62 protein-coding genes, 1 pseudogene and 1 other annotated feature (1 of these 64 cut by a window edge) are annotated in these 57,671 nt (G+C 42.4%); of the genes and pseudogenes, 55 read left to right on the top strand and 8 right to left on the bottom strand.

Annotated features, from left to right (window positions below; all coding sequences use genetic code 11):
* Positions 1-185: 185 nt before the first annotated feature.
* The 6 genes from mtnN (at position 186) to M3234_RS10440 (ending at position 3,955) form a co-directional block, all read left to right on the top strand.
* Complete coding sequence (gene mtnN / locus M3234_RS10465) at positions 186-887, top strand: 5'-methylthioadenosine/S-adenosylhomocysteine nucleosidase (RefSeq protein ID WP_262304663.1); 702 nt, start codon at positions 186-188, stop codon at positions 885-887.
* A 10-nt stretch (positions 888-897) separates the two neighbouring features.
* Complete coding sequence (locus tag M3234_RS10460) at positions 898-1,821, top strand: PLP-dependent cysteine synthase family protein (protein WP_262304662.1); 924 nt, start codon at positions 898-900, stop codon at positions 1,819-1,821.
* A 1-nt stretch (position 1,822) separates the two neighbouring features.
* A complete protein-coding gene (locus tag M3234_RS10455; protein WP_262304661.1) occupies positions 1,823-2,956 on the top strand; it encodes a bifunctional cystathionine gamma-lyase/homocysteine desulfhydrase in 1,134 nt (377 codons plus the stop codon).
* A 507-nt stretch (positions 2,957-3,463) separates the two neighbouring features.
* Positions 3,464-3,604, top strand: coding sequence for a YrzI family small protein (locus tag M3234_RS10450; protein WP_262304660.1), 141 nt, complete (start codon positions 3,464-3,466; stop codon positions 3,602-3,604).
* Between the two features lie 30 nt (positions 3,605-3,634).
* Positions 3,635-3,775 carry a YrzI family small protein gene (locus M3234_RS10445; protein WP_082692941.1) on the top strand — a complete coding sequence of 47 codons (141 nt, stop codon included), beginning with the start codon at positions 3,635-3,637 and terminating at the stop codon, positions 3,773-3,775.
* Between the two features lie 39 nt (positions 3,776-3,814).
* Entirely contained in the window at positions 3,815-3,955 is a 141-nt protein-coding gene (locus M3234_RS10440; protein ID WP_262304659.1) for a YrzI family small protein, read from the top strand.
* A 491-nt stretch (positions 3,956-4,446) separates the two neighbouring features.
* Here the strand turns inward: M3234_RS10440 and M3234_RS10435 are convergent, their stop codons facing one another.
* Positions 4,447-6,246, bottom strand: a complete 1,800-nt coding sequence (locus tag M3234_RS10435; protein WP_262304658.1) for a M3 family oligoendopeptidase — start codon at positions 6,244-6,246, stop codon at positions 4,447-4,449.
* Positions 6,247-6,448: 202 nt separating this feature from the next.
* On the opposite strand from M3234_RS10435, the gene M3234_RS10430 reads away from it, so the two are divergent.
* Complete coding sequence (locus M3234_RS10430) at positions 6,449-7,435, top strand: F510_1955 family glycosylhydrolase (RefSeq protein ID WP_262304657.1); 987 nt, start codon at positions 6,449-6,451, stop codon at positions 7,433-7,435.
* 23 nt (positions 7,436-7,458) lie between these two features.
* On the opposite strand, the gene sigK is transcribed toward M3234_RS10430, so the two are convergent.
* Both sigK and pssA read right to left on the bottom strand, forming a co-directional pair.
* Positions 7,459-8,175, bottom strand: a complete 717-nt coding sequence (gene sigK / locus M3234_RS10425; protein WP_066311876.1) for an RNA polymerase sporulation sigma factor SigK — start codon at positions 8,173-8,175, stop codon at positions 7,459-7,461.
* 161 nt (positions 8,176-8,336) lie between these two features.
* A complete protein-coding gene (gene pssA, locus M3234_RS10420; protein ID WP_262304656.1) occupies positions 8,337-8,876 on the bottom strand; it encodes a CDP-diacylglycerol--serine O-phosphatidyltransferase in 540 nt (179 codons plus the stop codon).
* Between the two features lie 131 nt (positions 8,877-9,007).
* Between pssA and M3234_RS10415 the strand changes: the two genes are divergently transcribed.
* A complete protein-coding gene (locus M3234_RS10415; RefSeq protein ID WP_262304655.1) occupies positions 9,008-9,805 on the top strand; it encodes a phosphatidylserine decarboxylase in 798 nt (265 codons plus the stop codon).
* Positions 9,806-9,853: 48 nt separating this feature from the next.
* Here the strand turns inward: M3234_RS10415 and sda are convergent, their stop codons facing one another.
* Complete coding sequence (gene sda / locus M3234_RS10410) at positions 9,854-9,994, bottom strand: sporulation histidine kinase inhibitor Sda (protein ID WP_262304654.1); 141 nt, start codon at positions 9,992-9,994, stop codon at positions 9,854-9,856.
* Positions 9,995-10,455: 461 nt separating this feature from the next.
* Here sda and M3234_RS10405 point away from each other — a divergent pair, with 461 nt between their 5' ends.
* From M3234_RS10405 to M3234_RS10370, 8 genes are read left to right on the top strand one after another with little or no spacing between them, the layout of a single operon-like run.
* On the top strand, positions 10,456-10,971 hold the full coding sequence (locus M3234_RS10405; RefSeq protein WP_262304653.1) for a YqeG family HAD IIIA-type phosphatase: 516 nt from the start codon (positions 10,456-10,458) through the stop codon (positions 10,969-10,971).
* 2 nt (positions 10,972-10,973) lie between these two features.
* A complete protein-coding gene (yqeH, locus tag M3234_RS10400; protein ID WP_262304652.1) occupies positions 10,974-12,080 on the top strand; it encodes a ribosome biogenesis GTPase YqeH in 1,107 nt (368 codons plus the stop codon).
* Between the two features lie 24 nt (positions 12,081-12,104).
* Complete coding sequence (aroE, locus tag M3234_RS10395) at positions 12,105-12,938, top strand: shikimate dehydrogenase (RefSeq protein ID WP_262304651.1); 834 nt, start codon at positions 12,105-12,107, stop codon at positions 12,936-12,938.
* Complete coding sequence (gene yhbY / locus M3234_RS10390) at positions 12,938-13,231, top strand: ribosome assembly RNA-binding protein YhbY (RefSeq protein ID WP_262304650.1); 294 nt, start codon at positions 12,938-12,940, stop codon at positions 13,229-13,231. The genes aroE and yhbY overlap by 1 nt, the downstream gene beginning before the upstream one ends.
* A gap of 9 nt (positions 13,232-13,240) precedes the next feature.
* A complete protein-coding gene (locus tag M3234_RS10385; protein ID WP_262304649.1) occupies positions 13,241-13,810 on the top strand; it encodes a nicotinate-nucleotide adenylyltransferase in 570 nt (189 codons plus the stop codon).
* A complete protein-coding gene (gene yqeK, locus M3234_RS10380) occupies positions 13,800-14,369 on the top strand; it encodes a bis(5'-nucleosyl)-tetraphosphatase (symmetrical) YqeK (RefSeq protein ID WP_262304648.1) in 570 nt (189 codons plus the stop codon). The genes M3234_RS10385 and yqeK overlap by 11 nt, the downstream gene beginning before the upstream one ends.
* Entirely contained in the window at positions 14,370-14,726 is a 357-nt protein-coding gene (gene rsfS / locus M3234_RS10375) for a ribosome silencing factor (RefSeq protein ID WP_262304647.1), read from the top strand. It abuts the gene before it with no gap.
* Complete coding sequence (locus tag M3234_RS10370) at positions 14,723-15,487, top strand: class I SAM-dependent DNA methyltransferase (RefSeq protein ID WP_262304646.1); 765 nt, start codon at positions 14,723-14,725, stop codon at positions 15,485-15,487. Before rsfS ends, M3234_RS10370 begins: the two co-directional genes overlap by 4 nt.
* 68 nt (positions 15,488-15,555) lie before the next feature.
* Here the strand turns inward: M3234_RS10370 and comER are convergent, their stop codons facing one another.
* The gene (gene comER, locus M3234_RS10365; RefSeq protein ID WP_262304645.1) at positions 15,556-16,380 is read right to left on the bottom strand and encodes a late competence protein ComER; all 825 of its coding nucleotides are present in this window, start codon (positions 16,378-16,380) and stop codon (positions 15,556-15,558) included.
* Positions 16,381-16,456: 76 nt separating this feature from the next.
* On the opposite strand from comER, the gene M3234_RS10360 reads away from it, so the two are divergent.
* The 4 genes and pseudogenes from M3234_RS10360 to M3234_RS10345 all read left to right on the top strand — a co-directional run bounded on the left by M3234_RS10360 (position 16,457) and on the right by M3234_RS10345 (position 20,045).
* Positions 16,457-17,122, top strand: a complete 666-nt coding sequence (locus tag M3234_RS10360) for a helix-hairpin-helix domain-containing protein (RefSeq protein WP_396953945.1) — start codon at positions 16,457-16,459, stop codon at positions 17,120-17,122.
* Between the two features lie 70 nt (positions 17,123-17,192).
* Positions 17,193-17,639 (top strand): annotated as a pseudogene (locus M3234_RS10355) (ComE operon protein 2); the annotation flags it as partial.
* Positions 17,640-17,716: 77 nt separating this feature from the next.
* A complete protein-coding gene (locus M3234_RS10350) occupies positions 17,717-19,162 on the top strand; it encodes a ComEC/Rec2 family competence protein (protein ID WP_262304642.1) in 1,446 nt (481 codons plus the stop codon).
* On the top strand, positions 19,122-20,045 hold the full coding sequence (locus M3234_RS10345) for a DNA internalization-related competence protein ComEC/Rec2 (protein WP_262304641.1): 924 nt from the start codon (positions 19,122-19,124) through the stop codon (positions 20,043-20,045). The genes M3234_RS10350 and M3234_RS10345 overlap by 41 nt, the downstream gene beginning before the upstream one ends.
* Before the next feature lie 69 nt (positions 20,046-20,114).
* Here M3234_RS10345 and M3234_RS10340 read toward each other — a convergent pair whose 3' ends face one another.
* Positions 20,115-20,249 carry a YqzM family protein gene (locus tag M3234_RS10340; protein WP_082692944.1) on the bottom strand — a complete coding sequence of 45 codons (135 nt, stop codon included), beginning with the start codon at positions 20,247-20,249 and terminating at the stop codon, positions 20,115-20,117.
* A 302-nt stretch (positions 20,250-20,551) separates the two neighbouring features.
* Here M3234_RS10340 and holA point away from each other — a divergent pair, with 302 nt between their 5' ends.
* Complete coding sequence (gene holA / locus M3234_RS10335; RefSeq protein WP_262304640.1) at positions 20,552-21,568, top strand: DNA polymerase III subunit delta; 1,017 nt, start codon at positions 20,552-20,554, stop codon at positions 21,566-21,568.
* 147 nt (positions 21,569-21,715) lie between these two features.
* On the opposite strand, the gene rpsT is transcribed toward holA, so the two are convergent.
* Entirely contained in the window at positions 21,716-21,976 is a 261-nt protein-coding gene (gene rpsT, locus M3234_RS10330) for a 30S ribosomal protein S20 (protein ID WP_066311944.1), read from the bottom strand.
* Positions 21,977-22,186: 210 nt separating this feature from the next.
* Here rpsT and gpr point away from each other — a divergent pair, with 210 nt between their 5' ends.
* From gpr to mtaB, 12 genes are all read left to right on the top strand, one after another.
* Positions 22,187-23,302 (top strand): GPR endopeptidase, encoded by a 1,116-nt coding sequence (gpr, locus tag M3234_RS10325; protein WP_262304639.1) that lies wholly within the window; start codon positions 22,187-22,189, stop codon positions 23,300-23,302.
* A gap of 107 nt (positions 23,303-23,409) precedes the next feature.
* Positions 23,410-24,609: a stage II sporulation protein P gene (spoIIP, locus tag M3234_RS10320; RefSeq protein WP_262304638.1), complete on the top strand. Its 1,200-nt coding sequence runs from the start codon at positions 23,410-23,412 to the stop codon at positions 24,607-24,609.
* Between the two features lie 17 nt (positions 24,610-24,626).
* Positions 24,627-24,953 (top strand): YqxA family protein, encoded by a 327-nt coding sequence (locus M3234_RS10315; RefSeq protein ID WP_262304637.1) that lies wholly within the window; start codon positions 24,627-24,629, stop codon positions 24,951-24,953.
* 246 nt (positions 24,954-25,199) lie between these two features.
* On the top strand, positions 25,200-27,038 hold the full coding sequence (lepA, locus tag M3234_RS10310; protein ID WP_262304636.1) for a translation elongation factor 4: 1,839 nt from the start codon (positions 25,200-25,202) through the stop codon (positions 27,036-27,038).
* Positions 27,039-27,115: 77 nt separating this feature from the next.
* The gene (hemW, locus tag M3234_RS10305; protein ID WP_262304635.1) at positions 27,116-28,258 is read left to right on the top strand and encodes a radical SAM family heme chaperone HemW; all 1,143 of its coding nucleotides are present in this window, start codon (positions 27,116-27,118) and stop codon (positions 28,256-28,258) included.
* A gap of 78 nt (positions 28,259-28,336) precedes the next feature.
* Positions 28,337-29,368: a heat-inducible transcriptional repressor HrcA gene (gene hrcA, locus M3234_RS10300; RefSeq protein ID WP_262304776.1), complete on the top strand. Its 1,032-nt coding sequence runs from the start codon at positions 28,337-28,339 to the stop codon at positions 29,366-29,368.
* A 96-nt stretch (positions 29,369-29,464) separates the two neighbouring features.
* Positions 29,465-30,082: a nucleotide exchange factor GrpE gene (gene grpE, locus M3234_RS10295; RefSeq protein ID WP_285858374.1), complete on the top strand. Its 618-nt coding sequence runs from the start codon at positions 29,465-29,467 to the stop codon at positions 30,080-30,082.
* 31 nt (positions 30,083-30,113) lie between these two features.
* Entirely contained in the window at positions 30,114-31,949 is a 1,836-nt protein-coding gene (gene dnaK, locus M3234_RS10290; protein ID WP_262304634.1) for a molecular chaperone DnaK, read from the top strand.
* Between the two features lie 121 nt (positions 31,950-32,070).
* Complete coding sequence (gene dnaJ, locus M3234_RS10285; RefSeq protein WP_262304633.1) at positions 32,071-33,210, top strand: molecular chaperone DnaJ; 1,140 nt, start codon at positions 32,071-32,073, stop codon at positions 33,208-33,210.
* Between the two features lie 17 nt (positions 33,211-33,227).
* A complete protein-coding gene (gene prmA / locus M3234_RS10280) occupies positions 33,228-34,169 on the top strand; it encodes a 50S ribosomal protein L11 methyltransferase (RefSeq protein ID WP_262304632.1) in 942 nt (313 codons plus the stop codon).
* A 110-nt stretch (positions 34,170-34,279) separates the two neighbouring features.
* Positions 34,280-35,029, top strand: coding sequence for a 16S rRNA (uracil(1498)-N(3))-methyltransferase (locus M3234_RS10275; protein WP_262304631.1), 750 nt, complete (start codon positions 34,280-34,282; stop codon positions 35,027-35,029).
* An 8-nt stretch (positions 35,030-35,037) separates the two neighbouring features.
* Positions 35,038-36,411: a tRNA (N(6)-L-threonylcarbamoyladenosine(37)-C(2))-methylthiotransferase MtaB gene (gene mtaB, locus M3234_RS10270; protein WP_262304630.1), complete on the top strand. Its 1,374-nt coding sequence runs from the start codon at positions 35,038-35,040 to the stop codon at positions 36,409-36,411.
* A gap of 40 nt (positions 36,412-36,451) precedes the next feature.
* Here mtaB and M3234_RS10265 read toward each other — a convergent pair whose 3' ends face one another.
* Entirely contained in the window at positions 36,452-37,387 is a 936-nt protein-coding gene (locus tag M3234_RS10265; RefSeq protein WP_262304629.1) for a Na/Pi symporter, read from the bottom strand.
* Positions 37,388-37,592: 205 nt separating this feature from the next.
* Between M3234_RS10265 and rpsU the strand changes: the two genes are divergently transcribed.
* The 22 genes from rpsU to M3234_RS10155 form a co-directional block, all read left to right on the top strand.
* Positions 37,593-37,766 (top strand): 30S ribosomal protein S21, encoded by a 174-nt coding sequence (gene rpsU, locus M3234_RS10260; RefSeq protein ID WP_003152957.1) that lies wholly within the window; start codon positions 37,593-37,595, stop codon positions 37,764-37,766.
* Positions 37,767-37,779: 13 nt separating this feature from the next.
* Positions 37,780-38,226, top strand: coding sequence for a GatB/YqeY domain-containing protein (locus M3234_RS10255; RefSeq protein WP_262304628.1), 447 nt, complete (start codon positions 37,780-37,782; stop codon positions 38,224-38,226).
* Between the two features lie 117 nt (positions 38,227-38,343).
* Positions 38,344-38,982, top strand: a complete 639-nt coding sequence (locus tag M3234_RS10250; protein WP_262304627.1) for an NfeD family protein — start codon at positions 38,344-38,346, stop codon at positions 38,980-38,982.
* 14 nt (positions 38,983-38,996) lie between these two features.
* Complete coding sequence (floA, locus tag M3234_RS10245) at positions 38,997-39,986, top strand: flotillin-like protein FloA (RefSeq protein WP_262304626.1); 990 nt, start codon at positions 38,997-38,999, stop codon at positions 39,984-39,986.
* A gap of 23 nt (positions 39,987-40,009) precedes the next feature.
* A complete protein-coding gene (locus M3234_RS10240) occupies positions 40,010-40,447 on the top strand; it encodes a hypothetical protein (protein ID WP_262304625.1) in 438 nt (145 codons plus the stop codon).
* A gap of 96 nt (positions 40,448-40,543) precedes the next feature.
* The gene (gene yqfC, locus M3234_RS10235; RefSeq protein WP_262304624.1) at positions 40,544-40,846 is read left to right on the top strand and encodes a sporulation protein YqfC; all 303 of its coding nucleotides are present in this window, start codon (positions 40,544-40,546) and stop codon (positions 40,844-40,846) included.
* Entirely contained in the window at positions 40,843-42,039 is a 1,197-nt protein-coding gene (gene yqfD / locus M3234_RS10230) for a sporulation protein YqfD (protein WP_262304623.1), read from the top strand. Before yqfC ends, yqfD begins: the two co-directional genes overlap by 4 nt.
* Positions 42,036-43,001, top strand: coding sequence for a PhoH family protein (locus M3234_RS10225; RefSeq protein ID WP_262304622.1), 966 nt, complete (start codon positions 42,036-42,038; stop codon positions 42,999-43,001). Before yqfD ends, M3234_RS10225 begins: the two co-directional genes overlap by 4 nt.
* Before the next feature lie 199 nt (positions 43,002-43,200).
* Complete coding sequence (locus M3234_RS10220; RefSeq protein ID WP_262304621.1) at positions 43,201-45,372, top strand: HD family phosphohydrolase; 2,172 nt, start codon at positions 43,201-43,203, stop codon at positions 45,370-45,372.
* Positions 45,369-45,839, top strand: a complete 471-nt coding sequence (gene ybeY / locus M3234_RS10215) for an rRNA maturation RNase YbeY (protein ID WP_262304620.1) — start codon at positions 45,369-45,371, stop codon at positions 45,837-45,839. Before M3234_RS10220 ends, ybeY begins: the two co-directional genes overlap by 4 nt.
* On the top strand, positions 45,817-46,212 hold the full coding sequence (locus M3234_RS10210) for a diacylglycerol kinase family protein (protein ID WP_396953944.1): 396 nt from the start codon (positions 45,817-45,819) through the stop codon (positions 46,210-46,212). The genes ybeY and M3234_RS10210 overlap by 23 nt, the downstream gene beginning before the upstream one ends.
* A gap of 199 nt (positions 46,213-46,411) precedes the next feature.
* Positions 46,412-46,813, top strand: a complete 402-nt coding sequence (locus M3234_RS10205; RefSeq protein ID WP_262304619.1) for a cytidine deaminase — start codon at positions 46,412-46,414, stop codon at positions 46,811-46,813.
* A complete protein-coding gene (gene era / locus M3234_RS10200) occupies positions 46,803-47,726 on the top strand; it encodes a GTPase Era (protein ID WP_262304618.1) in 924 nt (307 codons plus the stop codon). Before M3234_RS10205 ends, era begins: the two co-directional genes overlap by 11 nt.
* Positions 47,727-47,883: 157 nt before the next feature.
* On the top strand, positions 47,884-48,027 hold the full coding sequence (locus M3234_RS10195) for a YqzL family protein (protein ID WP_082692945.1): 144 nt from the start codon (positions 47,884-47,886) through the stop codon (positions 48,025-48,027).
* Between the two features lie 30 nt (positions 48,028-48,057).
* Entirely contained in the window at positions 48,058-48,810 is a 753-nt protein-coding gene (gene recO / locus M3234_RS10190; protein WP_262304617.1) for a DNA repair protein RecO, read from the top strand.
* Between the two features lie 50 nt (positions 48,811-48,860).
* Positions 48,861-49,030, top strand: a binding site (T-box leader).
* 66 nt (positions 49,031-49,096) lie between these two features.
* Entirely contained in the window at positions 49,097-50,479 is a 1,383-nt protein-coding gene (locus M3234_RS10185) for a glycine--tRNA ligase (protein ID WP_262304616.1), read from the top strand.
* A gap of 1,290 nt (positions 50,480-51,769) precedes the next feature.
* The gene (locus M3234_RS10180; RefSeq protein WP_311315638.1) at positions 51,770-52,402 is read left to right on the top strand and encodes a helix-turn-helix transcriptional regulator; all 633 of its coding nucleotides are present in this window, start codon (positions 51,770-51,772) and stop codon (positions 52,400-52,402) included.
* A gap of 34 nt (positions 52,403-52,436) precedes the next feature.
* Positions 52,437-53,246, top strand: a complete 810-nt coding sequence (locus M3234_RS10175; RefSeq protein WP_262304614.1) for a pyruvate, water dikinase regulatory protein — start codon at positions 52,437-52,439, stop codon at positions 53,244-53,246.
* A gap of 284 nt (positions 53,247-53,530) precedes the next feature.
* Positions 53,531-53,914 (top strand): DUF188 domain-containing protein, encoded by a 384-nt coding sequence (locus tag M3234_RS10170; protein ID WP_311315640.1) that lies wholly within the window; start codon positions 53,531-53,533, stop codon positions 53,912-53,914.
* A 140-nt stretch (positions 53,915-54,054) separates the two neighbouring features.
* Positions 54,055-55,875, top strand: a complete 1,821-nt coding sequence (dnaG, locus tag M3234_RS10165) for a DNA primase (protein ID WP_262304613.1) — start codon at positions 54,055-54,057, stop codon at positions 55,873-55,875.
* A 30-nt stretch (positions 55,876-55,905) separates the two neighbouring features.
* Positions 55,906-57,036 (top strand): RNA polymerase sigma factor RpoD, encoded by a 1,131-nt coding sequence (rpoD, locus tag M3234_RS10160; RefSeq protein ID WP_262304612.1) that lies wholly within the window; start codon positions 55,906-55,908, stop codon positions 57,034-57,036.
* Positions 57,037-57,406: 370 nt separating this feature from the next.
* Positions 57,407-57,671: the 5' end (the start) of an acyl-CoA dehydrogenase family protein gene (locus M3234_RS10155; RefSeq protein WP_262304611.1), read on the top strand. The gene runs 875 nt beyond the window's last position; the window shows 265 of its 1,140 coding nt (coding positions 1-265); the start codon lies at positions 57,407-57,409; the stop codon falls past the right edge of the window.

The raw sequence follows: 57,671 nt of genomic DNA, 5'->3' as shown, positions 1-57,671 counted from the left end.
ACTAGGGGCATTTACCTTTAATCATCCATAGTATACTTGTAGGAAATTGAGAAAGTTTTTGGCAACCCTTCAGCAAAACATGTAAAATGGTGTTTGCGGATACGTTGTAGTAATCTGAGGAAAATTATCATCAGATAATCGTTAAAGCAAAAAATAATGCAGGAAACACAATAGGAGAGAAAAAAATGAAAATCGCGATTATTGGAGCAATGGAAGAAGAAGTGACTTTATTAAGAGAAAATATTCAAGCGCAAACACAGGAGGAAGTGGCAGGCTGCGAATTTACATTTGGCAAAATGCACGACACGGACGTAATTTTACTTCGATCAGGAATCGGCAAGGTCAATGCGGCAATGTCCTCCACCATCCTGCTTGAAAAATATAAGCCAGATTGCATTATTAACACAGGTTCGGCAGGTGGATTAAATCCTGACCTGAATGTAGGGGATACCGTCATATCGACCGAGGTGCGCCATCATGATGTTGATGTAACCGCGTTTAATTATGAATATGGCCAAGTGCCGCAGCTGCCGGCCGCATTTCTTGCTGATGAAAAATTAATGGCCATTGCCGAATCGGCGGCAAAAGAGATAGAAAACTTTCAGATTGTCAGAGGCTTAATTGCTACAGGTGACTCGTTTATGGAAGATGCGGAACGGGTTGAGTTTATCCGCGGTAAATTTAATAATCTACAGGCAGTAGAAATGGAAGCGGCCGCAATTGCCCAGGTTGCTTTCCGGTTTGGCGTTCCATTTGTGATCATTCGTTCGCTGTCTGATATTGCCGGAAAAGAATCGGAAATATCATTTGATCAGTTTATTGATAAAGCCGCTACCAATTCGGCAACGCTTGTTATGAAGATGGTGGAGGCGCTAAAAAACTCCTAGGAGAGGAATTATGAAGGTTTATCAGAACGTCCATGAATTGATTGGGCATACACCAGTGGTTGAAATTACACAGTTTTCTTTGCCTGAAGGCGTTCGTCTATTTGCGAAGCTTGAATTCATGAATCCCGGAGGAAGCGTTAAGGACCGGCTCGGGATGGAGTTGTTAAACGAGGCGTTTTCAAGCGGCAAGTTGCGTCCGGGAGGGACGATCATTGAGCCGACCGCCGGGAATACGGGAATTGGGTTGGCTCTTGCCGCCATCAATAAAGGAATTAAGGTTATTTTTTGTGTGCCGGAAAAATTCAGCACTGAAAAGCAGGAAATCATGAAGGCGTTAGGAGCCACAATTGTTCAAACCCCGACGGAAGCGGGAATCAAGGGGGCAATTGCCAAAGCAGAGGAGCTGCTTAAACAAATCTCGGGCTCCTATTGTCCGCAGCAATTTGCCAATCCCGCCAACCCCGCGACTTATTACAAAACTCTGGGCCCCGAGCTATGGAAGCAGCTGGACGGCGAGATTGATATCTTTGTCGCCGGCGCGGGTTCGGGAGGCACGTTTATGGGCACTGCCCGGTATTTAAAGGAACAGAAACCGGATATAAAAACGGTGATTGTCGAACCGGAGGGGTCAATTTTAAATGGAGGAGAACCTGGTCCGCATAAGGCGGAAGGGATTGGAATGGAGTTTTTGCCTCCGTTTATGGATCCCGATTATTTTGATGCCATTCACACGGTTTCCGATGTTGATGCTTTTGCCTATGTAAAAGATTTGGCGGCTAAAGAAGGGTTGCTTGTGGGTAGTTCATCAGGGGCTGTTTTTTATGCTGCCTTGGAAGAAGCTAAGGCGGCTGAAGCAGGAACCAATATCGTGGTCATTTTCCCTGATGGCAGCGAGCGCTATTTAAGCAAAAAGATTTTTGAAGGGGGCATTTGACATGAGAAGAAAAACACAATTAATCCATGGCGGAATTAGCGAAGATCCGGCAACAGGAGCCGTTTCCTTTCCGATTTATCAAGTCAGCACCTATAAGCAGGAGGGAGTTGGCGGACATAAAGGCTTTGAATATTCCCGTACCGGCAATCCGACCAGACATGCGCTGGAGGAACTGATTAAAGATATCGAGGGCGGCAAGGCCGGCTTTGCTTTTGGTTCAGGAATGGCAGCGATTACAGCTGTATTTATGCTGTTTAACAGTGGTGACCATGTTATTTTGACGGATGATGTTTACGGGGGAACTTTCAGAGTGATGACAAAGGTGCTCAACCGGGTTGGGATTGATTCAACCTTTGTGGATACAAGTAATTTGGACAATATTAAGAAAGAAATCAGGCCAAATACAAGGGCGATTTACATTGAAACACCAACCAATCCGCTTCTAAAAATTACTGATATTGCAGCGGCTGCCAGATTGGCCAAGGAGCATAATCTGTTGACGATCGTCGATAACACATTCTCGACCCCATACTGGCAAAATCCAATCGAGCTCGGGGCAGATATGGTCTTGCACAGTGCGACTAAATACATCGGCGGCCATAGTGATGTAGTCGCCGGGCTAGTAGTGGTAAATGATGACAAGCTGGCACAGGACCTGCATTTTGTGCAAAATTCCACAGGCGGGATTTTGGGGCCACAGGATTCCTGGCTGCTGATTAGAGGCATCAAAACATTGGGTGTCCGCATGGAAGAGACCGAGGCGAATACAAAGGCAATTGTGGAATTTCTACAAGGGCACCCTAAGGTGAAAAAAGTATTTTATCCGGGGCTCGAAACCCATTCGGGCCACGAAATTGCTAAGAAGCAGGCTAGGGGCTTTGGCGGTATGGTATCCTTCGATGTCGGCAGCGCCGAAACCGCTGACCAAATCCTGGCCAAGATTAAATACTTCACCCTTGCTGAAAGCCTTGGAGCAGTTGAAAGTTTAATTTCCGTTCCTGCTCGAATGACCCATGCTTCCATTCCCGCCGAAAGAAGAGCAGAACTGGGCATCGGTGACGGACTCATCCGCATCTCCGTAGGACTAGAAGACGTCCAGGATTTAATTGAGGATCTAACGCAAGCACTGGAGTAATGTTGTAAAGGGTGTCAGGCACCATGTGAAATTTTCACATGTGCCTGACACCCATTTTCGTGGCTATTTCAGGGCATTTTAATTAATTTCATAAAAAGTTCACAAAATGGTTTACAAACCACATAGATGTGGATATAATTACCGTAGTAAGTAAATTATTCCAAAAAGGAGGTCGATGAGAATGTTATTGTTTAATGGAATTGTATGTGTTAACAATGTTGCTTGGTCTTCGGGTGTTGGTACAACTGAATATTTTCATCATGCTCATTCGACCGGATTGGAATGGATGTCTTAACTTTTTATTGCCGTACATATCCATGCCGCAGGGAGAATGACGCCTTGTGGCTTTTTTGTGCCTAAAAATAGGCAAATAATACTTGGCCGCAAGGGGTGACTTCTTGCGGCCTTTTTGTGCCCTTTTTACGAGCCAAATGGATATGTCCGGCATAAGGTAATGAGGCTGCTTTAAAATTTGTAAGGAAGACTTCATTAAGGGAGGTGACAAAAATGACCCTAAATATATTGTTCTTATCAATTACAATTAAAAAACGACCTGTAGACCTCGAAGCCGTGGCGCGAGAGGAAATGGTTGAAAAACTGTATCAGGAAACAAAAGACAGGCAAATTTCAGTGCATCATTTGATGTAAATAATATACAAACCAAAAGGAGTTAATAAAATGACACTAAATATTTTCTTTTTTACATTAACAATTAATAAACGCAAGGTAGATTTGAATAAAGAGTCCCGCAATGAATTGGCGCAAAAGCTTTACGAACAAAGCAAGGATCGGCAAATTGCCATGCATCGTCTTATGTAAAACAAATCTATGGGGTTTTTCCAAAGGAAGTGAATTGACATGACCCTAAATATATTTTTCTTAACAATTACAATTACAAAACGTAAAGTAAGCGTTGATGAAGCGATTCAACAAGAAATGGTAAATAAACTTTACGAGCAAAATAAAGATCGCCAAATTTCCATGTACCGAATTATGTAAGTTATCGCCATTTGGCAGATAAGCACGTTAACTGGATACGTGTAAAAACTAATGAAAGAAAGGTGGTAATTAAAATGATTAATTTTTTAATTAAAGGACGAGGTGCAGATTTGTGGGATTCGAAAGATACCACTTAGTCCATGAAAATCGAGGATGGGAGGTAATCAAAAATGCCATTGCATGTTTTACTGTTATCATTGATTTTTAAAAACAAGAAAAAGGACTAAAAATAATATCATAAATCTCTTAGTATGCTAAGAATATCAAAATGTTGTTAACACAATGTTCACATTTCCTTCAGATTGATACTGTGAAAATATGATAAATTGAAATTAAGGTGATCAATCTAAGGGGTGGAGTAAGATGATGTTTATGGTTGCAATGGCTTTCGTTATTACTGGGGCGATTGGCTGCGTTATCTTGGCAGAATTGAGTGTAGAAGTGTAATAAAGAAGCATCGGTCAAATGCGGCCGATGCTTTTTATATTCTCTTATCTTCCTTCTGTCAGTTCCAAAAACTCATCGATATCAGCCAGGCAGATATCAACAGCTTTCTTCCAAAAATCCTTTTTGGTCAAATCAACCTGCAAATGCTTATTGGCAAGGTCTTCGACTGTCATTGAGGCAGTATCCCTCAACAGCGCGATATACTTTTCCTCATAGCCTTTGCCTTCCTGAAGTGCCTGTGCATATATTCCCAGTGAGAATAAATAACCAAACGTATAAGGGAAGTTATAGAAAGGCACCCCTGTAATGAAGAAGTGGAGCTTGGAAGCCCAGAAGAGTGGATGGTATTCATCCAGTGTTTCGCAATACGCTTCCTTTTGTGCATCAAGCATTAATTGATTTAATCTTTCGACCGAAACAGGCCCTTGCCTTCTTTCTTCATAGAAACGTGTTTCAAACAGGAAGCGGGCATGGATATTCATCAGCAGCGCCACTGTCCGCTGAATTTTGTCATCAAGCAGCGCCAGCTTTTCGTCCTCATCTTTTGCATTTTTGACTGATGCATCAGCAACAATCATTTCCGCAAAAGTCGAGGCTGTTTCAGCCACGTTCATCGCGTAATTTCGGTTAAGATGCTGTACTCCTTTCATTGCATACGAATGGAAGCCATGCCCCAGTTCATGTGCCAGTGTAGATACATTGGATGGCGTTCCGGAGTAAGTAATAAAAATCCGCGACTCATCACTTTCTGGGAAAGAAGTACAGAATCCGCCTGGCGCTTTTCCTGGGCGGTCCTCCGCTTCAATCCATTGCTTCTCAAATGCCAATTTTGCGAATGCAGCCATTTTTTCGCCAAACAGAGCAAAGTTTTGTTGGATAAATTCGGCCCCTTCCTGATAGGATACCTTCGTTTCTGTTGTCCCATATGGCGCATCCAGGTCAAACCAGCTTAATTTTTCCAAGCCTAATAACTTTGCTTTACGCTCCAGATATTGAACAAGCTTTTGTTTGTTTTCCGAGATGACGGCCCACATCGTTTCAAGTGTCTCTTTTTTCATGCGATTGATGTCGAGCGGTTCCTTCAATACCTCGTCCCAGCCGCGTTTTTTGTAAACATTCAATCGGAAGCCGGAAAGATGGTTTAATGTCTTTGCGAGAATGTCAGCCTGGTCGCCCCATGCCTTTTCCCAACCTGCAAATACCGTACTGCGTAAGCTTCGGTCGGAGCTTGAAAATTTATTAAAGGCCTGCCCGACGGAAAGCTGTTTTTCTTCGCCGTTTTCCGTTAAGGAGACTTTTATTTTGCTGACGATTAAGTCATATAATTGCCCCCAGCTATGATAGCCGTCCACACCAAGAGCATTAACAAGTGCTTCCTCTTCCTTGGACAGCTTTTCCTTTGCCCGGCTGCGCCGTTCCGTCAAAACAAAGGATAGTTCTTCCAACGGGCCATCTGCCAATAGCTGTTTCCAGACGTTATCATCAATTTTGGTCAGTTGGTTGTCTAATGCTCCAAGCGCTGTCTGGAAGGAAGCGCTTAACCCTGTTACTTGTGCATCAAGGTTATAGGCTTTTTCATCGTGAATATTTTGGGCTTGAAGGCATCCGACAAAGGCTCCAGCTTGGCGAAGTTTTTTTCCTGTTTCCTCAAAATCGAGAAGCAGTTCCTGAAGGTATTTGCCGTCCTCAGGGGAATTGGCAGGAGTCCAATTATTTATCCTTGCTTGAAAAAGTTCGATTAATTTTGCTGTATGGGTTAAGTGCTCCTGTAATTCAGGGGAATCGCTTCCGCCTTTGAAAAACACATCCAGGTTCCACACATCTTTATAGGTTGTGGCTGACATTTTATGTACCCCCTTTATATATGTACTTACTCATTATAAATTTGTTGGCGGAAAATTTCTATAACTTTGAATTTTGCTGAGCAGCACATCATGGTCCCGATTATTTGACAATGTCATAATATCTGAGTTATAAGTGGGATGGATGAGGATTAATAAATTCATTTGAAGATAGAGTTTTAAAAGCATGTTCAGGAGGAGAACGATGAAATCTCGAAAACGCCTAATACTGCCTATTTTAATGGTCATGTTACTTGCCGTTACAGGCTGTACAAGTAATCAGGAGGAGAAAAAAAACTCGAATCCGAAAGATCGGCAGGAAACCAAAAGTACTGACACAATAAAATATGAAGTCACTGAGGCAAAGCCGGTAAAAATAAGCCGTATTTTTGGGGTCGGTTATCCGGGGAATGATCAGGCACTTTATGTTGCATCAAATGCCGGCTTGAAAATGTTTATAGACGGGAAATGGTTTGAGACCACAACGAATAACCATAAATATATGGGTTTCCAGGCTGTGGAATCAGGTTTTATTTCGAGCGGACATCCGCAAAAGGGGGCTGATTTAAAGGATCCTCTAGGCCTGGTAAGGAGTACCGATAAAGGGGAAACGCTTGAAAAATTGGCCTTTTACGGGCAAGCCAATTTTGTTTTTATGGCAGCAGGCTATTCGAATAGCAACCTATATCTGATAAGTGATCAGCAAAAAAATGGCTTAAGCATGGGCGTCAACTATTCCAAGGATAACGGCGAAACTTGGAAAAAAAGTGAGCTTAATGGCTTCAAATCCGATTCACTCGGGATGATTGCGGTCCATCCGGCCTATGGTGATACAATCGCCATGGCAACAAGATCTGGTATTTATTATTCCAATGATAACGGGAATACAATGAAGCTGATTAGTGATCCGGTCATGATAACAGCACTTGCGTTTGCTGGAGATTTGATCATATTTTCAAGTGTGGAAAACGAACAAATTTTGCTGAAGACGCTAAATCCGTCCTCCGGGGAACAAATAAGTCTTAACATTCCATTTCTTGATTATGATAATCCTATTACATACATAACGGTTAATCCAAAAAATCCAATGCAAATCGCTTTTTCCACTTATAAGAATGACCTGTATGAAACAGTGGACGTAGGCAAGTCCTGGGAAAATTTATTAAAAGAAGGCAAAAAAGAGTCGGAGTAAATGTAACTCCGGCCCTTTTTTCATCAACTTTTTTTCTTTCGTTCCTTCTCGGCGCGATAAAATTCATGGAACATTTTCATCAATGCTCGCTTTTCAATTCTTGAAACATAGCTTCTGGAGATTCCCAGCTCTTTGGCGATTTCTCGCTGGGTTTTTTCCTTTTGCAAATCGAGGCCAAAGCGGCCGATAATGACTTCCTTTTCACGGCTGTCGAGAACTTCAATGTATTTTTTGATTTTCTCAAGCTCCATGTTCATTTGTATCGTATCAATCACATCTTCAGATTCCGATTTTAATACATCAATCAACGATATTTCGTTGCCCTCTTTATCCTGGCCAATCGGGTCATGTAGGGAGACATCTTTTTTGGTCTTTTTTAAAGCGCGTAAATGCATGAGGATTTCGTTTTCGATACAACGTGCGGCGTAGGTTGCAAGCTTTGTTCCTTTCCCTTCGGAATAGCTTTCGATTGCTTTTATTAATCCGATTGTTCCAATCGATATTAGATCCTCTGAATCTTCGCCGGTATTTTCGAATTTCTTTACAATGTGGGCAACGAGCCTCAAATTGTGTTCTATCAGCATATTTCGTGCGTGGGAGTCCCCTTCGGCCATTAATCTTAAATATTTTCGTTCATCTGCAGCGGATAGGGGCTGAGGGAAGGCATTATTCTTTACATAGGATACAAGAAATAAAAATTCTTTAAGTAAATAGCCAAGAGCCGTTAAAATTCCAGACATCCATATCCACCCCGTATCTTCTTTGGACTAAAGCCTATTAATAATTCCTATGAAGAAAACGGGAAATTGTGTCTGTCCAGATTATTTAATTTGAAATTAGTGCTATTATAATAATGACCTACTATACCATAAGGCAATAGTAGGTCATTACATTAAAAAATTTATACTTTCGTTAATCTGAACGTACTAACCATTAAGAATGAAAGAATGATGATAATAAATAAGAACGTTTGTGCCGGAAGATAGGGGATGGCCAAAAAGCTTAACGTAGCCAAACAGCCTGCCGCAGTAATCGGCAATCCAGTAAAGAATCCATTGTTTTCAGTAATATTAAATCGTGCCAATCTGAATGCGCCGCAACCGATATAAAATACGGTGAAAAAGGAACCCGGTCCACCGAATTCATGTAAAATTCCCTGATATAACAATAGTGCTGGGGCCACGCCAAATGATATAATATCACTCATGGAATCCAATTGTTTGCCTAACTCAGATTCAATATTAAACTTTCGGGCAATCATGCCGTCAAACCGGTCCGCCAATGCTGCAACAAAAATCAGCAGCAGACTTAATCTCAAATTCCCATGGAGTCCGAATACGATGGCAAAACCGCCTAAAGATAAATTCGTCAGGGTTATGACATTGGCTGTCTGGGACTTTAGTTTCTTAATCGTCTGGTCGATTACATCTAATAAAAACATTTCACTTTTCCACTCCTTTCTTTGGATGGAAGATTAATCCGTGCCATTGTTGTTAACTCTATATTATTTAATTTTACGGGTTTTATGTCTATTCGTAAAGAGTATTTTTACACTATTTGGGGGTAATGCCTTTGTTACAGACAGTTTATCGTCTAATGATTGAATTAACGAATGGCCGATGGACATCGGCTATTTTAAAACGTTTTGCCCAGTCACGTATCAGCCGTTTTGTCGTTCCATCGTTTGCACGAATCTATCAGCTTAATCAGACGGAAATGGAAAAAGGGCTTCACGAGTTCCCCACCCTGCATGCTTTGTTTGTCAGGAATCTCAAAAAGGGCGCAAGGACCATAGACAAAAGCGATGATGCGGTTGTCAGTCCCGTTGATGCGGTACTTGAGGATGTCGGGCCGATTAAGGAAAACAGCGAAATTATCGTCAAAGGCAAAACTTATTCCATAGAGGAAATGCTTGGAGATCGTAATGTGCTGCCAAAATATTTGAATGGTACATACGTCATTTTGTATTTAAGTCCAAGCCACTACCATCGGATTCACAGCCCTGTTAATGGTACAGTTACAAATCAATGGACGCTTGGATCGAAATCCTATCCGGTTAACAAATGGGGATTAAAATATGGGGTACGGACGCTTGCCAAAAATTATCGAGTCATTACAGAGGTTAACACTGAATTTGGACATGTGGCGATTGTCAAGGTTGGCGCCATGTTTGTTAATTCGATTGAAACTGTCCATGAAGGCTCGAATTTAGTAAAAGGCGGGGAGATTGCCTATTTTACTTTTGGGTCAACTGTTGTTTTATTGTTTGAGAAGAATACATTTGAACTCGATTCAAACCTTAAAACACCACAGGAAATGAAGGTTGGCGAAAAGCTTGGGATTTTAAGTAAAAAAAGCAGCGGCGCATGATGGCGCCGCCGTTTTTTCGTAAAATATCCCTTGGTTGGGCAAATATAATTAGGAAGTCTTCTTTATTCTATAATAAAGGGAACGACGGTGAATCTCGGATTCGATCAGGCTGATAAAATCCGGGCTCAGGTTTAGCTCTCTTGCTTTTAAATAAGACTCAATCAATAATTCATCTGACAATTTCCTCACGTAGAAGACACCTCCAACCTTTAAAATAAAGTGTTCTATTTGATGAAAAGGATTCATATAATGGTAGGTTCAATTGGTGTACCCTAAATCTACCAAATTTATTCCTGGAGAACAATCGTTCCAACTATCCACAGGTTTAGGTGGATAACTTGTGATTATTTTGTTTATAAATCGCTTAAAAGTGAATGATTCAATGGGTATAATGTTAATAACTTTATCCACAGTTGTTAAGGAAGGCGATATTTGTCGAAAAGTTTTTTTGTTTGTTTAAAAATTCTCCACAATTTGGGAGATACCCTAATATTATTCCAGCAGGTTTCTGATTTACGTGACATGGATTGTCAAGAAATGAAGAACAATAACATAAGGACTTTTATTCTTTGAAACATATGGTAAAATTCTTATTAGCCAAGTTTAGGACAGTTTAATAAATTCTAGAAGAAGTTTTGAGGTGTCAATTAGTGTTAAAGCAATTTCTGCCGAACGAACACGTGAAAAGTGTATTCGATATTCGGCCTGAACAGTTAAAATCCAGAGGGATTAAAGGAATTATTACCGATTTGGACAACACGCTCGTCGAATGGGATCGCCCCAATGCCACCCCTGCGTTGGTCAATTGGTTTGAAGAAATGAAGAAGCATCATATTCTTGTAACAATTGTATCTAATAATAATGAAGCAAGGGTTAAAGCGTTTGCCGACCCGCTAAAGATTCCGTTTGTATTTCAGGCGCGAAAACCGCTGGCAAGGGCGTTTAATCGAGCTTTGGCGCAAATGGGCTTGAAAAAAGAGGAGACCGTAGTGATTGGCGACCAATTATTAACGGATGTCCTCGGAGGCAATCGCAGCGGCTTCCATACGATTCTGGTAGTTCCGGTTGCCCAGACTGATGGATTCATGACCAAATTTAACCGGTTTGCGGAACGGAGAATCATGAATTGGTTTCGCAAAAAAGGTATGCTGTCTTGGGAGGAGTAGACGTGAACGAACAAAAACATATCTGCATTGGCTGCGGTATAAAGGTTCAGACGGAAAATCCGGCGGAAATTGGTTATGCGCCCACTTCCGCCCTCGAAAAAGAATCAATTATTTGTCAGCGATGCTTTCGTCTAAAGCATTATAATGAAGTCCAGGATGTCAGCCTGACGGATGATGACTTTTTAAAGATTTTAAACGGACTGGGCGAACGAGATGCCCTGATTGTCATGATTGTTGATATTTTCGACTTTAACGGCAGCTGGCTGCCGGGATTGCACCGCTTTGTGGGGAACAACAAAGTCCTTCTTGTCGGCAACAAGGCGGACTTGCTGCCTAAATCGGTCAAACATAAAAAGCTGATCAACTGGATGACCCAGCAAGCTAAAGAACTTGGACTAAGACCGGAGGAGGTATTCCTCGTAAGTGCCGGTAAGGGCTGGAATATCGAAGAAACAACCGCTGCGATTGAACAACATCGTAATGGTAAAGATGTCTATGTCGTCGGCTGTACCAATGTCGGCAAGTCAACATTTATTAATCGAATCATAAAACAAGTGACCGGCGAAGGGGATGTGATTACGACTTCCCATTTCCCGGGGACGACCCTGGATATTATTGAAATACCGCTTGATGACGGAAAAGCGCTAATGGACACGCCAGGAATTATCAACCATCATCAAATGGCCCACTTTGTCGATAAAAGGGATTTAAAAGTGATTACGCCAAAAAAGGAAATCAAGCCAAAAGTATTTCAATTGAATGAAGGACAAACCCTGTTTTTTGGCGGGCTGGCCAGATTTGATTATATTAGTGGCGGCAGACGGTCATTTGTTTGCTACGTTTCCAATGAAATTAATCTACACCGTACAAAAACAGAAAATGCCGCCGAGCTTTATGAAAATCATGTTGGGGAACTGTTGACTCCGCCGAGGAAATCGGACCTTGATACATTTCCTGAGTTGGTAAGACATGAATTTATGATTAAAGATGCTAAGACTGATATTGTCTTTTCGGGACTTGGCTGGATAACGGTTAACGATCCTGGAGCGAAGGTTGCCGCCTATGTTCCAAAGGGTGTTCAAGCTTTGATTCGAAAGTCGTTGATATAATTTTTATATGGGTGGGGGAAACAAGTGAAAAAGTTGTACGCCGTGATCGGGGATCCAATCGGCCATTCGATGTCCCCGACTATGCACAATGATTTATTTTCGTTTTATGGAATTGATGCTCAATATCTCCCGTTTCAGGTAAAACCTGAAAACTTGGAGGCTGCGGTTTACGGCTTTAAGGCGATTGGCGCGAGTGGATTCAATGTAACTGTGCCGCATAAAAGTGACATTATTCAATATCTCGATGAAGTGGATGAACTGGCTGCCAGCATCGGCGCTGTCAATACAGTGGTCAACCGAGAAGGAAGGCTTGTCGGCTATAACACCGATGGACCAGGTTTTCTAAAAGGGTTAACCGCCCATTATCCTCAGGCTGCCGGAAAAAAAGTTTTGATCATCGGGGCTGGCGGGGCGGCAAGAGCTATCTATTTTACCTTGGCAAAGGAAAACCCCGCAGCAATCGATATTGCCAATCGGACGGTGGACAAAGCACAGAAATTAATCGAAGAGTGTCCATACACAAACGAATCAAGGGCCTATTCCTTGTATGAAGCGGAAAGTCAGTTGGAAAACTATGATTTAATTATCCAAACAACGATGATCGGAATGGCACCGAAACTGGCTGAACAACCATTGGATTTAGTAAATCTCAAACAACAAGCGATGGTTTGTGATATCATTTACAATCCGTTGGAAACACAATTTTTACGGTATGCCAAACAAAAAGGTGCCATGATACAAAACGGCATTGACATGTTTGTGTTTCAAGGGGCATTGGCATTTGAAAAATGGACCGGAATCTTCCCGGACACAACCAGAATGAGAGAAATTGTTCTTAAACAATTAGGAGGAAAGTAATGTTAACAGGTAAGCAAAAACGTTTTTTACGGGCGAAAGCCCATCATATGGACCCGATTTTTCAAGTCGGAAAAGGCGGGGTTAACGAGAACATGATTAAACAAATTGCCGAAGCTCTCGAAGCAAGGGAATTGTTTAAGATTAGCGTGCTGCAAAACTGTGAGGAAGATAAAACTGTCGTTGCTGAGCAACTGGCAGAAGGTGCCGGCGCAGAGATTGTACAAATCATTGGCAATACGATTGTCCTTTATAAGGAGTCTGTCGAAAATAAGCAAATTACCCTTCCAAAGTAGGAGGCAGAGATGAAGAAAATCGGTATTTTAGGGGGAACCTTTGACCCGCCGCATTACGGTCATCTGTTAATTGCCAATGAGGTGTTAAACGCTCTTGGGCTTGACGAAGTATGGCTGATGCCAAATCGCGAACCACCGCATAAACAAAAATCACAAGCGGTAAGCAATGAGGATCGTTTGCGGATGCTCGAACTGGCTATCCAGGATCATCCTGATTTTAAAATTCAGCCGATTGAATTGGAACGGGAGGGGAAGTCCTATACCTTTGATACCATGACTCTGTTAATGGAACAATTTCCAGACCATCAGTTTTTCTTTATTATCGGGGCGGACATGATTGAATATTTGCCGAAATGGCATAGAATAGACGAACTGGTCAGACTCGTCCAATTTGTCGGAGTTGAGCGGCCGAATTATAGTCATCAAACCGATTACCCCGTTCAATATGTTGACGTACCTGCCTTCGATGTATCATCAAGCATGATCAGAGACAGGCTTAGAAAAGGGAAGACAGTCAGGTATTTAATAGCCGATTCAGTATTACGGTATATCGAGGAGAAGCATTTATATGGAACGTGAAACAGCATTGCAGCTCGTCAAACCACAATTGACTGAGCACCGCTACCAGCATACCCTCGGGGTGATGGAAACAGCCATCGTGTTAGCTAAGGCATACGGTGCGGATGTAAAGAAAGCCGAATTGGCGGCAATCTTTCATGATTACGCCAAATTCCGGCCAAAGGAAGAGATGAGGGAAATTATTTTGAGCCAGGGTTTTCCGGCCGACCTGCTTGACTATAACGCCGAGCTTTGGCATGCACCTGCAGGAGCCTATCTGGCAAAGACGGAAGCTGGGATTTCCGACCCGGAAATATTATCGGCAATCCGGTACCATACATCCGGAAAAGCGAGGATGTCCCTGCTAGAAAAAATAATTTATTTGGCAGACTATATTGAACCGGGACGTCATTTTCCCGGAGTAGACGAAGTCAGGGGAATGGCTGCTGAAAATTTGGACCGGGCCCTGTTAAAGTCGGTGCAAAATACAATTATGTTCTTGATGAAAAAGAATCAACCAGTCTATCCTGAAACGTTTCATACGTATAATGATTTAATCCGAAATGGAAGGATTGATTAAATGGAAAATCAGAAGTTATTAAAAATGGCTGTAAAAGCAGCGGACGATAAACGGGCGGAAAATATCATTGCGTTAAATATGAAGGGGATTTCTTTAATTGCCGATTATTTTGTCATTTGTCACGGTAACTCAGATAAGCAGGTTCAAGCAATCGCCAGGGAAATTCGCGAAAAGGCACACGAGAATGGCTATGATGTAAAAAGGATCGAAGGGTTTGACGAGGCAAGATGGGTACTGATTGACATTGGCGATGTAGTTGTCCATGTGTTCCATCGCGATGAACGTAGCTATTATAATCTGGAGCGCCTATGGGGCGATGCACCGCGGGAAGATATCCTCAGCGAATTAAATACATGACCACATACGAGCATTTCGCCTATTTATATGATGAACTGATGAAAGATGCCCCTTATGATCAATGGGTTCAATACGTCAAGGAAACGCTGGGGAAATATCAAATGAACCGATCATCAGGAGAGCCCTTCCAGCTTCTTGATTTGGCCTGCGGAACGGGAGAACTTTCCACTCGCTTTGCCAAAGAAGGGTTCCACGTAACCGGAATCGATTTGTCTGCCGATATGCTGGCGGTTGCACAGGCAAAGGCCGAGGATGCAGGTGTCAGGATTCCATTTTATGAACAAAATATGGCTGAGTTTGAAGTGCCTGCCCTATTTGATGTTATCGGCATTTTTTGCGACTCCCTCAATTATCTTCAGACCGAAGAAGAGGTTAAGGATACTTTCGGGCAAGCTTTTTTGTATTTAAAGTCTGGTGGACTTCTGATTTTCGATGTCCATTCGATTTTTAAAATAACCCAAGTATTTATCAATCAGACATTCGCCTTAAATGATGACCATATCGCTTATATTTGGAACAGCTTCCCCGGTGAGGAAGCCAACAGTGTTGAGCACGAGTTAAGTTTTTTTGTCCTGGATGAACGTTCCGGTAAGTATGACCGGTATGATGAGCTCCACTTTCAACGAACATTTACGATCCAGCATTATTCCGAGTGGCTGACAGAAGCGGGCTTTGAGATTTTAGAGGTTAATGCGGATTTTGAGCATAGTCCGCCGCAAAACCATTCTGAACGGATCTTTTTTATCGCCCAAAAGAAATAAACCATCTTTTTTTAAAAAAGATGGTTTTTTGTATAGAATTTAGGAGGAATTTGTAGAAAAAAGGCGAATTATTGTTTAGAGAATTGCAAGTCAATATGGTCCAAATCTTCTTTGAACTTGGCGTGCGTTGCCTGAAACAGGTGTTGGAATACTTCCCCAAGTTCGTTCTCAAATACTTTTATCCCTTCACCGGTAATGCCGCCCTTTACACATACCTTTTCCTGGAGCGACGGAAGGGTGTAATGACCTTGCTTTAATAATTCCCCAAGACCGACAATCATTTCGCTTGCAAGAATGGTAGCGGTTTTTTCATCAATTTCGGTCTCCTTAACCGCACCCTTAATAAATGCCTGCAGCAAATAACTGAAAAAGGCTGGCCCGCAGCTGACGATATCGGAAGCGACCCTCGTAATATTTTCTTCTATGAAAACAGGCACAGACATTTTGGACATTAAACTTTCGAGTTCCTTTCGCCAATATCCTGAACAATTTTCTCCATAGGTAATTAATGAGACTCCGGCCAGTGCCCGGTTTGTGATACTTGGAATGATCCGGGCTACGGAGCTGGATACTTTGCTCTCAATATGATTTGTACTGATGGGGCTTGTAATCGTAACAAGGCATTTACTTTTGGTTAAATATGGATTGATTTGATCGATAATTTTAAAAACATCCAGCGGTTTTACGCATACAAATATCAAATCGGATTGAGCCGCAACTTCCATCGCATTTGCCCCAACCCTGAGTTCGGAATATTTATCTTTTAGCAGCATTGCTTTCCCAATCGTACGATTTGTAATCATCATGGATGAGGGAGAAACAGCTTTGCCATCAAGGAAAGCCTCCACCAAAATTCTTCCCATATTACCGGTTCCGATGATTCCTACCTCCATGATTCAACCCTCCTTCACATCCCGGTTTCTTTTATAACAATATGAGCTATGTAAGTAAAATATACCATTTGAAAGGATGAGCAAGTTGAAAGACTGGTTACTGGAACACAAGTACTATCTTGCCGCTGCGGTCCTGATCGCGATTGGGGGTTATTATTTATACAATAATAATCCTGTCACTCCAGTTCCCGGGCAAGCCTTGGGAATGGAACAAAAGCTTGAAAAGGTACCGAATAACAAGGCAGACCCATTATCCGAGGAGCAATCAGCAGATGCAAAAGAATTCGAAATCATTATGGTGGATATTAAAGGGCAAGTAAAAATGCCGGGTGTTTACAAAGCTGATGAAGGGGAGCGGATTATTGATCTTATCAGTCGAGCAGGGGGTTTAACGGAACTGGCTGACCAGACACAGGTGAATTTTGCCGAGCATGTCGTGGATGCCATGGTGATCTACATCCCTGCGATTGGGGAAGCCGGAAATGCCGCGGCGGGCTCGAATGGTGGACAACCGATGCAGGTTACGGGCGGACCAAGCCAAGGTCAAGGTAAAATCAATCTCAATAAAGCCGATGAAGGGGAGCTGCAAAACCTCCCGGGGATTGGTCCTGCAAAGGCGGCAGCGATTATTGAGTATCGTTCAACAAGCGGTCCTTTTAAAACAGTTGAGGATTTAAAGAATGTGACCGGAATCGGTGAGAAGACCTTTGAAAAACTAAAGGATTTGGTTGTCGTGAAATAAATTCCTCATTGACCGGATGGACAAGCCACATTAAACTAAACAGAAAGAACCTGCGAGGGAGAGTTAAACTATGGAGCGAATTTCTTGGGATCAATATTTCATGGCACAAAGCCATTTACTTGCACTGCGCAGCACATGCACGCGCCTGACAGTCGGCGCTACCATCGTAAGGGACAAACGGATTATTGCAGGCGGCTATAACGGCTCTATTGCTGGTGGCGATCATTGTATTGATAAGGGGTGTTATGTGATTGACCATCATTGCGTGCGTACGATTCATGCCGAAATGAATGCACTCTTGCAATGTGCAAAGTTTGGCGTCCCAACGGATGGTGCCGAAATTTATGTTACCCATTTCCCGTGTTTGCAATGCTGTAAGGCTCTTATTCAGGCAGGAATTAAGACTGTTTATTATGCTGCGGACTATAAAAACCATCCGTATGCGCTTGAATTATTCCAGCAAGCAAATGTGAAATTGGAAAAAGTTGAATTGATTGAACAGGTAATTGATTTTCGGGGTCTCAATCATTAAAAGGCCGCGCTGGTTACATGACCGGCGCTGGTTCCATCCCTCACAATATGGAGAAAAAAAACATGGCTGGAAAATACTTTTATTTTGCTGTTGCCGCACTGTTGGCGGTGTCAGCATCCCTAATTAAAATTGCCCCATTTTTACTGCTGCTGATTTTTTATCTTTATCTTTTAATTACATACAAAAGCTTAACGCTGCAACAATTTTTAGTTCTTATGTTAACGTTTGTTTGTTTTTTTGCTATTGGGTATCAAGCGGGAAAGAACAATCACAGCGTTCTTCCCAACGATTCCACGACATTTACCCTCGAATACAGCCAAGAACCCAAAATAGATGGTGACTTACTGCAAATCCAAGCTAAAGAGATAGCTTATAACGAAAACCTCCTTGTCCGATATAACATCAAATCCCAACAAGAACAAGCGGCGTTAAAAGCCCAGTCTTTTTATGGCATGGCCTGTCGTGTTTCAGGCAAAATGAAATTGCCTAGAATCGCCAAGAATCCGAATGGTTTTGATTATCGGCGGTATCTTGCGACAAAGGAAATATATTGGATCATCGAAACCGACCGAAATCCCTTGGAAAATTGTGTGGCGGCTGCGAAAAGTAATCCGGTCATCACTTTTAAACTATTACGATTGAATGGGATTCGTTATCTGGAAAATAACTTTCCCCCGGAGATTGCCTCATTATCCGCCGCATTAATTTTTGGGGATAGGAGCTTGCTTGACCCGGATGTGCTGGGTGATTACCAGGAGACAGGCATCGTCCATTTGCTGGCCATTTCCGGTCTTCATGTTTCGTTACTTATCGCAATGATATTCTATTTGGGGATACGAATGGGATTAACCAGACAGTTTATGGGCAATTTCCTACTTATCCTTTTGCCTGTCTATGTTATTTTGACAGGCGCTTCTCCCTCGGTTATTCGCGCTGCATTGATGATCTTTCTTGTGTTATTGACGGAAAAGTGGAACGGGAGGCTTAGGCTGTTACCGATTGATGCAATCAGCATTGCATGTCTGCTTTGTCTAGCAATTAACCCGTTATACCTTTTTGATGTCGGTTTTCAGCTGTCCTTTTCGGTAAGTTGGGCGATTATTTTGTCGGTTGGGCACCTCCTAAAGCATTATGAAAAACTTGGTGCAATGTTAGCTGTCTCGGTCGCATCACAACTAGCAGCATTTCCTTTTCTGCTTTATCACTTTTTCGAACTTTCGTTGATTGGCATTTTTGCCAACTTATTATACATTCCACTATTTTCCTTTGTTTACCTTCCAGGCTTATACATCCTGTTTTTTCTTCAGCTTTTATTTGATAAAACTCCGTTCATCCTAAGCGCGATTTTTGTAAAAATCATAAATATGTTTGACAAGCTTATTGCTGTCATTGCCAATTTGGATTTTGCCGCCTTCACTCCGGGTAGGCCAAATCTGTGGCTGCTAATAATCTACCTAATCCTGATCTGTGCCATCTTTCTTGTTTGGGAAACAATGTTTGTCTCCTAAAAATAAAAAATATTTGCTTATCTTTGTTATTTGCCTGTTTTTTATTCAGCCTGCCTGGAACTGGTTTTATCCATATGGTGAAGTTACGATGATTGACGTAGGGCAAGGGGATAGCATCTTGATTGATTTGCCTCAGCGGAAAGGTACCTATTTGATTGACACCGGCGGTACTCTGGAATTCAATGAGGAACAATGGAAAAGGCGGGCAAAACCATATGAAGTGGGAAGGGATGTCGTTGTACCTTATCTAAAGGGAAAAGGAGTCACAATGATTGATAAGCTGATCCTTACCCATGGTGATATGGACCATATTGGCGGTGCGCTTGCCGTTTTACAAGAAATTAAAGTAAGACAGATTTTGCTGCCTGACGTAACGCAGTCATCGCAAATGGAACAAGCGATTATTAAAGAAGCAAAGCTTCAGGAAATTCCCGTGGTATTTGTATCCAATGGATATAAATGGGGGAGTGATGAAGGTTCATTTTATATACTCGCCCCAGAACAATCTTTTGAAGGGGAAAGAAACAGCGGGTCGGTTGCTATTGCTGCTGAAATCGGGGGGCTCAGCTGGTTTTTTGGCGGCGATTTGGATCAAGCGGGGGAAGAGAGAATTATAAAAAAATACCCCCATTTACAGGTTGATGTTTTGAAAGCCGGCCATCATGGCAGCAGGACATCAAGTGCTGGCTCATTTATACATCAATTGCGGCCAAAGATTGCGCTCATCTCAGCCAGGGAGAACAACCGGTTTGGACATCCTCATCAGGAGGTATTAACCCTCCTGGGGGATCAGAAGACGATGATTTATCGAACGGATAAAAGCGGGGCAATAACCTACAGATTTTATCATACGGAAGGAACCTTTATCCCTTATCTTCCATAGTATATAGAGAATTAAAAAGAGGCTGCCGGTATCGGCAGTCTCCTTGAGTAAACCATATGTAGCCAAATATTAAGAACCAATCAGCTTAATGACTGTTGCAATTATAAACATAGTGGCAAAAAAACCAAAAGAAACGATAAATCCAACCCCTGAATCAATTGCATCGTTCCGCTTACTTTGCAAATTCTTTTCAAATTCGTTCACAGTCTACCCCTCCTATTTCACAATATAGTATAAGCTATTCTCTTGAAAAAATCCAGCACGCCTTAAATTGCTTTTCCTCTGTTGACAAGTGTTGTCAAAATAGTTTGACTAACTAACGGCTACAATAAGTTTACAGATGATTCCCGCCTGATAATATGAGTTCCTAGGGCAAATATTGCAGGCGTTTATTATAGATCGGGAGTTGGCACTATGGCGACAGTTGTCAATTCCCTTTTACTACTTGTCAAACGCCTCTAGCTTCATTACGATAATAAGGAGTGAAGTAAAGGGAGCGCTGAACAATGGTTATGGACATATGGAAAAAAATAAAACAAAAAAATATCGCTTCTGTTTATTTATTATATGGGACGGAAGCTTTTTTAATCAATGAAACGAAGCAGTTAATCCTCAACCAGGTTCTCAATGAGGACGACCTGGACTTTAACTTTTCCGCTTATGATTTAGAGGAGACCCCAATTGAAGCGGCAATCGAGGATGCCGAGACTTTTCCGTTTTTGGGTGAGAGGAAAGTCATTTTTCTACATAATCCCGTGTTTTTGACCGCCGAAAAGACCAAGGAAAAGGTCAATCACAATATATCCAGGTTAGAAACCTACATAAAAGAGCCTGCACCGTATACGGTACTCGTTCTCTCGGCTCCATATGAGAAATTGGATGAGCGGAAGAAAATCGTAAAGGAACTGAAACGGCAGGCAGAAGTAGTAGAAGCGAAAAAATTATCAGAGCCTGAATTGAAAAATTGGGTGAAGGATCGGGCAAAAACAAATGGCATCGACATCCATCCTGACGCGATTGAACATTTACTGGCCCTTGTCGGGACAAATTTGTTTATGATTTCAAGTGAGCTGGAAAAACTGGCACTATATGCCGCCGATGAAAAACAAATTGATGTTGAACTTGTTGATAAACTTGTTGCCAGGTCACTGGAACAAAACATATTCACCCTGATAGAAAAGGTTGTCCAGCGTAAGCTTGATGAGGCATTACGGATCTATTATGATTTGATCAAGCAAAATGAAGAGCCAATCAAGATTTTGGCCTTGCTTGCAGGACAATTTAGGCTTATTTACCAGGTAAAAGAATTGTCCAGACGCGGCTATGGACAGCAGCAGGCGGCCGGATTATTAAAAACTCACCCGTTTCGTGTCAAGCTTGCTCTTGGCCAGGCGGCAAAATTTACCGATCAAGAACTATCGAAAATCATGAATTACCTTGCTGAAGCCGACTACAAAATGAAAACAGGCGGAATGAATAAATCCTTGCTGGTTGAAATGCTTCTGTTCCGGCTGAATAAATAAAAAAACGATTCCTGCTCGAGGAATCGTTTTTTTTAGCCAATAAGAAAGGATAAAATTTTAGCAAATTTTATCCTTTCTAAACGCATAAATTCAACTACGTCTCTGTCTTCGTCCTATCGGACTCGCCAATCGACGAGTTTTCATTTATTACAAAGCGTTAATTTTTTTCATTAGGCGAGCTTTTTTACGAGCAGCAGCATTTTTGTGGATAAGACCTTTTGCAGCTGCCTTGTCCAAATTGCTTGCAGCAGTTGCATAAGCTTCCTTCGCAGTAGCAGTATCGTTAAGAGTAACTGCAGCTTCAGCCTTCTTAACAGCAGTACGCATAGCAGACTTCGCCATTGTATTTTGAGCATTTTTAGCTTCGTTAATTTTTACACGCTTGATAGCAGATTTAATGTTAGGCATTAATTTCACCTCCTGTAAAGAATCGAGAATCGAGACTATATGAACTCGACTAAACAATCATTCACAATTTAATTGCAACAAGAGATATTTTATCAAACAGAACCCCAGATTGCAATACATTATTAGGTTACTTATTTTTCGGGTGCATGTTTTATTGTAATCAGGGAAAAATTAGGAAATAGTTTCTATTTTTCATAGGAGTGATGGTAAATGAATGAATCGATCGACTTAAGCATGTACTCTGTCAGGACTGACTTGGCGATTGAAGCAAGAGAGATGGTGCTGCAGCAGTCAGTTGACCAGGAGGAAAATCTTTCTCAGATTGAAGGCGTCATCATAAAAGAAAAAGATGTAGATGATATTAAAATTTCCCTAGTGGAAGTGACGAAACAAGGAGAACAACAGCTTGGCAAAAAGGCTGGAAGGTATTTAACTCTGGAAGTGCAGGGGATTCGCAAGCAAAATACCGATATACAGCAAAAGGTTCAAGAGGTGTTTGCCCGAGAATTTGCCCATTTTGTTGAGGGAGCCGGAATTAAAAAAACAGATTCCTGTTTGGTTGTCGGCCTAGGGAACTGGAATGTCACTCCGGATGCTCTCGGCCCGATGGTTTGTGAAAACCTGCTCGTTACCCGGCACCTGTTTGAACTCCAACCTGAGAATGTGGAGGAAGGTTACCGCCCTGTCAGTGCTTTGGCACCAGGGGTGATGGGGCTGACCGGAATTGAAACGAGCGATATCATCTTTGGTGTTGTTGAAAAAACCAAACCCGATTTTGTTATTGCCATCGATGCGCTTGCATCCCGCTCCATTGAACGGGTAAATTCGACCATCCAAATTTCCGATACTGGCATCCATCCGGGTTCGGGGGTCGGCAATAAACGAAAAGAACTAAGTAAGGATACATTAGGGGTTCCGGTCATCGCAATCGGTGTTCCGACCGTTGTCGATGCCGTATCGATTACTAGTGATACGATTGATTTCATTTTAAAGCATTTTGGCAAGGAAATGCGGGAAGGGAATCGTCCGTCACGGGCGCTTGCCCCGGCAGGACTGACTTTTGGCGAAAGGCGAAAACTTACCGAGGAAGACCTCCCGGAAGAAAAGCATCGAAAAACCTTTCTTGGCATTGTCGGTACGCTGCCTGATGATGAAAAAAGAAGACTCATTCAGGAAGTGCTGGCGCCGCTTGGGCATAATCTGATGGTTACCCCGAAGGAAGTCGATGTATTTATCGAAGACATGGCGAACCTGATTGCAAATGGACTGAATGCCTCCCTGCACAGCTCGATTGACCAGGACAACGCTGGCTTCTACACAAGATAAACCATACAGGGTCTATTTTTAAAAATAATAGACCCTGTTAAGAAATGGTTCTACCAACTCTAGTAACCTCATATGATTTACTAGAATCCTGAGTGTGAGGTGGAACCATGAAAACAAAAACGTCGGGAACTTTTATAATGGTCCAGGGGACAACAGTACTGAAGCTAATGACAGCCATTTTTATATTTATGCTTTCCATTTTTTCCATCAGCGGGCTATTAACCTCGTTAAAGCCACAATATCGGCTATCATCCGCATCTGTCAATCAAGCAGCAACAAAGGTCAACGGTGAATTGCTGTATCAATTGATGGGCTGGGAGAACCACCATTTCTTGAAGGCAAAGCCGGATTTTACCTTCCCGACCATGACCAATCTAATTTTTAAGCTGTCCAGCAATATTAATCTGGATGATCCCCGCAGTTTACTAGGCAGGGAACTTCCCGGGTTTTATGAGTTTGATGGAAAAATTCTGGTTGCCGGTGAGGGGACAAACTATACGAATATGCCGATTGAATCCTCGCCGCCGCTTGAAATCATGCAGGCAGAGCGAGAGGCTGCCTTGCAGAACCTGGAGGGCCTGGATCAACCGGCGGATCAAAATCCGTCACCTGCACCCAATCAGACAACCGGGGACCGTAAAGTTGTCTATGTTTACTTTACGCATAATCGGGAATCCTATTTACCATACTTGAAGGGTGTAACGAATCCTAATCTGGCCTATCATTCGCAAATTAATGTCACCAATATCGGGGACCAGTTAAAGGCCAGCCTAGAGCAGAGGGGAATCGGAACCCATGTAGATAAAACCGATGTTCAAGGGAATTTAAATAAAAAGGGGTTAACATACCCTAAATCATATCAGGAATCGCGTGAAGTGGTCCAGGCAGCAATGGCTTCCAATCGTGATTTGCACTATTTCTTTGATATTCACAGAGATTCAAAACGAAAAAATGATACAACCATTTCGATTAACGGTCAGGCTTATGCAAAACTTGCATTTGTCATCGGCGGGAAAAATCCGAATTATGAAAAAAACGCTGAACTGGCTAGAGAATTACACAAATTATTAGAGAAAAAATATAAGGGATTAAGCAGGGGAGTAATGGTTAAGCCAGCCGGATCTGGAAATGCAGTTTACAATCAAAACCTCTCGGAGAATGCCATTTTAATTGAATTTGGCGGCGTTGACAATACGTTCGAGGAATTGAACCGTTCTGCAGATGCGCTTGCCGATGTATTCAGCGAATTTTACTGGCAGGCGGAACAGGTAAACAAAGACGTGGAGCAATCATCAGATAATCAATAGAAGTTAGGTGGATACCCATGAAGATGTTCATGCTAAAAAGCATTGTAATTGCAGCGCTGATGTTTATCGCGGTGTTAACCGGGATGGAATTGGCGAATAACGGCATCCATAAAATGAAGGGATACGATGACCCCAACTTTCAAAATGCGGTATCCATCAATGAAAATGGCCAACAATTGAATGCGACTTTTTTAGGCGATGAAATCACTAGCCACGATCTTGAAGCGAAAAAGAAGAAGTTGGAAGAAATCAGTGCCTATAATTTCTTTTCCTCGATGGGGAAGAAAATGTCTGAAGGGTTAACGACTGCTTCGGAAAAATTGATAGAACTGATAACAGATTAAAAACTGGGCGGTACCAAAAAGGTGCCGCCTTTCGAAATTGTCTAGCTTCAGCGCCTAGCCCCTCGAGGACATAAGTCAATCCGTCATGAAGGTTAAAAAGCAACCTTCCTGCCGGCTCGCCTTATGCTTGTCGGGGCTGAACAAGGCGCTTCCGCTTTTCGATTTTAATTGAATCTTGTTTTTCCTACTGTTATAATCAAAAATAGTTTTACGTGCGTGGACGTAAGTCTAGTAGGAGTGAACGACATGAACAGAGAAGAAAGATTGAAACGGCAATCGAAGATTAGGAACTTTTCGATCATTGCCCACATTGACCATGGAAAATCAACATTGGCCGACCGGATCCTTGAAAAAACCAATGCCTTATCATCCCGTGAAATGAAAGAGCAGCTTTTGGATTCAATGGATCTAGAAAGAGAGCGCGGCATAACGATAAAGTTAAACGCTGTCCAATTAACCTATAAAGCAAAAGACGGGGAAGAATATATTTTTCATTTAATCGACACGCCGGGACACGTCGATTTTACTTACGAGGTATCCCGAAGCCTTGCTGCTTGTGAAGGAGCGGTTTTGGTGGTCGATGCTGCGCAGGGGATCGAGGCACAGACGCTGGCGAATGTCTATCTTGCACTTGATAACGACCTTGAAATCTTGCCAGTTATCAATAAGATTGACCTGCCAAGCGCTGACCCTGAACGTGTGCGTAATGAAATTGAAGATGTAATCGGTTTAGATGCTTCGGAAGCTGTATTAGCTTCTGCGAAAGCGGGAATCGGGATTGAAGACATTCTTGAACAGGTGGTAGAGAAAGTTCCTGCACCACAAGGCGATCCTGAAGCACCATTAAAAGCGTTGATTTTCGATTCCTTATATGATGCCTATCGCGGTGTGGTTGCGTACATTCGTGTCGTTGAAGGCACCGTTAAAGCGGGCGATAAAATAAAAATGATGGCGACAGGAGCGGAATTTGAAGTAACTGAAGTTGGAGTTTTTACGCCAAAAGCTACCCTTCGTGATGAATTATCAGTTGGTGATGTCGGCTTTCTTACCGCTGCCATTAAAAATGTCGGAGATACCCGTGTCGGTGATACGATTACGAATGCAAAAAACGGTGCTACAGAGCCGCTGCCAGGCTATCGGAAACTAAACCCGATGGTTTATTGTGGGCTATATCCGATTGATACCGCAAAATTTAACGACCTGCGGGAAGCACTTGAAAAGCTGCAATTAAATGACTCCGCCTTGCAATTTGAACCAGAGACCTCACAAGCATTAGGCTTCGGGTTCCGCTGTGGCTTTTTAGGTCTGCTTCATATGGAAATTATTCAGGAGCGGATTGAGCGGGAGTTTAAGATTGATTTAATTACGACGGCACCAAGCGTTATTTATCATGTGCATATGACAGATGACACACAAATTAATGTCGATAACCCTTCCAATATGCCGGACCCGCAAAAAATTGACCGGGTAGAAGAGCCATATGTCAAGGCAACCATGATGTCGCCGAATGATTATGTTGGAGCGATTATGGAACTTTGCCAGCAAAAGCGTGGAATTTTCATTGATATGCAGTATCTCGATGAAAATCGTGTCAGCATTATTTATGAGATCCCATTAGCGGAAATTGTCTATGATTTCTTTGATCAATTGAAATCAAGTACAAGAGGTTACGCTTCATTTGATTACGAATTAATCGGTTATAAACCATCAAAATTGGTTAAAATGGATATTTTATTGAATGCGGAAAAAGTTGACGCATTAAGCTTCATTGTCCATAGAGATTTCGCTTATGAACGTGGAAAAATCATTGTTGAAAAACTAAAGGATCTCATTCCGAGGCAGCAATTTGAGGTTCCAATTCAAGCAACGATCGGCACAAAAATTGTCGCCCGTTCATCAATTAAAGCAATGCGGAAAAACGTTCTGGCCAAATGTTATGGCGGTGATATTTCCCGTAAACGCAAATTGCTTGAGAAGCAAAAAGAAGGTAAAAAGCGGATGAAACAAGTCGGTTCCGTTGAGGTACCACAAGAAGCTTTCATGGCCGTGTTAAAAATGGACGATAACAATACAAAAAAACAGTAACAGGACTGGAGGTTAGGGAAGCTGAAACAATGGCAGACCCTGCCTCTTTTTGTTACAAGTAAAAGCAGGTGTAACGGATGATTAAAGCGGCATATCTTCATATTCCTTTTTGTGAGCATATTTGCCATTATTGCGATTTTAATAAGGTGTTTTTAAAAGGTCAGCCTGTTGATGAGTACTTACAGGCAATGCAACAAGAAATGAAACAGACACTTCAGCGCTATCCAACAACCGAATTGGAAACAATTTTTGTCGGTGGCGGCACTCCTACTTCTTTAGATGAAAAGCAGCTTTACAGTTTTTGTGAAAGTATTAATCGCCAACTGCCGCAATCAGAAAATCTGGAATTTACGTTTGAGGCCAACCCCGGTGATTTATCAAAGGATAAATTACAAATATTAAAGGAGGCAGGAGTAAACCGCTTGAGCCTCGGCGTCCAAACCTTCAATGACAAGCTGTTGGAAAAAATCGGCCGCGTCCACCGGGCAAAGGATGTTTTTAAGACAATTGAATTGGCAAAGTCCGTCGGATTCAAAAATATCAGCATTGATCTGATTTATAGCTTGCCAACTCAAACTTTGGAGGATTTCAAACAAACAGTAACTACTGCCTTTTCGTTAGATATTCAACATTTTTCGGCGTATTCCTTAATCATAGAGCCAAAAACGGTTTTTTATAACCTGATGAAAAAAGGCAAGCTTCCGACACCTGGAGAGGATATCGAGGCGCAAATGTATGAACTGGTGATGGAAGAGATGGAAAAACGCGGCTTTCACCAATATGAAATCAGCAATTTTTCTATCCCTGGATATGAAAGCAGGCATAACCTGACGTATTGGAATAATGAACATTATTATGGCTTTGGTGCGGGCGCACATAGCTATTTGAATGGGTTTAGGCGCTCAAATATCGCTCCGGTGAAAAAATACATCGACCGGATTACCGGTGGGGAACTGCCAGTCCTTGAAGTAAATTCCGTATCAACGGCAGAACAAATGGAAGAGGAGATGTTCCTGGGTTTGCGTAAGACGGACGGAGTTTCCGTTAAACACTTTATTGAAAAATTTGCACAAGACCCAGGCGAAATCTTTAAGAACGAAATAACAGACTTAGTCACCAAAGGATTGCTGGAACTGGAAGGAGACCGAATCCGCCTGACGAAAAGGGGCCGACTTTTGGGGAATGAAGTTTTTCAAGCATTTTTAGGGGTATCTAATTGACACCATCCCCTCTTATTTGATAATTTATTAATATAATTAGCACTCGTTTAAAGTGAGTGCTAACAGAGGTGATGAATGTTGTTAACAGATCGTCAATTGTTGATTCTTCAGGTTATTGTTGATGACTTTATTCGATCTGCGCAACCAGTCGGCTCAAGAAGCTTGTCGAAAAAAGAGGAAATATCATTAAGCTCGGCAACCATTCGTAATGAAATGGCCGATTTGGAAGAGATGGGGTTTATTGAAAAACCCCATACCTCTTCAGGACGTGTTCCATCGGAAAAAGGTTATCGATATTATGTAGACCATTTACTCTCGCCTCAAGTGTTGAATAACCAGGATATCTCGATTATTCAATCTATTTTTGCAGAGAAGATTTTTGAATTTGAAACAATCATTCAGCGCTCTGCAAAGATTTTATCTGAGATGACAAATTATACGTCAATCGTTCTTGGTCCAGCTGTAAACGTGAATAAATTAAAGAAAATCCAAATTATCCCGTTGAATAAAGAAACAGCTGTCGCCATTCTTGTCACGGATACCGGTCATGTTGAAAACCGGACAGTTTCTTTACCAGCTTCAATGGATGCGGGTGATTTGGAAAAGACGGTTAACATTTTGAACGACCGTCTGTCTGGAGCGCCGCTTAGCGAACTGCATGATAAAATTTATAAAGAAGTGGCGATGCTGCTTAAACAGCATATTCATAACTATGATTTCATGCTGCACAATATTGCGGAGACCTTTAAAGTGCCGATCAGCGAGAAGCTTTTCTTCGCTGGGAAGACCAATATGTTAACCTTGCCGGAATTCCATGACATCGACAAGGTGCGCAATCTTTTTATGATGATTGACCAGGAAGAATGGATTTCCAACTTGATCAGAAGCAAATCGGCAGGAATAAACGTAAAGATTGGCAGTGAAAATGAAAATAGCGTGATGGAAGACTGCAGTTTGATTACCGCTACCTATTCTGCAGGAACGGAAAAGCTGGGAACGATCGCCATTTTAGGTCCCACTAGAATGGAATATTCTCGGGTAATCAGTTTATTGCAATTGTTAAGCAGGGATTTAACATCGGTTTTAACTAGGCTGTATCATTTAAAATAGAGCCGGTCATATTGATAAGGGTGAAATTTCTATTTCACCCTATTACCGTGAAAGAAAATAACTTATCAATTTTTTCCTTTAAGGGAGGTGAGTAAGTTGACGAAAGAAAAAAACTCCGCAGTGAATACTGAGGCAGAAGAAATTGTCAATAAAAATGGTGAACTTACTGAGGAAACAGCATCAAACGAAGGAATGTCCATCGACCAAGCCATTGAAGTTGAGGCTGAACAAAGCGATGCGACAGATGCTGCGACTGAAGAACTACAAAAAGAAATCCAACTGTTGCAGGGCAAGCTTGAAGAGGCTGAAAATAAATATTTGCGCCTGCATGCCGACTTTGATAATTTCCGCCGCCGTACCCGTTTAGACCAGGAAGCGGCAGAAAAATATAGAGCGCAGAAATTGGTGACCGATTTGCTGCCAGTCCTCGATAACTTTGAAAGAGCGCTTGTGATGGAGGCTGACAATGAACAAACAAAGGCATTGCTTCAAGGAGTGGAAATGGTTTATCGCAGCCTGTTGGAAGCTTTGAAAAAGGAAGGCGTAGAACCAATTGAGGCAGTAGGCAAAGAATTTGATCCACAGTTCCATCATGCCGTCATGCAAGGTGAGGATGAAAACTTTGGCCCTGGAGCAGTGATCCAGGAGTTCCAAAAAGGGTATTTATTAAAGGATCGGGTCATCAGACCATCAATGGTAAAAGTAAACCAATAAGGTTACATAATGTAGTAGGGAGGAAAAAGGAATGAGCAAAATTATTGGTATTGACCTTGGTACAACCAACTCCTGTGTGGCTGTACTTGAAGGCGGCGAACCTAAAGTAATTCCAAATCCGGAAGGTAACCGGACCACACCTTCTGTTGTGGCATTTAAAAATGGCGAGCGCCAAGTTGGAGAAGTGGCTAAGCGCCAGGCAATTACAAATCCAAATACGATTATGTCTGTTAAGCGTCATATGGGTACAACCCACAAAGAAGAGGTTGAGGGTAAACAATATACTCCCCAAGAAATTTCAGCGATTATTCTTCAATATTTAAAATCGTATGCTGAGGATTATTTGGGAGAATCTGTAACAAAAGCAGTCATTACGGTACCTGCTTACTTTAACGATGCGGAACGTCAGGCCACAAAAGATGCTGGTAAAATCGCCGGTCTTGAAGTGGAACGGATTATTAACGAGCCGACTGCTGCAGCACTTGCCTACGGTTTGGATAAAACCGACCAAGATCAAACAATCCTTGTTTATGACCTTGGCGGCGGTACATTTGACGTTTCCATTCTTGAACTTGGCGACGGTGTATTTGAAGTAAAGTCAACTGCAGGTGACAATCGTCTTGGCGGTGATGATTTTGACCAAGTCATTATTGATTATCTTGTTGACCAATTCAAAAAAGAAAATGGCATCGATTTAGCTCAAGATAAAATGGCTCTTCAGCGTCTGAAGGATGCGGCTGAAAAAGCGAAAAAAGACCTATCAGGCGTCAGCTCAACGCAGGTTTCCCTGCCATTTATTACAGCAGGCCCTGCTGGTCCGCTTCATATGGAGGTAAGCTTATCCAGAGCTAAATTTGATGAATTAACGGCTCATCTTGTTGAACGCACAATGGGACCTGTCCGCCAGGCACTGAGCGATGCCGGCATGACTTCTGCTGATCTTGATAAGGTTATTCTTGTCGGGGGTTCAACGCGGATTCCTGCTGTTCAAGAAGCGATTAAAAAGGCAACCGGCAAGGAGCCGCACCGCGGTGTTAACCCTGATGAAGTAGTGGCAATGGGAGCTGCGATTCAAGGCGGTGTTATCACTGGTGATGTTAAGGATGTTGTCCTGCTTGACGTAACCCCATTATCACTGGGAATTGAAACAATGGGCGGCGTATTTACGAAGTTAATTGACCGTAATACCACCATTCCAACATCTAAATCGCAAGTGTTCTCAACTGCAGCAGATAACCAAACTGCCGTTGATATCCATGTGCTTCAAGGCGAACGTCCAATGGCCGCAAACAACAAAACATTGGGCCGCTTCCAGTTAACCGATATCCCGCCAGCACCTCGCGGAATTCCGCAAATCGAGGTAACATTTGATATCGATAAAAACGGGATTGTCAATGTCCGTGCGAAGGATCTCGGTACAAACAAAGAACAGCAAATTACGATTAAATCTTCTACTGGTCTATCAGAAGAGGAAATCCAAAAGATGGTCAGAGAAGCAGAACTCAATGCTGAAGCTGATAAACAGCGTAAAGAAGAAGTTGAGCTTCGCAACGAAGCTGATCAGCTTGTCTTTACTACTGAAAAAACATTAAAAGACCTTGAAGGCAAAGTCGATGCTTCAGAAGTGGCAAAGGCAAACGAGGCAAAAGATGCTTTGAAGCAGGCAATCGAGAAAAATGACCTGAATGAAATCCGCACGAAGAAAGATGCTTTGCAGGAAATCGTTCAAGCTTTAACCGTTAAGCTTTATGAACAAGCCGCGCAACAATCACAAGCGCAGCAAGGCAACCAAGATGCTGGCGGTTCTGCCAAACACGATGACAATGTCGTCGATGCAGAATTTGAGGAAGTTAAAGACGATAAATAATTTCTAAATAGGTAATCGATGAAAAAGTCAAAGTCAGGCTAAAGGCTTTGGCTTTTTCATTGCTATCCCCCCCTATGGGTGTTAGAATAATCTTTATGTGAAAGATTCGGGAGTGGTAATCATGAGTAAACGGGATTACTATGAGGTGCTGGGGGTAAGCAAAAGCGCCTCAAAGGATGAAATTAAAAAGGCTTATCGCAAACTATCTAAACAATATCATCCAGATATTAATAAAGAGCCGGATGCGGCGGATAAATTTAAAGAAATCGCGGAAGCTTATGAAGTATTAAGCGATGACCAAAAAAAGGCGCATTATGATCAGTTCGGCCATGCCGATCCGAATCAAGGCTTTGGCGGTTTTGGCGGTGGTGGAGATTTTGGCGGCTTTGGCGGTTTTGAGGATATTTTCAATACCTTCTTCGGTGGCGGAGGAGGAGGTTCCCGGCGTAGGGATCCAAACGCTCCAAGACAAGGTGCAGACCTGCAATACACAATGACCCTTTCTTTCGAGGAAGCGGCGTTTGGCAAGGAGACTGATATTGAAATTCCGCGTGAGGAAACTTGTGAAACATGCCATGGATCCGGAGCCAAACCTGGAACGAAGCCTGAAACCTGTAAGCATTGCCAAGGGTCCGGCCAAGTAAGCGTCGAGCAGAATACGCCATTTGGCAGAATTGTGAACCGCAGAACATGCCATCACTGTAATGGAACAGGCAAGGATATTAAACACAAGTGTTCAACCTGTGGCGGGGCGGGCAAAGTGAAGAAACGCAAGAAAATTCATGTCAAAATTCCTGCCGGGATTGACGATGGGCAGCAGTTGCGCATGGCTGGACAAGGAGAAGCAGGCGTTAACGGCGGCCCTGCAGGAGACTTATATGTAGTTTTCCATGTCCGCGAGCATGAGTTTTTCGAAAGAGATGGCGATGACATTTATTGCGAGATGCCATTAACATTTGTCCAGGCCGCACTGGGAGATGAAATTGAGGTACCTACGCTGCATGGAAAAGTGAAACTTAAAATTCCAGCCGGAACACAGACGGGAACAAGATTCCGTTTAAAAGGCAAAGGGGTGCCAAATGTCCGCGGCTATGGTGTTGGGGACCAACATATTCAGGTTCGGATTATTACACCGACAAAGCTAAGCGACAAACAAAAGCAGCTACTGCGTGAATTCGCCGACATCAGCGGTTCAACACCGCTTGGTGAACACGAGGAGAGTTTTTTCTCAAAAGTAAAGCGCGCCTTTAAGGGCGAATAAGGATTGGGGCTGGCAAAATGAAGTGGTCCGAGATAAGTATCCATACAACGAATGAAGCGATTGAACCTATATCACATATACTGCACGAAGCCGGAGCGAGCGGTGTAGTGATTGAAGATCCATTTGAGTTGACAAAAGAAAGAGAAGATCAATTCGGTGAAATCTACCAGCTCAATCCGGATGATTATCCCGTGGAAGGTGTTATCGTTAAAGCCTATCTGCCGGTTAATAGTTTCTTGGGTGAAACGGTAGAAGCTATAAAAGAATCAATCAATAACCTCATCCTTTATGATATAGATGTAGGCTTAAACACCGTCACAATCAGCGAGGTAAATGAGGAAGAGTGGGCTACCGCCTGGAAGAAATATTATAATCCGGTTAAAATTTCCAATCGCTTTACGATTGTACCAACATGGGAAATCTATGAGCCTGTCAGCAGTGATGAATTAATCATTGAATTAGACCCGGGCATGGCTTTTGGAACTGGGACACACCCTACCACGGTGATGTGTATCCAAGCCCTTGAGAGAACGGTGAAACAAGGGGACAAAGTCATCGATGTCGGAACCGGGTCTGGCGTTTTAAGCATTGCTGCTGCCATGCTCGGGGCAAAAGAAATCCAGGCATTTGATTTGGATGAGGTCGCCGTAACCCAGGCGAAATTAAATATAAAGTTAAATAAAGTCAGTAATATTGTGACTGTATCCCAAAATAACCTTCTTGATAATGTGGAGGGAGGGGCTGCAGACGTTATTGTCGCAAATATTTTAGCCGAAGTCATCGTGAGATTTACCGATGATGCAGCTCGGGTTGTTAAACCAGGTGGATTCTTTATTACTTCCGGCATTATTCAACCGAAGAAAGACTTGGTTAAAGAAGCATTAATTGCTTCCGGTTTCGAAATTGTCGAAACAATCTTAATGGAAGATTGGGTTGCGATTATTTCTAAACGGTTATAATGATAGAGGCTTAAGGGGGGATAATTGGTCCCCTTTTTATTTTTTGCTTTCAATGTTTTCCTATCTCTAGTAAAATAAAGCGTAAAACGTTTAAGAGAGGGTGCAATTTTATGCAACGCTACTTTGTCCAACATCGGGCAAGCAATGGCTGTTTTTTCATCGAAGCCGAGGACCGTCACCATATTATTAAGGTTATGCGGATGGTGGTTGGTGATCAAATCATTTGTGTCGGTCCTGATGGAAAACAGGCCGTGTGCAAACTTGCAGAAATTACCGATGAAAGTGTTGTTGCTGAGGTTGTACAATGGAAAGAAGAGAATCCTGAATTGCCGATATCTGTGACCATCGCCAGCGGTCTTCCGAAAGGCGACAAGCTGGAATGGATTATTCAAAAGGGAACCGAGCTGGGAGCCCGAGAATTTATTCCGTTTGCCGGGGTCCGGTCGGTAGTCAAATGGGATGACAAGAAAGCGGCGAAAAAAATAGACAGATGGCAAAAAATTGCCAAAGAAGCCGCCGAACAGTCCCATCGGACGAGAATTCCCGATGTAAAAGCACCAGCAAGTTTTAAACAATTGCTTGCACTCGGCAAAGAGTTTGATTATAAATTGGCAGCTTTTGAAGAGGAAAGCAGGAACGGGGAAGCTTCCGCTTTTTCGGCCGTCCTAAAGCAAATGAAACAAGGTGAATCACTATTGCTAGTGTTTGGCCCTGAAGGCGGCCTGGCTGAAGCAGAGGTCGAACAGCTGCAGAACAATGGTTTTACCTTATGCGGCTTGGGTCCGCGCATTTTAAGAACGGAAACGGCACCGTTATACACACTGGCCGCCATTTCCTATCATTTTGAATTACTGAGGTGAGAAAAACAATGCCAACAGTTGCGTTTCATACATTAGGCTGCAAAGTGAACCACTATGAAACAGAAGCCATCTGGCAGTTGTTTAAGCAAGAGGGCTACGAGAGGGTGGACTTTGAATCCATTTCTGATGTATATATTATTAATACTTGTACTGTAACAAATACCGGCGATAAAAAAAGCCGCCAGGTGATTAGACGGGCTGTCCGGAAAAATCCGGATGCTGTCATTTGCGTAACTGGCTGTTATGCGCAGACTTCTCCTGCCGAAATTATGGCCATCCCTGGCGTTGATGTTGTTGTCGGGACACAAGACCGTATCAAAATGCTTGACTATATCGAGCAATATAAGCAAGAGCGCCAGCCAATTAATGGTGTCGGTAATATTATGAAAAACCGCGTTTACGAAGAACTTGATGTTCCTTCATTTACCGACAGAACTCGTGCCTCATTAAAAATCCAAGAAGGCTGCAACAACTTTTGTACCTTCTGTATCATTCCATGGGCACGTGGTTTAATGAGATCGCGTGATCCGAAGGAAGTCATCCGCCAGGCACAGCAATTGGTCGATGCAGGCTATCAGGAAATCGTCTTGACCGGGATTCATACAGGCGGCTACGGCGAGGATATGAAGGATTACAATCTTGCCATGCTGCTGCGTGATTTAGAAGCCCAAGTTAAGGGACTGGAGAGACTGCGCATTTCTTCGATTGAAGCAAGCCAAATCACCGATGAGGTCATTGATGTTATCAATCATTCCAATATTGTTGTGCGTCATCTTCATATTCCGATTCAGTCCGGTTCCAATACGGTTTTAAAGAGAATGCGCCGAAAATATACGATGGAATTTTTCGCAGAGCGCCTAGAGCGTTTGAAGGAAGTGCTTCCAGGCCTTGCGGTTACCTCCGACGTTATTGTAGGCTTCCCTGGTGAAACCGAGGAAGAATTTATGGAGACCTATAATTTTATTAATGAGCATAAGTTTTCCGAGCTCCACGTGTTCCCTTATTCGAAACGGACCGGCACTCCAGCGGCAAGAATGGATGACCAAGTGGATGAAGACGTTAAAAATGAGCGCGTACACCGCCTCATTACTCTCTCAGATCAATTGGCCAAGGAGTACGCTTCAAAGTTTGAAGGCGAAGTTCTTGAGGTCATTCCTGAAGAAGAATTCAAAGAATCGGAAACTCCTGGTCTGTATGTGGGCTACACAGATAATTACCTGAAGGTTGTGTTCCCAGCGTCTGGGGACATGGTTGGAAAAATCGTAAAAGTTAAAATCACCAAGGCGGGCTATCCGTACAACGAAGGCCAGTTTGTCCGGGTTGTTGAGGATACAGCGGCTGTTAAACAAGAAGTATTTACAAAAGAAGAAGCAGCGATTTAATTAAAAGGGTGCCACGTAACTATGTGGCGCCCTTATTTCGTTATTGGGTCCTTCGGTTGCGGTCATGGATAAACAAAATCATCTCGCCAAATTTTACGGCGAAAGGCAGGACCAGAAGTGAGGAAACGACATTAAATATAACGCTGATGTGTGCAAGCTGCACCTCTTTTCGTGCCGCCAAGAGCGGTGCATTCTCGGTCAGAAACGGAATTAGTGGTACAAATAACAGGACGCCGAATACGTTCAGCCAGACATGGGCGTAGGCTGCCAGTTTTGACTCTTTTCCTCCGCCAAACGAAGCAATCAAGGCGGTGATGCAAGTACCGATATTGGCCCCAAACACAATCGCAATCCCTGCATCCAATTGCAGCAGCCCTGCGGTCAAGAAGCCCATCGCAATCCCTGTCATCGCCGTGCTCGATTGAATGACCGAGGTAATGAACATCCCCGTCAACAAGCTCAACAAAATATTGTCATTAATCGAGAGGATAAATTGATGGATGACATTCATCGATGTTAACGGTTGGGCAAGCATTTCAAAACCTTTCATTGCTGTAAAAACAGAGGCAATCCCAAAAAGGAGCATCCCGATACTTCTTGCCTTCTTGTTGGGAAATAAAATGAGCGAAGCGCCAATAATTGCAAAAGGTACCAAGACTGCATCTATATTAAAGGTAATTAATTCCGTTTTAAAAGTAGTGCCGATATTGGTGCCTAGAATAATGCCGATTGATTGAGGAAAAGTCATAATTCTGGCAGAGATCAGCCCGATTGTTATCACCATTACAGCAGAACTGCTTTGCAAAAGAGCGGTAATAAGCGTCCCGGTAACCATTCCCTTTAACGGCGTACTGGTTAGCTTAATCAGCCATGTTTTCAATTTATTAGCGGATAAATTGAATAACCCAAACCTGATAATCGTCATTCCAAAAAGAAATAATAAAATGCAAAGAACAAATAATAATATGTACAGCATGTCTTAGGCCCCCCTGCAATCATTGTATGGCCTGATAGAATAGGACATGTCACATTCAATCAAAAATAACAGGATTGTGCATAAAAACTGAGTACAAAGTTCTAAGGATTGTGAAATACAGTTGACCTTGTATCAAGGTTATATTATAATTGCAAGGTACATGGATTGATGTAAGTGTGTTGTGTTTCGGAGGGAGGGAAAGAGGATGTCTAAAACCGTCGTTCGTAAAAACGAATCGCTTGAAGATGCTCTTCGTCGCTTCAAACGTTCTGTATCAAAAACTGGTACTTTGCAAGAGGCAAGAAAGCGCGAATTCTACGAAAAGCCAAGTGTAAAACGTAAGAAAAAGTCTGAAGCAGCTAGAAAACGTAAATTTTAAGAGGGTGTAATAAATGAGTCTTCTTGAGCGTTTAAATAATGACATGAAACAAGCGATGAAAAGTAAGGAAAAAGACAAACTCTCTGTCATTCGGATGATCAAAGCTTCCATGCAGAATGAAGCCATTAAGCTTGGCGTCAAGGAACTTTCCGAAGCGGATGAGTTAACAGTCCTTTCTCGCGAATTAAAACAACGCAAAGACTCCCTCCATGAGTTTGATAAAGCCGGTCGTGAAGACTTGGTTGAAAAGTTGCGTACAGAATTGACAATTGTTGAACAGTACATGCCGGAGCAGCTTTCTGAAGAGGAACTATCAGACATAGTGAAACAAACGATTGCTGAGGTCGGTGCAACTTCAAAAGCGGAAATGGGAAAAGTGATGTCTGCGATTATGCCAAAAGTTAAGGGCAAGGCAGATGGTTCACTTGTTAATAAATTTGTACAACAACACCTTTCATAGTATTCTGACACCTAAGATCGCGGGCAGCTTTGCCTGCGGTCTTTTAATTTACTGGATGAAACCTTTACAGGTCTCATCCGTAATACATAATACCGACCAAGAAAGGAGGGCCATTCATTGATTGAATTTCTAATTAATCCGATTGTTGTAACCGTTTTATTGTCAATTGCCGGTGTAGGTATTGTGCTGGAGTTGTTTTCGCCAAAATTCGGTCTTGCAGGCTTCATAGGTATAGGAGCATTGCTATTATTCTTTTATGGACATTTTCAGGCAGGTCTGGCTGGCTTTGGAACACTGGCATTATTTATTTCCGGGATACTCCTGATTTTCTTTGAATTTTTTCTCCCGGGGGCAGTTGCGGGAACACTTGGGTTCGCAGCCCTGATCTTAAGTTTTTTTATGGCGGGGGAAGACACCCTGCAAATGGGCGTTTCTATTTTGATTGCCATTTTAATCTCAATTGTTGTTTTCTTTATGATGATCAAGATTTGGGGGAAGAAACTGCTTCTTTTTAATAAAATGGTTTTATTTGATGTTGCCAAAAAAGAAGATGGCTATGTATCAAATGTAAATCGTACTGACCTATTGGGGAAAGAGGGCAAAGCACTAACGGTGTTGCGTCCATCGGGTACAGCTATCATTAAGAATGAACGAGTAGATGTGGTCAGCGAAGGAGATTTTATAGAAAAGGACACCAGAATAATAGTGATAAAGGTAGAGGGGCCGCGTATTGTGGTCAGAGAAGTAAACAAATAAGGAGGTTTTAATAAATGTTAGAAAGCGGAACCATTTTTATTTTGGCAGTTGTTGTCGTAGCATTAATTCTATTTGGTATATTATTGTCGTTTGTGCCGGTCATGCTGTGGATTTCGGCGCTTGCCGCAGGTGTAAGAATCAGCATTTTTACCTTAATCGGCATGAGGCTGCGAAGGGTTATTCCGGGCAGGGTTGTCAATCCGCTGATTAAAGCCCATAAAGCAGGATTAAAAGTAACGATCAACCAATTGGAAAGCCACTATCTTGCCGGTGGTAATGTGGACCGTGTCGTAAATGCATTGATTGCGGCGCACCGTGCCAACATTGAATTATCGTTCGAACGCTGTGCCGCCATCGACTTGGCCGGCCGCGACGTATTGGAAGCAGTTCAGATGAGTGTTAATCCAAAGGTTATTGAAACCCCGTTTATCGCCGGTGTGGCGATGAACGGGATTGAGGTCAAGGCGAAAGCGAGAATCACCGTTCGTGCCAATATCGATCGTCTTGTCGGTGGGGCCGGCGAAGAAACCGTAGTCGCCCGTGTTGGTGAAGGGGTTGTCTCTACCATTGGTTCATCAGACAGCCATAGCAAGGTGTTGGAGAATCCTGATCTCATTTCTCAAACCGTACTGGCAAAAGGATTGGATGCAGGGACGGCTTTTGAAATCTTATCAATCGATATCGCCGATGTTGATATTGGCAAGAACATTGGTGCCGAATTGCAGACTGAGCAGGCTGAAGCAGACAAGAAAATAGCCCAGGCAAAGGCCGAAGAACGCCGGGCTATGGCGGTGGCCCAGGAGCAGGAGATGAAAGCAAGGGTACAGGAAATGAGAGCAAAGGTAGTCGAGGCGGAGGCAATGGTACCACTGGCCATGGCGGAGGCCCTTAAATCAGGAAATATCGGCGTGATGGATTATATGAACTTTAAAAACATCTCCGCGGATACGGATATGAGAGGCTCTATCGGTAAAATGACAGGCGAGAAAAAGGACGGACAATAATCGAAAGAAGGGAGCGGTGAAGCATGGAAACACTGCTGTTCCTGATCATAATCGGGATTATTTCCACGATTTTCGGAAAGGGCAAAGGCAAGAATAATAAACCATTCCAAACGGGCAAACCGTTCACTGCCAATACCTTTGACGATTTAAAAAAGATTTTTCAAACTGAATGGCCAAATGAAACTGGAACTGAGTTAAAGGAAGTTATTGAAAAGGATAACTTCCCCAATAAGCATCAAAAGGCTAAACAAGAAATGGCCGACAGTCCAGCCAATCGGGCAAACCCGCAGCAAGTCGAAATGCCGCAAAGCAGAATTAATGACACTATCAAATATGCTGAAGAGGAACAGCCCGTTCGTTCCGAAAAACCCAATCCGGACACACTGATCAATGGAATCATTTGGGCTGAAATTCTGGGAGAGCCCCGTTCCAAAAAGCCTTACCTTGCAAAAAAAAGATAGGTATACACGGCCATTTCAATAGGTTCAAAATCGAAAAATATGTGCTAGAACCTCTGCTCATTTCATAAACATGAGATGAAAGGGGGTTCTTTTTTTATGGCAAAAAAATGGGGCCAGCGCATACGGAACTGGATGGCGAGCAATATGGATCTTCCTCAAGATGTCATAATGGATTTGCCCCGTATTACAATGATCGGACAAATCCACATCTACATCGAGAACCACCGCGGCTTGCTGGCGTTTACAGATAAAGAACTCCGTCTCCTGTTAAAACAAGGCCAATTATTAATAAAAGGAAATTCATTTGTTATCAAAACAATTTTACCTGAAGAGATTTTGCTCGAAGGAAAAATTGATGAGGTTTTATATTTAACTGAAAATCCGGGAGGAACGAAATGAAGAATCAGTGGTTGGAATTTTTATTTGGCTTTGTCACTGTAAAGGTAACCGGTAAAGGCATTGAGCGGTTTATCAATGTCCTGACCCGGAACGGTTTTTTTATTTGGCGGGTAAGACGGCATGGAACGGAGACAATCACCTTCAAAATGAGACTGGAAGAAGCGAAAAAAATCAGGCCCTATGTCCGCAATAGCGGGTGCAGAGTTTCCTTTTTGAGAAGGAACGGATTCCCCTTTTTATTGCGGAGAATGATGAAAAACAGCGGTTTTATGGTGGGGGCAGGGGTTTTTCTTCTGATCATCTTTTTATTGTCAAATGTGATTTGGGGAATCGAGATTAAGGGGGCAAAGCCTGCAACAGAATATAAAATCCGGCAGGAATTGGACAAGATGGGCGTTAAAATTGGCAAACTACAATTTTTTGTGAAAAATGTGGAAGGAATCCAACGGGGGTTAACCAATAGTATTGGTGAACTTACGTGGGTTGGTGTGGAATTAAACGGGACAACCTATCATCTACAGGTTGTCGAAAAGAATGAACCAAAAGCACCGGAAGTATTGGCACCACAAAATTTAATCGCAAAAAAGAAAGCAATTATCGTGAAAACTTTTGTTGAGGAAGGACAAAAAATGGTCGACACAAATGACCATGTTGAAGAGGGGCAATTGCTGGTATCAGGTGAAATCGGACAAGAGGGCAAAAATCCCAGGCAGGTTGCCGCGAAGGGCGAAATTTGGGGAGAAACTTGGTATAAGAGTCATGTGGAACTTCCATTTAAAACGAACTTTAAAACATATACCGGAAATGAAGAAGTGAAGCATTTCCTTTCCTTTGGAAAAGTTGAATTGCCATTTTGGGGATTTGGCAAAACTGAATTTAAGGAGTATGAAACGGAAAAGAATATATATAAGCTTCATTTTTTAAAATGGGAACTTCCCATCGCTTATATAAATAAAACAATCCGCGAGAGCGAAGTGCTCCCTCGTACCTATACAGAGAAGGAAGCGGAAGAAAATGCATTGGAATTGGCGAGAAAAGAAATAAAAAGCCAATTGGATGAGGATGCTATCTTTAAAGACGAAAAAATTTTACACAAGACAGTTGAAAATGGTAAAGTTATACTTGACATCCATTTTAAGATGATTGAAAACATAGCAGTCGGACAACCTATTCCCAAGGAGACTAATGAATGACAGAAAAGTTAACAACGATTAAAGTGCAGCTGGAAACCCCGGCAGAGGCCATCGCCCTATTGGGAAATGCTGATCAAAACTTGAAGATCATTGAAGAAGAGCTTGATGTTTCACTCATTACAAGAGGCGAATCCGTTAGCCTCAGTGGTGACGAAGACAGCGTCATCATGGCAGGTCAAATTGTCGACAAGCTAATGGCAGTAATCCGCAAGGGGATTAATATTAGCCAGAGAGATGTACTCTATGCGGTGCAAATGGCGCAAAAAGGCACTTTAGATTATTTTGAAAACTTGTATGATGAAGAAATTGGAAAAAATGTTAAAGGGAAAACGATTCGCGTCAAAACTCTTGGCCAGCGCCATTACATTCATGCCATAAAAAAGAATGATCTTGTCTTTGGCATCGGACCTGCCGGAACAGGCAAGACATATCTTGCGGTCGTGATGGCTGTCAATGCCCTCAAAAATGGCCAGGTAAATAAAATCATTTTGACAAGACCGGCTGTTGAGGCTGGTGAAAGCCTGGGGTTTTTGCCTGGTGATCTAAAGGAAAAGGTCGACCCATATTTAAGGCCGTTGTATGATGCACTCCATGATGTATTGGGTGCGGAACACACCGGCAGGCTGATTGAACGCGGGACGATTGAAATTGCGCCGCTGGCGTATATGCGGGGGCGAACCCTTGATGATGCTTTTGCGATTTTGGATGAGGCGCAAAATACGACCCATGCGCAAATGAAAATGTTTTTGACCAGACTTGGATTTGGCTCCAAAATGGTCATTACGGGGGACCGGACCCAAATCGATTTGCCGAAAGGGGCAAAATCCGGACTGGTTGAGGCGGAAGCCATTTTACGGGACGTTAATGGCATCTCATTTGTATTCCTGGAGCAAACTGATGTTGTCCGTCATCCGCTTGTCGGCCGAATTATTGAGGCGTACGAAAAGAAACCAAGTCTTTAACTGAACGAATGTAGGCTTTGGGATAAACCAAATTTAAAGGTTTATCCCATTTTCATTTCATAAATTATGGAGGGTTCCGTCAATTGAGGATGAAACTTCAAGAAAAAACTGTTATCATTTTACATAAAGCAGCCTTGCTGTAAAATACATAAGTTGTTGAAGCATGGAATTTCAGAGGCCTTGGTTGGAGGGATATTGTTTGGAGATACTGCATCAGTACTTCTTACGGATACGAAAACTGCTGGATATTACGTTTTTTCGCATACTTTTCTTTATTGTTTTAGGGTTGGTATTGTTTGCGGTCATGTTTAATAATGTCAAACCGGAAAAATTGGACATTGATATGTTCTCCATTGCCGAAAAAACGATTCGCTCCCCGGCGACAGTTGAAGATAAAAAAAGCACGGAGAGGAAACGGAAGGAAGCACGCGATCAAGTACAGCCTGTTTATACTTTGAAAAATGAATATACGCAGAACCGTGTCGACTTAATTACTTCTATTTTTAAAGCCGCTGCGGAAGTAAATGATGAAGTAAAAGAGACTATGAAGAAACAAGAAGCGGCTGCGACTGAGGAACAACCCGCACCCGTGGAACCGTCCTCTGCGGAAAAGGTTACTTTGCTTAAGGGCAAATTGACAACCACTGTCACAAAGCAGCTGTCCGATCAGGTTTTTACAAGCTTAATTCTCTCCGCCAATGAAGAGCTTTCGATTGCCAAGGATTTGACGGTTACGGCGATAAACAATGTCATGACTAAACGAATTCCGGCTGACGAGGTGGAAAACGCCAAAAAAAGAGTCGAGGAAGAATTAAGATATACGACACTGAATGACAGCCTAAAAGCGGCAGCGATTGAACTTGGAAGATATGCGGTCATTCAAAACGAATTTTATGATCCGTCAGCAACGGAAGAGCTGCGCCAGCAGGCAGCGGAAAGTGTTGATCCGGTGAAAATCCTTCAGGGACAGGTGATTGTCGATGAAGGTGAGCTTATCAATCAGGAAATATTTCACCAGCTTCAGCTTGTCGGTTTACTGAAAACGGAAAAATCATTTAAACCTTTTGTGGGATTGATCATGTTGATTGTGACCATCCTGTCTGCTGTCTACTTTTATTTTTATGAAATGAAGGCAGAGCCAGAAAAGCGGCAAACGTTCTTATTGCTGTTTGGTTTTATTTTCAGTTTATCAATCCTTATAATGAAGCTGATTAGCATGCTGCAAATTTTTAATTTTTCGGGGATTGGCTATCTTGTCCCTGCCGCATTGAGCGGAATCCTAATTAAGATTTTAATCGATGAGAGGCTGGCAATTTTATCTTCGATTATTTTGGCTGTGTGTGGGAGCATCCTGTTTAATGAAGGTGTTTCCGGAACGTTAAATTATTCGGAGGGAATTTATATTCTCTTTAGTTCATTGGCGGGGATTTTGTTTTTGAGCAGCCAAAACCAGCGGACCAATATATTGCGCGCTGGCTTATTCACCGGATTTGTGAACCTAATGACGCTATTGGCGTTAATGTTTTTGCCTAACGGGCAGTTTTCCGGGCTAGAATATGGTTATTATTTTGTCACCGCCCTTGTTTCCGGGATCAGCTCAGCGGTGCTGGCGATGGGATTACTGCCATTTTTCGAGGCCAGCTTTGGCATTCTATCAACAATGAGGCTGATTGAACTGTCTAATCCCAATCATCCGCTGCTACGAAAAATCTTGATGGAAGCACCGGGAACCTATCATCATAGTGTCATGGTCGCAAATTTATCTGAGTCTGCTTGTGAAGCAATTGGGGCAAACGGTCTGTTGGCAAGAGTTGGGAGTTATTACCATGATATTGGAAAAACGCGGCGTCCGAACTTTTTTATCGAAAACCAGATGCATCGTGACAATCCGCATGACCGCTTGCCGCCGGATAAAAGCGCCAGCATTATCATTGCCCATGTCATTGATGGGTCCGCCATCTTAAGAAAACACCACATGCCGAAGGAAATCGTTGAAATAGCCGAACAGCATCATGGAACGTCTTTATTGAAGTTTTTTTATCATAAGGCAGTGCAAAATAATCCCGACACGCAAGAGGAGGATTTTCGTTATCCCGGTCCAAAAGCACAATCAAAGGAATCCGCTGTGGTCGGAATTGCGGATAGTGTAGAGGCGGCAGTCCGTTCCCTTTCCCAACCTACCCCGGAAGCCATTGAATCGCTCGTCCGAAAAATTGTTACGGACAGGCTTCAAGATGGGCAGTTAAATGAATGTGATTTAACATTAAAAGAAATTGAAATGGTAACCCATTCTTTATGTGAAACGCTTAAGGGAATCTTCCACTCCCGGATTGAATATCCCGAACTTACAAAGAAGGTGAAGCAAGCATGACATTACTAATTGACAGCCTTGACGAAACGAATCTGCTATCAGACCAACAAATCCTTGACGTGGAACGGTTGGTGAATTTTGCAGCAGGAAAACTTGAGGTTGAACAGCATAGCGAAGTATCAATAACTTTTGTTACAAATGACCGGATCCAGGAGATAAATCGTGATTATCGGGATAAGGATGCACCGACCGATGTCATCTCGTTTGCCATGGAAGAGCTTGGCGAGGGCGAGGTGGAGCTTATTGGTGGCGACATGCCCCGCATTCTGGGAGATATCATTATCTCGATACAAAGGGCTGAGGAGCAGGCTCAGGAATATGGGCACTCATTTGAGCGGGAATTAGGTTTTTTAGCCGTTCATGGATTTTTGCACCTAATGGGTTATGACCATATGAACGAGGAAGACGAGAAGGAAATGTTCACATTGCAAAGGGAAATATTGAATGATTATGGACTCACTCGATAAACAAAAATCCAGACCAGTCTGGCACTCCTTTTCCTATGCAATTGCTGGCATTGTGACTGCTGTAAAACAGGAACGAAATATGCGAATACACTTGGCCGGTTCGGTGGTTGTACTGTCTGTCTCGATCTATTTCTCGATTTCCGCTATCGAGTGGTTATTTATTCTGTTTGCCATCTGCGGCATGTTTGCCCTAGAAATGGTAAATACGGCGATAGAGCGCATTGTCGACCTTGCGTCACCGGAATTTCATCCGCTGGCGAAACAGGCAAAGGATATCGCAGCAGGCGCGGTTTTTGTGTATGCTTGTTTATCGGTGATTATTGGAATCATCATTTTTTCTCCATATATCCTGAAGCTTCTAAATATTGTTTGAAAGAAAAATTTCAGTAATTGAATTTGAAATGGTTGGATAAATTCGTTAAAATGATTTAACTAGCTTTTCAACAGAGTCATTTTAGGAATATTTCAATTATTTAAAATTTTTGATATTTTTTATTTCAAATAATGATTTTCAAGCAAAGTTGAGGTAAAATAAAGGAACAGCAATTATTTGCTGGAAAGGAAGAAGACTAGTGCACGTTGAACAACTGATTGAAGAAGCAAAAAAAGCAAGAGAAAAAGCCTATGTTCCATACTCGAAATTTGGAGTTGGAGCAGCACTGCTAACAAAAGACGGTAAAATATATCATGGCTGCAATATTGAAAATGCTGCGTATAGTATGTGTAACTGTGCAGAGCGGACCGCATTGTTTAAAGCGTATTCGGAAGGTGACCGGAATTTTCAAATGATGGCTGTCATTGCCGATACCGATAGGCCTTGTTCACCATGTGGGGCATGCCGTCAGGTGATTTCGGAGCTTTGCCCGCGAGATATGAAAGTGATTTTGACAAATTTGAAGGGCGATATACAGGAAATCACAGTGGAAAACCTGCTGCCAGGCGCATTTTCCCCGGAGGATTTGCATGCAAAATAATGTAAACGAATCCAGATCTTACAAATCGGGCTTTATCTCCATTATTGGCCGTCCAAACGTAGGGAAATCCACTTTTTTAAATCGGGTAATCGGCCAAAAAATTGCTATCATGAGCGACAAGCCCCAAACAACAAGGAACAAAATTCAAGGGGTCCTGACACATGATGATGCCCAGATGATTTTTATTGATACACCGGGAATCCATAAACCAAAGCATCGATTAGGCGACTTTATGATGAAGGTTGCTCAAAATACGTTAAAAGAAGTCGATTTAATCTTATTTATGGTAAATGCTGAAGAAGGCTTTGGGCGTGGCGAGGAATTTATCCTTGAAAAATTCCAAACAATTAACACACCTATCTTTCTTGTCATTAATAAGATTGACCGGATTCACCCCGATGAATTGCTAGCGATTATTGAATCGTATAAAGAAAAATACGCTTTTCAGCAGGTAGTGCCAATTTCCGCTTTGGAAGGCAACAATGTGGAGCGGCTGCTCTCGCAAATTAAAGCGGTGTTGCCGGAGGGCCCACAGTATTATCCGGCAGACCAGGTAACCGATCATCCTGAGAGGTTTATCATTACGGAATTGATTAGGGAAAAGGCGTTGCATTTGACCAGGGAAGAAATCCCCCATTCATTGGCTGTTGTTCTTGACAAAATGGAACGTCAGGGCAATAAGGACATTATTCATGTGATGGCGACAATTATTGTCGAGCGAGATTCACAAAAAGGGATTATCATTGGCAAGCAGGGAAGCATGTTAAAGGAAATTGGCAAACGGGCCCGTGTTGATATTGAAAATCTCCTTGGTTCCAAAGTTTTTCTCGAGTTATGGGTAAAGGTGCAAAAAGATTGGCGCAATCGTATGTCCCAACTCAGAGAATATGGATTCAATGAAGATGAGTATTAATGACCTGCTCTAATAAAATTATTAAATTAACAATCAAAATATGCGCATCCAAGATTAACAAAATTTACGTCTCATGATTATATCGTTGGCAGGCTATGATAAATGTAAGGCAGGAAATGCAGAAACGCTAGTCTAAATATCGAGAGGTGGGGTTTTCATGTTGGATTTTACGTGGAAAATATTTAGCCAGACAGGTAATATTGACACATATCTCCTCTTTAAAGAACTGGAGAAGGAAAACCAAGAAATACCCGGTAATTTGAATGAAGAGCTAGCACAAATCGATTTTCCTATTTTCTAGCAAGTCGAACGTCCCTGGATGGTGACAATCATGCTTCAGAAATGTGAAGGCATCGTCATTAGAACCACCGATTATGGTGAAACCAACAAAATCGTAACCCTATATACAAGAGAATGGGGAAAGATTGGCGTAATGGCTAGAGGTGCTAAAAAGCCTAACAGCCGTCTTTCCTCGATTACCCAGCTGTTTAACCACGGCTATTATCTCATTCAAAAAAGTTCGGGGATTGGCGGGCTGCAGCAGGGGGAATTAATTACCTCAATGCGGGGGATTGGTGAAGATATTTTTTTGACTGGCTATGCCAGTTATATAGTTGAATTGACCGATAAAGCCACAGATGAAAAGAAACCGAACCCCTTTCATTTTGAACTGCTGTACCAGACACTTCATTATTTGAATGAGGGGTATGACCCGGAAATTTTGAAAAATATTTATGAAATGAAAATGTTAAATGTGCTCGGACTTTACCCGATACTGAATCAATGTTCCGTCTGCGGCCAAACTGACGGGCATTTTTCTTTTTCTATCCGTGAAGGCGGGTTTATCTGTCATCGGTGTCTCGATAAAGATCCATACCATTTCAAACTGATGCCGGCTACAGTAAAATTATTACGATTATTTTATTACTTCGATTTAGCAAGGTTGGGTAATATTTCGGTAAAGGAAGAAACGAAGGCAGAACTCAAAAAAATTATTTCAGCCTATTATGAGGAATATTCCGGCCTTCACCTAAAATCTAAAAAATTTTTGGATTCGATGGCCCAATTTCGCAATCTTTTATAACAGTTTATTGACAAGATAATTAGATTTGGTTAATATTAACTGTAAATTTAATAATTGCAGTGATGGAAAGTAGTACTTAGTCCTCTCTATAAAAGCGAACCTGGGATGGTGTAAGCCAGGGTATAGAGCACTAACGAAGGCGTTCTGGAGCAATGTCAAAGTGAAAGTGGCCGTGTATACGGCAAATAGGGTGGAACCGCGGGTAACTCTCGTCCCTATGCTTATTATAAGCATAGGGATGGGAGTTTTTTATTTTTAAAGAAAATGAATAAAGGAGTTAGAAAAAATGAGTGTAACTATGGAACAAATTGTTTCACATGCGAAGCATAGGGGCTTTATTTTTCCTGGGTCAGAGATATATGGAGGCCTTGCCAATACATGGGATTACGGCCCTCTGGGAGTAGAATTTAAAAACAATATTAAAGCCGCTTGGTGGAAAAAGTTTGTCCAGGAGTCCCCTTACAATGTAGGGTTGGATGCAGCTATTTTGATGAATCCAAGGACATGGGAAGCATCCGGCCATATTGGCAACTTCAATGATCCGATGATTGACTGCAAAAATTGTAAAGCACGTCATCGTGCCGATAAATTAATCGAAAACGCACTTGATGAAAAAGGCATTGAAATGATCGTCGATGGCCTGCCTTTTGACAAAATGGAAGAATTGATTAAGGAGCATAACATTGCCTGCCCGGATTGCGGCAGCCATGATTTTACCGGCATTCGCCAGTTTAACTTAATGTTTAAAACCTTCCAAGGTGTAACGGAAACAAGCGCTAATGAAATTTTCTTGCGTCCGGAAACAGCACAGGGGATTTTTGTCAATTTTAAAAATGTCCAGCGGACGATGAGGAAGAAATTGCCATTCGGCATTGCCCAAATTGGCAAGAGCTTTCGAAATGAGATCACACCGGGGAATTTTACGTTCCGTACTAGAGAGTTCGAACAAATGGAGCTTGAATTTTTCTGCAAGCCGGGTGAGGAATTAAAGTGGTTTGATTATTGGAAGAGTTTCGCGGAGCAATGGTTGAAGTCATTAGGCATGACAGAGGAAAATCTGCGCCTTCGTGACCATTCCGAAGATGAACTTTCTCACTATAGCAACGCAACCACTGATTTTGAATACAAATTCCCGTTTGGCTGGGGCGAATTATGGGGCGTAGCCTCACGAACGGATTATGATTTGAAGCAGCACATGCAATTCTCTGGCGAGGATTTCAACTATATTGACCCAGAAACAAACCAAAGATATATTCCATACTGCATCGAACCGTCATTAGGGGCTGACCGGGTAACTTTGGCGTTCCTGATTGATGCGTATGACGAGGAGCAGCTTGAAGACGGCACGTCACGGACCGTTCTCCATTTCCATCCGGCACTTGCTCCGTTTAAAGCCGCGGTCCTGCCGCTGTCGAAAAAGCTTTCAGATGAGGCAAGAGAAGTGTTTGCGGCACTGTCCAAGCATTTCAGCGTTGATTACGATGAAGCCGGCTCCATCGGCAAACGCTACCGCCGCCATGACGAAATTGGAACACCTTTCTGTATAACTTACGATTTTGACTCTAAAGAGGATCACATGGTAACAGTCCGCGACCGGGACACCATGGAACAATCCCGGGTGCCGATTGCCGAGTTAGTAAACTTTATCCAAGAAAAGATTGCGTATTAAAAGAAGGTGCGGACTGGATCCGCACCTTTTATTTTGTGAGAAGAGGCATTTTCCATTGCACGAATATAGTGATTCTTTATGCTAAAGGGCCTGTTGATTTCCGCTCCAGGTGCTTCGCTTTCCGCGGGCGTGCCGGGGAGCCTCCTGATATGAACGAAACTGTCAAGGCCCCAACTCCCGCAGGAGTCTTCGCACCTTCCGCTCCAATCAACAGGCAGGTAATGAACAATAGTATTGCGATACACCTTTTTCAAGCATTGCTAAGTATCATGCAATCTTTTTCAAATTTTAGCTTGGTGTACAAAAGGCAAGCAAATTCGTGGACCGATATGACCCGGAGCCGCTCTTATCGCCCGAGCCGGGTTAATTTTTAAGGTCTCGGTCGTTATGAACCGCTCTAATCGCCCGAGCCGGGTTAATTTTTAAGGTCTCGGTCGTTATGAACCGCTCTAATCGCCCGTAACGAGTTAATTTTCAGGGGACCGGTCGTTATGGACCGCTCTAATCGCCCGAGCCGGGTTAATTTTTAAGGTCTCGGTCGTTATGAACCACTCTAATCGCCCGAGCCGGGTTAATTTTGAAGAGCTCGGTCGTTATGAACCACTCTAATCGCCCGTAACGAGTTAATTTTCAGGGGACCGGTCGTTATGAACCGCTCTAATCGCCCGAGCCGGGTTAATTTTTAAGGTCTCGGTCGTTATGAACCACTCTAATCGCCCGAACCGGGTTAATTTTGAAGGTTTCGGTCGTTATGAACCACTCTAATCGCCCGAACCGGGTTAATTTTCAAGGTTTCGGTCGTTATGAACCGCTCTAATCGCCCGAGCCAGGTTAATTCTCAAGGTCTCGGTCGTTATGAACTACTCTTATTGACCTGGACGAAGGACTTTATCGAAATTTGGGCCTAATTAGGGTTGAGGAAGCCTTTCTTCTCATGAAGAAAAAGTTGTGTGGAGAGTCTTATTGAATTAGGCTCTGTTGATATGCGTGGAAGGCACGTAGACTCCTGCGGGAGTACGGGGCAGGGGAGACCCCGCAGGCGCTTCAGCGCCGAGGAGGCTTCCCGGCACGCCCGCGGAAAGCGAAGTGCCTGGAGCGCAAATCAACAGACAAGTGGCATAGATTATTCAATTAAATTTATTATTGATAACTAGCAATAAAATAAATGGTCACCTAAGATTTTTCTGCTCCCTTAGGTGCGGACATGGTCCACACCTTTTACCAATTCATTTTAAATAAATCACCGACTAAGTTATAATATTTATTAAAATACCTTTCTCTTGAAAAAAGGTGGTGAGTACGATAGAACTGAACAAACGCCAAGAGCAGATTTTACATATTGTCAAGGAACAAGGTCCGATTACCGGGGAAAATATTGCCGAACAGTTGAATTTGACGCGGGCAACCTTGCGCCCCGATTTGGCGATATTGACGATGGCAGGCTTTCTTGATGCCCGACCGCGTGTCGGTTATTTTTATACAGGAAAATCCGGTACGCAGCTGCTTACCGAAAATCTCCAAAAAATCCACGTGAAGGATTACCAGTCCATCCCTGTAGTGGTAAATGAAAATGTCTCGGTTTACGATGCCATTTGCACCATGTTCCTTGAGGATGTGGGAACATTATTTGTTGTAGACACAAATTCTTTATTAGTCGGTGTTGTATCAAGAAAGGACCTTCTTCGGGCAAGCATCGGCAAACAGGAACTGATTACGATTCCAGTCCATATTATCATGACTCGAATGCCGAATATTACAATGTGTGAACGGGATGATTTATTAATTGATATCGCCAGGAAGCTGATTGAAAAGCAAATTGATGCCATCCCGGTCGTCAGAAAAACAGATAAAGGTTACGAGGTCATTGGAAGAATTACCAAAACAAATATAACAAAAGCATTCGTAGCGTTAGGTGAAGAATAGAAAATGATGGAAAAGAAGGAGATGGTGAGGGAGAATGAATTCACCAATCATTTATGTTGTATCCGATTCTGTAGGTGAGACTGCTGAGTTGGTAACAAAAGCCGCAATCAGCCAATTCAATGGTGCCGGTATGACGTTAAAACGGTTCCCTTATGTAGAAGATAAAGAGGATATTGATGAAGTTTTATCGCTGGTTTCTTTGGATAAAGCCATGGTGGCTTATACCCTGGTCAAGCCGGAAATTCGTACATATATGAAAGACAGGGCGGAGCAGGAGGGGATTTCTTCAGTCGACTTAATCGGTCCGATTATGGACCAAATCCAGCAATTTAGCGGTAAGACACCTCTGTTTGAGCCTGGACTGGTCAGAAAACTAGATGAGGAATATTTTAAAAAAGTCGAAGCAATCGAATTTGCTGTTAAATATGATGACGGCCGCGACCCCCGAGGGATTTTAAAAGCGGATATTATTTTGATTGGCGTGTCCAGAACGTCAAAAACGCCTTTATCTCAATACCTTGCCCATAAACGTTTGAAAGTGGCCAATGTACCGCTTGTCCCGGAAGTGGAACCGCCGGAGGAACTTTTTAAAGTGCCAAAGGAAAAATGCTTCGGATTAAAAATCAGTCCGGAAAAGTTAAATAACATCAGAAGGGAACGCTTGATTTCCCTGGGACTAAATGACCAAGCAAGCTATGCGAACATTGATCGGATTAAAGAGGAGCTGCTCTTTTTTGAGAAGGTAGTCAATAAAATAAATTGCCCTGTCATTGATGTTACCAATAAGGCTGTGGAAGAAACAGCGAATGTGATCTTAAATTATATTCAAAAAGGAAGAGCCTAACACATAATCATCAGATTATGTGTTTTTTCCTATATAAAAAACTATAAAAAACGAAGAAATTATTATGGCAAAAAGCCAATGAATGTACTATAATAAAAAATTGTGATAAAAATAATACTTTTTAGGTTTAGAGTTGCTAGTGAACGAATAAACTATTTATTGTGAGATGTCAAGGGGAGACCTAAAAAAATATTCGACATAAATCCTTTTTCGCTTTAGGTTTGCTTTCTGAGATTTATTAATAAAATTAAGCGGAAAAGAAGGAATATGTGGAGTGATGTAGAATTAGTACAGATATAATCGGCATTCCGACAATATATGTCGATGCAGATTCATGTCCAGTAAAAGCGGAGATTGTCGAAATTGCTTCAACAGTTGCCGTTCCAGTTGTTTTTGTGGCTTCCTATAATCACCATTCAAACGAGAAGGATACATACACTAGCTGGAAATATGTTGATTCCGGAAAGGAAGCCGCGGATCTATTCATTATGAATCATGACAAGCGAGAGGACATTGTTATTACTCATGATATCGGCCTCGCATCCACTTTACTTCCTAAGGAGATCCAAACGAGTTCTCCAAAGGGGTTTTTATTTGAAGAAAAAGATATCCAAACTGCCCTGGATATCAGGTTCTTAAAAGCCAAAGCAAGAAAAAGGGGCATGTAGGGAAAAGGACCAAAACCTTTCCAAATGGAAGATCGGTTACGGTTTACGACGTAATTAAGAAGAATTTTGTCGAAATTTGCAGGAATTTAAGATTTTCTGCCGAATAAGAAGTAGTACGAAAAAAATGGAGATGTTATTCCATGAAGGCGGAACGGATTGCCGAGGAAAAAATAAGCCAAATTCGTCAGGCTGTCGATATAGTCGAGGTCATCAGCGATTATGTCCAATTGAAAAAGCAGGGGCGAAATTACTTCGGTTTGTGTCCTTTCCATGGGGAAAGCACCCCCTCTTTTTCAGTATCACCTGATAAACAAATTTTTCATTGCTTCGGATGCGGAGCAGGAGGAAATGTTTTTTCATTTTTAATGGAGCTTGAAGCCATCTCCTTTCAGGAAGCCGCGATAAAACTGGCAGCCAAAGCCAATGTGGAGCTGGATATCAATCTGTCGTCAGCCCATAAAGAGACGAAGGTATCCAAAGAGCTGCAATCGATTCACGAAGCACATGAACTATTACGTAAATTTTATCATCACTTATTGGTAAACACAAAGGAAGGCCAGCATGCTTTGGAATATTTGTTGGCAAGGGGCTTTACCCACGAGTCGATTGACAAGTTTCAAATCGGATATTCGTTAAATTCGTGGGATTTTGTCGTGAAATTTCTTGCAAAACGCCACTTCCCCCCAGAATGGATGGAAAAGGCCGGTCTCATTATAAAACGTGAACGGGATGGCACTTATTTCGACCGGTTTCGCGACCGAATCATGTTTCCGATATTTGATAAGAATGGCAATACGATTGCTTTTTCCGGGAGAACACTAGGGGCCGAAGAGCCCAAATATTTAAACAGCCCTGAAACGGCAATCTTTAATAAAAGCAAAATTTTATATAATTACCACTTGGCAAAACCTGCTATAAAAAAATTGCAGCAAGCTGTTTTATTTGAAGGGTTTGCCGATTGCATTGCAGCTGATCGGGCTGGGGTCGATAATGGCATAGCCACGATGGGGACAGCCTTGACAGATGACCATATCGCTCTATTGCGTCAAAGCATCCAAGCCATGACTATCTGCTACGATTCCGATAAGGCAGGGATTGAAGCAGCCTTCAGGGCAGGTAACCTTCTTAATGAAGCCGGTTTTCAAATTAAAGTAGCTGTTATGCCTGATGGCATGGACCCGGATGAGTATATTAAGGCAAATGGCCCAGAGAAATTCCGAAGTGAAGTCATTGGGGCAAGTTTAACTTGGATGGCGTTTAAATTTCGTTATTTCCGCAGAGGAAAAAATCTGAAAAATGAAGGAGATAGGCTTTCCTATATCGAAACAATAATTAAAGAAATTAGCAAGCTGACAAAAGCAGTTGAAAAGGACCATTATTTACGACAGCTAGCGTCCGAATTTTCCTTGTCATTGGATTCGTTAAAACAGCAGGAAAGACAGATTTATTTTGCGGAGAAAAAGCAGGCGGCAGGCAAAGCTGATACAAACCATAGGCCAATGCTTATTCAAAAACAAGCCAATGAATTAAAACCTGCCTACTATACCGCTGAAAGACGGTTAATTGCTCATATGCTGAAAAATAGGGAAGCTGCCTATAAGGTACAAGAAAAATTGGCGGGAGACACGTTTAATATCGATGACCATCAGGCGATAATAACCTATTTATTGGCATTTTACGAAGAACATGAGCATCCTGATTCAAGCGCATTTCTATCCTATATTCAAGATGAGAATCTTAGAAGAATCGTTGCCAACATCGAAATGATGTCACTTAATGATGAATTATCCGATCAGGAATTAACTGATTATATCAAACAGGTGTTGAATCATAAAAAGTTGTTAAAAATAAAAGAAAAAGAAGTGGAATTAAAGGAAGCAGAACGGCAAAGTGATATTACTAAAGCTGTTACTTTATTAGCAGAAATTGGATTATTACGAAAATCTATAAATTCAGTGTAGTGTCTTTGATTTTGGAAGGAGGGCCCCCATATGGCAGCTGAAAAGTCAGCCCGCGCAAATGAGGTTGAGAATGAACTGACCTTAGAACAAGTGAAAGATCAAATTACGGAAATGGGAAAAAAAGTCGGTGTCCTCGCATATGACGATATTGCCGAGAGAATGGCTAACTTTGAATTGGATTCCCATCAAATGGATGAGTTTTTTGAATTCCTGGGTGATCAGGGAATCGAATTAGTCGGTGACAGTGATGAGGAAGATCCTAGCGTTAAGGAATTGGCAAAAGGGGACGATGACGAATTCGATTTAAATGATCTCAGTGTTCCGCCGGGGGTAAAGATAAACGACCCCGTAAGAATGTATTTAAAAGAAATTGGACGCGTTGATTTGCTGTCTGCAGAAGAAGAAATTGACTTGGCTCACCGGATTGAACAAGGCGATGAAGAAGCAAAACGCAGACTGGCAGAAGCGAACCTTCGTCTCGTTGTCAGCATTGCCAAACGCTATGTCGGCCGGGGCATGCTGTTCTTGGACCTTATTCAAGAAGGCAATATGGGCCTTATCAAAGCTGTTGAAAAGTTTGATTATCGTAAAGGCTTTAAATTCAGTACGTATGCGACATGGTGGATCCGCCAGGCGATTACCCGTGCCATAGCTGACCAGGCCAGAACGATTCGGATTCCGGTCCATATGGTTGAAACGATCAACAAGCTGATTCGTGTTCAGCGTCAATTACTCCAGGACCTTGGCCGCGAACCAACTCCGGAGGAGATTGCCGAAGATATGGATTTAACACCGGATAAGGTTAGAGAAATTTTAAAAATTGCTCAAGAGCCAGTTTCTTTGGAAACACCAATTGGCGAAGAGGATGATTCCCATCTTGGCGATTTTATCGAAGACCAGGATGCCACCTCTCCTTCAGAGCATGCTGCCTATGAACTTTTAAAGGAGCAGCTTGAAGATGTCCTTGATACATTAACAGACAGGGAAGAAAATGTCCTCAGACTTCGCTTTGGCCTTGATGACGGCCGGACCCGGACTCTTGAAGAGGTTGGAAAGGTCTTCGGTGTCACGCGCGAACGTATCCGGCAAATTGAAGCAAAAGCATTGCGGAAGCTGCGTCACCCTAGCCGCAGCAAACGTCTAAAAGATTTCTTGGAATAAAATATGATAAAAAATGGTTTACTTCCTAACAGAGGTAAACTATTTTTTTTGCCTGATGCCTACATCTCTGGAAATGAAAGCATTTTCTGTAGTTGTAATTTATTTTACTGAATTGTCTCTCATTTTGCAAATGCACCTTGAAAAAATAATTAGCAAAAGCCCCTTACTTTGTTTTTTTAGAAAAGGAAATGCACGTAAAATGCACTATATTGTCAGTAAGTAAAGAGGATTCAAGGAATTATTAATGAATATACCCATTATATTTAGATAATAAAATATTTTTGAAAGTTTTTAAATGTTGAGAAACATCAGTTGCCCCACGTATAATAATAAAGAAAGCGCATACAAAAAAGCTTGTGGGGGGATGGAAGTGAACTTTGATTTAACTTCGGAACAGGAGATGATCAAGCGGACAATTCGCCAGTTTGCCGAAGAAGAGGTGGCTCCAAGTGCAATTGAGCGTGACCGGACCAAACAATTTCCAGTTGAGATTTTTAAAAAGTTGGCAGACATAGGCATAATGGGACTGCCCTTTCCGGAACAATACGGGGGAGGCGGGGCTGATACGATCAGTTTTGCGATTGTTGTTGAAGAGTTAAGCAGAGTATGCGGTTCTACGGGAATTACATATTCGG

It is taken from the genome of Neobacillus niacini, from assembly GCF_023715785.1.
GTDB classification, from domain to species: Bacteria; Bacillota; Bacilli; order Bacillales; family Cytobacillaceae; genus Neobacillus; species Neobacillus niacini_E.
This window is presented reverse-complemented; position numbering and strand designations above follow the sequence as displayed.

Bases quoted from the DNA above. Each gene is read 5' to 3' on its own strand.
- M3234_RS10430 (WP_262304657.1), top strand. From the start codon at position 6,449: ATGAAATCTCGAAAACGCCTAATACTGCCTATTTTAATGGTCATGTTA.
- dnaG (WP_262304613.1), top strand. From the start codon at position 54,055: ATGAAGGCGGAACGGATTGCCGAGGAAAAAATAAGCCAAATTCGTCAG.
- M3234_RS10175 (WP_262304614.1), top strand. From the start codon at position 52,437: ATGAATTCACCAATCATTTATGTTGTATCCGATTCTGTAGGTGAGACT.
- M3234_RS10385 (WP_262304649.1), top strand. From the start codon at position 13,241: ATGAAGAAAATCGGTATTTTAGGGGGAACCTTTGACCCGCCGCATTAC.
- M3234_RS10185 (WP_262304616.1), top strand. From the start codon at position 49,097: ATGAGTGTAACTATGGAACAAATTGTTTCACATGCGAAGCATAGGGGC.
- M3234_RS10350 (WP_262304642.1), top strand. From the start codon at position 17,717: ATGGCTGGAAAATACTTTTATTTTGCTGTTGCCGCACTGTTGGCGGTG.
- M3234_RS10315 (WP_262304637.1), top strand. From the start codon at position 24,627: ATGAAGATGTTCATGCTAAAAAGCATTGTAATTGCAGCGCTGATGTTT.
- M3234_RS10435 (WP_262304658.1), bottom strand. From the start codon at position 6,246: ATGTCAGCCACAACCTATAAAGATGTGTGGAACCTGGATGTGTTTTTC.
- pssA (WP_262304656.1), bottom strand. From the start codon at position 8,876: ATGTTTTTATTAGATGTAATCGACCAGACGATTAAGAAACTAAAGTCC.
- M3234_RS10225 (WP_262304622.1), top strand. From the start codon at position 42,036: ATGACAGAAAAGTTAACAACGATTAAAGTGCAGCTGGAAACCCCGGCA.
- ybeY (WP_262304620.1), top strand. From the start codon at position 45,369: ATGACATTACTAATTGACAGCCTTGACGAAACGAATCTGCTATCAGAC.
- era (WP_262304618.1), top strand. From the start codon at position 46,803: ATGCAAAATAATGTAAACGAATCCAGATCTTACAAATCGGGCTTTATC.
- yqfC (WP_262304624.1), top strand. From the start codon at position 40,544: ATGGCAAAAAAATGGGGCCAGCGCATACGGAACTGGATGGCGAGCAAT.
- M3234_RS10275 (WP_262304631.1), top strand. From the start codon at position 34,280: ATGCAACGCTACTTTGTCCAACATCGGGCAAGCAATGGCTGTTTTTTC.
- dnaK (WP_262304634.1), top strand. From the start codon at position 30,114: ATGAGCAAAATTATTGGTATTGACCTTGGTACAACCAACTCCTGTGTG.
- floA (WP_262304626.1), top strand. From the start codon at position 38,997: ATGTTAGAAAGCGGAACCATTTTTATTTTGGCAGTTGTTGTCGTAGCA.
- comER (WP_262304645.1), bottom strand. From the start codon at position 16,380: ATGGAGGTAGGAATCATCGGAACCGGTAATATGGGAAGAATTTTGGTG.
- yqfD (WP_262304623.1), top strand. From the start codon at position 40,843: ATGAAGAATCAGTGGTTGGAATTTTTATTTGGCTTTGTCACTGTAAAG.
- lepA (WP_262304636.1), top strand. From the start codon at position 25,200: ATGAACAGAGAAGAAAGATTGAAACGGCAATCGAAGATTAGGAACTTT.
- rpsU (WP_003152957.1), top strand. From the start codon at position 37,593: ATGTCTAAAACCGTCGTTCGTAAAAACGAATCGCTTGAAGATGCTCTT.
- M3234_RS10210 (WP_396953944.1), top strand. From the start codon at position 45,817: ATGATTATGGACTCACTCGATAAACAAAAATCCAGACCAGTCTGGCAC.
- spoIIP (WP_262304638.1), top strand. From the start codon at position 23,410: ATGAAAACAAAAACGTCGGGAACTTTTATAATGGTCCAGGGGACAACA.
- rpsT (WP_066311944.1), bottom strand. From the start codon at position 21,976: ATGCCTAACATTAAATCTGCTATCAAGCGTGTAAAAATTAACGAAGCT.
- mtaB (WP_262304630.1), top strand. From the start codon at position 35,038: ATGCCAACAGTTGCGTTTCATACATTAGGCTGCAAAGTGAACCACTAT.
- M3234_RS10440 (WP_262304659.1), top strand. From the start codon at position 3,815: ATGACCCTAAATATATTTTTCTTAACAATTACAATTACAAAACGTAAA.
- dnaJ (WP_262304633.1), top strand. From the start codon at position 32,071: ATGAGTAAACGGGATTACTATGAGGTGCTGGGGGTAAGCAAAAGCGCC.
- M3234_RS10240 (WP_262304625.1), top strand. From the start codon at position 40,010: ATGGAAACACTGCTGTTCCTGATCATAATCGGGATTATTTCCACGATT.
- holA (WP_262304640.1), top strand. From the start codon at position 20,552: ATGGTTATGGACATATGGAAAAAAATAAAACAAAAAAATATCGCTTCT.
- yhbY (WP_262304650.1), top strand. From the start codon at position 12,938: ATGTTAACAGGTAAGCAAAAACGTTTTTTACGGGCGAAAGCCCATCAT.
- M3234_RS10450 (WP_262304660.1), top strand. From the start codon at position 3,464: ATGACCCTAAATATATTGTTCTTATCAATTACAATTAAAAAACGACCT.
- M3234_RS10460 (WP_262304662.1), top strand. From the start codon at position 898: ATGAAGGTTTATCAGAACGTCCATGAATTGATTGGGCATACACCAGTG.
- mtnN (WP_262304663.1), top strand. From the start codon at position 186: ATGAAAATCGCGATTATTGGAGCAATGGAAGAAGAAGTGACTTTATTA.
- recO (WP_262304617.1), top strand. From the start codon at position 48,058: ATGCTTCAGAAATGTGAAGGCATCGTCATTAGAACCACCGATTATGGT.
- rpoD (WP_262304612.1), top strand. From the start codon at position 55,906: ATGGCAGCTGAAAAGTCAGCCCGCGCAAATGAGGTTGAGAATGAACTG.
- M3234_RS10370 (WP_262304646.1), top strand. From the start codon at position 14,723: ATGACCACATACGAGCATTTCGCCTATTTATATGATGAACTGATGAAA.
- M3234_RS10265 (WP_262304629.1), bottom strand. From the start codon at position 37,387: ATGCTGTACATATTATTATTTGTTCTTTGCATTTTATTATTTCTTTTT.
- M3234_RS10455 (WP_262304661.1), top strand. From the start codon at position 1,823: ATGAGAAGAAAAACACAATTAATCCATGGCGGAATTAGCGAAGATCCG.
- M3234_RS10360 (WP_396953945.1), top strand. From the start codon at position 16,457: ATGAGCAAGTTGAAAGACTGGTTACTGGAACACAAGTACTATCTTGCC.
- sigK (WP_066311876.1), bottom strand. From the start codon at position 8,175: ATGTCTGGAATTTTAACGGCTCTTGGCTATTTACTTAAAGAATTTTTA.
- yqeK (WP_262304648.1), top strand. From the start codon at position 13,800: ATGGAACGTGAAACAGCATTGCAGCTCGTCAAACCACAATTGACTGAG.
- gpr (WP_262304639.1), top strand. From the start codon at position 22,187: ATGAATGAATCGATCGACTTAAGCATGTACTCTGTCAGGACTGACTTG.
- M3234_RS10255 (WP_262304628.1), top strand. From the start codon at position 37,780: ATGAGTCTTCTTGAGCGTTTAAATAATGACATGAAACAAGCGATGAAA.
- rsfS (WP_262304647.1), top strand. From the start codon at position 14,370: ATGGAAAATCAGAAGTTATTAAAAATGGCTGTAAAAGCAGCGGACGAT.
- M3234_RS10195 (WP_082692945.1), top strand. From the start codon at position 47,884: ATGTTGGATTTTACGTGGAAAATATTTAGCCAGACAGGTAATATTGAC.
- prmA (WP_262304632.1), top strand. From the start codon at position 33,228: ATGAAGTGGTCCGAGATAAGTATCCATACAACGAATGAAGCGATTGAA.
- M3234_RS10445 (WP_082692941.1), top strand. From the start codon at position 3,635: ATGACACTAAATATTTTCTTTTTTACATTAACAATTAATAAACGCAAG.
- hemW (WP_262304635.1), top strand. From the start codon at position 27,116: ATGATTAAAGCGGCATATCTTCATATTCCTTTTTGTGAGCATATTTGC.